61 protein-coding genes, 8 tRNA genes, 1 pseudogene and 5 riboswitches (1 of these 75 cut by a window edge) are annotated in these 56,893 nt (G+C 36.1%); of the genes and pseudogenes, 49 read left to right on the forward strand and 21 right to left on the reverse strand.

The annotated features are described in order from the left end of the window. Positions 1-116: 116 nt before the first annotated feature. From ABH957_RS23755 to ABH957_RS23800, 10 genes are all read left to right on the forward strand, one after another. Positions 117-193 (forward strand) — tRNA-Met (locus tag ABH957_RS23755). A gap of 2 nt (positions 194-195) precedes the next feature. Next, a tRNA-Asp gene (locus ABH957_RS23760) sits at positions 196-271 on the forward strand. 9 nt (positions 272-280) lie between these two features. Beyond that, a tRNA-Phe gene (locus tag ABH957_RS23765) sits at positions 281-356 on the forward strand. A gap of 19 nt (positions 357-375) precedes the next feature. Next, positions 376-451: transfer RNA gene (locus ABH957_RS23770), tRNA-Thr, on the forward strand. A 3-nt stretch (positions 452-454) separates the two neighbouring features. After that, positions 455-525 (forward strand) — tRNA-Trp (locus ABH957_RS23775). A gap of 10 nt (positions 526-535) precedes the next feature. Further along, a tRNA-Ile gene (locus ABH957_RS23780) sits at positions 536-612 on the forward strand. Between the two features lie 7 nt (positions 613-619). Then, positions 620-694 (forward strand) — tRNA-Asn (locus ABH957_RS23785). A gap of 1 nt (position 695) precedes the next feature. Further along, positions 696-767, forward strand: a tRNA-Glu gene (locus ABH957_RS23790). Positions 768-898: 131 nt separating this feature from the next. Then, positions 899-1,318 carry a CBS domain-containing protein gene (locus ABH957_RS23795; RefSeq protein WP_002010634.1) on the forward strand — a complete coding sequence of 140 codons (420 nt, stop codon included), beginning with the start codon at positions 899-901 and terminating at the stop codon, positions 1,316-1,318. A gap of 423 nt (positions 1,319-1,741) precedes the next feature. Then, the gene (locus ABH957_RS23800; RefSeq protein WP_113936776.1) at positions 1,742-2,893 is read left to right on the forward strand and encodes a DUF3965 domain-containing protein; all 1,152 of its coding nucleotides are present in this window, start codon (positions 1,742-1,744) and stop codon (positions 2,891-2,893) included. Positions 2,894-3,133: 240 nt separating this feature from the next. Here the strand turns inward: ABH957_RS23800 and ABH957_RS23805 are convergent, their stop codons facing one another. Further along, complete coding sequence (locus ABH957_RS23805; RefSeq protein WP_002010638.1) at positions 3,134-3,466, reverse strand: hypothetical protein; 333 nt, start codon at positions 3,464-3,466, stop codon at positions 3,134-3,136. Positions 3,467-3,471: 5 nt separating this feature from the next. Next, a complete protein-coding gene (locus tag ABH957_RS23810) occupies positions 3,472-4,629 on the reverse strand; it encodes an SH3 domain-containing protein (protein WP_404512342.1) in 1,158 nt (385 codons plus the stop codon). Positions 4,630-4,888: 259 nt separating this feature from the next. Further along, a riboswitch (TPP riboswitch) is annotated at positions 4,889-5,001 on the forward strand. A 60-nt stretch (positions 5,002-5,061) separates the two neighbouring features. After that, positions 5,062-5,165, forward strand: a riboswitch (TPP riboswitch). 89 nt (positions 5,166-5,254) lie between these two features. Here ABH957_RS23810 and tenA point away from each other — a divergent pair. From tenA to kdpDN, 18 genes are all read left to right on the forward strand, one after another. Next, positions 5,255-5,950, forward strand: a complete 696-nt coding sequence (tenA, locus tag ABH957_RS23815; protein WP_219300011.1) for a thiaminase II — start codon at positions 5,255-5,257, stop codon at positions 5,948-5,950. Continuing rightward, entirely contained in the window at positions 5,919-6,668 is a 750-nt protein-coding gene (locus tag ABH957_RS23820; RefSeq protein ID WP_404446001.1) for an ABC transporter ATP-binding protein, read from the forward strand. The genes tenA and ABH957_RS23820 overlap by 32 nt, the downstream gene beginning before the upstream one ends. After that, entirely contained in the window at positions 6,668-7,420 is a 753-nt protein-coding gene (locus ABH957_RS23825; protein ID WP_404446429.1) for an ABC transporter permease, read from the forward strand. The genes ABH957_RS23820 and ABH957_RS23825 overlap by 1 nt, the downstream gene beginning before the upstream one ends. Further along, positions 7,417-8,418 carry an ABC transporter substrate-binding protein gene (locus tag ABH957_RS23830; protein WP_404446004.1) on the forward strand — a complete coding sequence of 334 codons (1,002 nt, stop codon included), beginning with the start codon at positions 7,417-7,419 and terminating at the stop codon, positions 8,416-8,418. The genes ABH957_RS23825 and ABH957_RS23830 overlap by 4 nt, the downstream gene beginning before the upstream one ends. A gap of 10 nt (positions 8,419-8,428) precedes the next feature. Continuing rightward, complete coding sequence (gene tenI / locus ABH957_RS23835; protein ID WP_113936771.1) at positions 8,429-9,049, forward strand: thiazole tautomerase TenI; 621 nt, start codon at positions 8,429-8,431, stop codon at positions 9,047-9,049. Further along, positions 9,042-10,151 carry a glycine oxidase ThiO gene (gene thiO / locus ABH957_RS23840; RefSeq protein ID WP_404446008.1) on the forward strand — a complete coding sequence of 370 codons (1,110 nt, stop codon included), beginning with the start codon at positions 9,042-9,044 and terminating at the stop codon, positions 10,149-10,151. The genes tenI and thiO overlap by 8 nt, the downstream gene beginning before the upstream one ends. Positions 10,152-10,166: 15 nt before the next feature. Beyond that, entirely contained in the window at positions 10,167-10,370 is a 204-nt protein-coding gene (thiS, locus tag ABH957_RS23845) for a sulfur carrier protein ThiS (RefSeq protein ID WP_001049509.1), read from the forward strand. Between the two features lie 2 nt (positions 10,371-10,372). Beyond that, the gene (gene thiG, locus ABH957_RS23850) at positions 10,373-11,143 is read left to right on the forward strand and encodes a thiazole synthase (RefSeq protein WP_002087526.1); all 771 of its coding nucleotides are present in this window, start codon (positions 10,373-10,375) and stop codon (positions 11,141-11,143) included. Beyond that, a complete protein-coding gene (gene thiF, locus ABH957_RS23855) occupies positions 11,136-12,155 on the forward strand; it encodes a thiazole biosynthesis adenylyltransferase ThiF (RefSeq protein WP_404455399.1) in 1,020 nt (339 codons plus the stop codon). The genes thiG and thiF overlap by 8 nt, the downstream gene beginning before the upstream one ends. A 6-nt stretch (positions 12,156-12,161) precedes the next feature. After that, on the forward strand, positions 12,162-12,983 hold the full coding sequence (gene thiD, locus ABH957_RS23860; RefSeq protein ID WP_404446018.1) for a bifunctional hydroxymethylpyrimidine kinase/phosphomethylpyrimidine kinase: 822 nt from the start codon (positions 12,162-12,164) through the stop codon (positions 12,981-12,983). A gap of 556 nt (positions 12,984-13,539) precedes the next feature. Next, positions 13,540-13,687: riboswitch (cyclic di-AMP (ydaO/yuaA leader) on the forward strand. 93 nt (positions 13,688-13,780) lie between these two features. After that, the gene (locus ABH957_RS23865; RefSeq protein WP_002029867.1) at positions 13,781-14,167 is read left to right on the forward strand and encodes a hypothetical protein; all 387 of its coding nucleotides are present in this window, start codon (positions 13,781-13,783) and stop codon (positions 14,165-14,167) included. 16 nt (positions 14,168-14,183) lie between these two features. After that, positions 14,184-14,414, forward strand: a complete 231-nt coding sequence (locus ABH957_RS23870; RefSeq protein ID WP_016101779.1) for a hypothetical protein — start codon at positions 14,184-14,186, stop codon at positions 14,412-14,414. Between the two features lie 262 nt (positions 14,415-14,676). Continuing rightward, positions 14,677-14,822: riboswitch (cyclic di-AMP (ydaO/yuaA leader) on the forward strand. 95 nt (positions 14,823-14,917) lie between these two features. Then, positions 14,918-15,022, forward strand: coding sequence for a SipW-dependent-type signal peptide-containing protein (locus tag ABH957_RS23875; protein ID WP_000887888.1), 105 nt, complete (start codon positions 14,918-14,920; stop codon positions 15,020-15,022). Further along, positions 15,019-15,099 carry a K(+)-transporting ATPase subunit F gene (kdpF, locus tag ABH957_RS23880; protein WP_000972378.1) on the forward strand — a complete coding sequence of 27 codons (81 nt, stop codon included), beginning with the start codon at positions 15,019-15,021 and terminating at the stop codon, positions 15,097-15,099. The genes ABH957_RS23875 and kdpF overlap by 4 nt, the downstream gene beginning before the upstream one ends. 19 nt (positions 15,100-15,118) lie before the next feature. After that, a complete protein-coding gene (gene kdpA, locus ABH957_RS23885) occupies positions 15,119-16,786 on the forward strand; it encodes a potassium-transporting ATPase subunit KdpA (protein ID WP_061675211.1) in 1,668 nt (555 codons plus the stop codon). A gap of 13 nt (positions 16,787-16,799) precedes the next feature. Then, positions 16,800-18,890 (forward strand): potassium-transporting ATPase subunit KdpB, encoded by a 2,091-nt coding sequence (kdpB, locus tag ABH957_RS23890; RefSeq protein WP_404455402.1) that lies wholly within the window; start codon positions 16,800-16,802, stop codon positions 18,888-18,890. 17 nt (positions 18,891-18,907) lie between these two features. Beyond that, positions 18,908-19,489, forward strand: coding sequence for a K(+)-transporting ATPase subunit C (gene kdpC / locus ABH957_RS23895; RefSeq protein ID WP_219300001.1), 582 nt, complete (start codon positions 18,908-18,910; stop codon positions 19,487-19,489). A 56-nt stretch (positions 19,490-19,545) separates the two neighbouring features. Beyond that, positions 19,546-20,700 carry a KdpD-like non-kinase potassium sensor gene (gene kdpDN / locus ABH957_RS23900; RefSeq protein ID WP_100248418.1) on the forward strand — a complete coding sequence of 385 codons (1,155 nt, stop codon included), beginning with the start codon at positions 19,546-19,548 and terminating at the stop codon, positions 20,698-20,700. 19 nt (positions 20,701-20,719) lie between these two features. Here kdpDN and ABH957_RS23905 read toward each other — a convergent pair whose 3' ends face one another. After that, the gene (locus tag ABH957_RS23905; RefSeq protein WP_404455405.1) at positions 20,720-21,898 is read right to left on the reverse strand and encodes an MFS transporter; all 1,179 of its coding nucleotides are present in this window, start codon (positions 21,896-21,898) and stop codon (positions 20,720-20,722) included. A gap of 140 nt (positions 21,899-22,038) precedes the next feature. Here ABH957_RS23905 and ABH957_RS23910 point away from each other — a divergent pair, with 140 nt between their 5' ends. Together ABH957_RS23910 and ABH957_RS23915 are read left to right on the forward strand one after the other, a co-directional pair. After that, the gene (locus ABH957_RS23910; RefSeq protein ID WP_002125351.1) at positions 22,039-22,500 is read left to right on the forward strand and encodes a MarR family transcriptional regulator; all 462 of its coding nucleotides are present in this window, start codon (positions 22,039-22,041) and stop codon (positions 22,498-22,500) included. Between the two features lie 130 nt (positions 22,501-22,630). Further along, on the forward strand, positions 22,631-23,485 hold the full coding sequence (locus ABH957_RS23915; RefSeq protein WP_002140445.1) for a patatin-like phospholipase family protein: 855 nt from the start codon (positions 22,631-22,633) through the stop codon (positions 23,483-23,485). A 144-nt stretch (positions 23,486-23,629) separates the two neighbouring features. Here the strand turns inward: ABH957_RS23915 and ABH957_RS23920 are convergent, their stop codons facing one another. The 4 genes from ABH957_RS23920 to ABH957_RS23935 form a co-directional block, all read right to left on the reverse strand. Beyond that, entirely contained in the window at positions 23,630-24,619 is a 990-nt protein-coding gene (locus ABH957_RS23920) for an ABC transporter permease (protein ID WP_404512344.1), read from the reverse strand. Then, complete coding sequence (locus tag ABH957_RS23925; protein ID WP_404455411.1) at positions 24,603-26,090, reverse strand: sugar ABC transporter ATP-binding protein; 1,488 nt, start codon at positions 26,088-26,090, stop codon at positions 24,603-24,605. The genes ABH957_RS23920 and ABH957_RS23925 overlap by 17 nt, the downstream gene beginning before the upstream one ends. Next, the gene (locus tag ABH957_RS23930; protein ID WP_404455414.1) at positions 26,087-27,199 is read right to left on the reverse strand and encodes a sugar ABC transporter substrate-binding protein; all 1,113 of its coding nucleotides are present in this window, start codon (positions 27,197-27,199) and stop codon (positions 26,087-26,089) included. Before ABH957_RS23930 ends, ABH957_RS23925 begins: the two co-directional genes overlap by 4 nt. Positions 27,200-27,286: 87 nt before the next feature. Continuing rightward, a riboswitch (SAM riboswitch) is annotated at positions 27,287-27,392 on the reverse strand. Positions 27,393-27,484: 92 nt separating this feature from the next. Beyond that, positions 27,485-28,786, reverse strand: coding sequence for an NCS2 family permease (locus ABH957_RS23935; RefSeq protein ID WP_002029878.1), 1,302 nt, complete (start codon positions 28,784-28,786; stop codon positions 27,485-27,487). A 224-nt stretch (positions 28,787-29,010) separates the two neighbouring features. Here ABH957_RS23935 and ABH957_RS23940 point away from each other — a divergent pair, with 224 nt between their 5' ends. From ABH957_RS23940 to ABH957_RS23950, 3 genes are all read left to right on the forward strand, one after another. Beyond that, on the forward strand, positions 29,011-29,877 hold the full coding sequence (locus ABH957_RS23940) for an SDR family oxidoreductase (protein ID WP_404446433.1): 867 nt from the start codon (positions 29,011-29,013) through the stop codon (positions 29,875-29,877). Positions 29,878-30,251: 374 nt separating this feature from the next. Continuing rightward, positions 30,252-31,013 carry a L,D-transpeptidase gene (locus tag ABH957_RS23945; protein WP_404455417.1) on the forward strand — a complete coding sequence of 254 codons (762 nt, stop codon included), beginning with the start codon at positions 30,252-30,254 and terminating at the stop codon, positions 31,011-31,013. A 163-nt stretch (positions 31,014-31,176) separates the two neighbouring features. Then, the gene (locus ABH957_RS23950; protein ID WP_002029881.1) at positions 31,177-31,428 is read left to right on the forward strand and encodes a hypothetical protein; all 252 of its coding nucleotides are present in this window, start codon (positions 31,177-31,179) and stop codon (positions 31,426-31,428) included. A 32-nt stretch (positions 31,429-31,460) separates the two neighbouring features. Here ABH957_RS23950 and ABH957_RS23955 read toward each other — a convergent pair whose 3' ends face one another. The 9 genes from ABH957_RS23955 to ABH957_RS23995 form a co-directional block, all read right to left on the reverse strand. Then, complete coding sequence (locus ABH957_RS23955) at positions 31,461-31,676, reverse strand: DUF1540 domain-containing protein (RefSeq protein ID WP_002029883.1); 216 nt, start codon at positions 31,674-31,676, stop codon at positions 31,461-31,463. 72 nt (positions 31,677-31,748) lie between these two features. Beyond that, a complete protein-coding gene (locus ABH957_RS23960; RefSeq protein ID WP_404455420.1) occupies positions 31,749-32,204 on the reverse strand; it encodes a thioredoxin family protein in 456 nt (151 codons plus the stop codon). A 12-nt stretch (positions 32,205-32,216) separates the two neighbouring features. Continuing rightward, positions 32,217-32,636 (reverse strand): disulfide formation protein C, encoded by a 420-nt coding sequence (locus ABH957_RS23965; RefSeq protein WP_002125372.1) that lies wholly within the window; start codon positions 32,634-32,636, stop codon positions 32,217-32,219. Between the two features lie 165 nt (positions 32,637-32,801). Further along, the gene (locus ABH957_RS23970; RefSeq protein WP_001195459.1) at positions 32,802-33,050 is read right to left on the reverse strand and encodes a YhdB family protein; all 249 of its coding nucleotides are present in this window, start codon (positions 33,048-33,050) and stop codon (positions 32,802-32,804) included. A gap of 121 nt (positions 33,051-33,171) precedes the next feature. Continuing rightward, positions 33,172-33,681 carry a PCYCGC domain-containing protein gene (locus ABH957_RS23975; RefSeq protein WP_002125374.1) on the reverse strand — a complete coding sequence of 170 codons (510 nt, stop codon included), beginning with the start codon at positions 33,679-33,681 and terminating at the stop codon, positions 33,172-33,174. Between the two features lie 45 nt (positions 33,682-33,726). Then, positions 33,727-34,836 (reverse strand): GerAB/ArcD/ProY family transporter, encoded by a 1,110-nt coding sequence (locus tag ABH957_RS23980; protein WP_002029888.1) that lies wholly within the window; start codon positions 34,834-34,836, stop codon positions 33,727-33,729. Positions 34,837-34,848: 12 nt separating this feature from the next. Continuing rightward, positions 34,849-35,931 carry a spore germination protein GerYC gene (gene gerYC, locus ABH957_RS23985; RefSeq protein WP_002140451.1) on the reverse strand — a complete coding sequence of 361 codons (1,083 nt, stop codon included), beginning with the start codon at positions 35,929-35,931 and terminating at the stop codon, positions 34,849-34,851. Next, the gene (locus ABH957_RS23990) at positions 35,928-37,433 is read right to left on the reverse strand and encodes a spore germination protein (protein WP_404455424.1); all 1,506 of its coding nucleotides are present in this window, start codon (positions 37,431-37,433) and stop codon (positions 35,928-35,930) included. Before ABH957_RS23990 ends, gerYC begins: the two co-directional genes overlap by 4 nt. Positions 37,434-37,667: 234 nt before the next feature. Then, entirely contained in the window at positions 37,668-38,264 is a 597-nt protein-coding gene (locus ABH957_RS23995; RefSeq protein ID WP_002087481.1) for a hypothetical protein, read from the reverse strand. A gap of 231 nt (positions 38,265-38,495) precedes the next feature. On the opposite strand from ABH957_RS23995, the gene ABH957_RS24000 reads away from it, so the two are divergent. The 3 genes from ABH957_RS24000 (at position 38,496) to ABH957_RS24010 (ending at position 41,958) form a co-directional block, all read left to right on the forward strand. Next, positions 38,496-39,056 (forward strand): nitroreductase family protein, encoded by a 561-nt coding sequence (locus ABH957_RS24000; protein ID WP_002087479.1) that lies wholly within the window; start codon positions 38,496-38,498, stop codon positions 39,054-39,056. 117 nt (positions 39,057-39,173) lie between these two features. Continuing rightward, the gene (spoVR, locus tag ABH957_RS24005; RefSeq protein ID WP_404512346.1) at positions 39,174-40,589 is read left to right on the forward strand and encodes a stage V sporulation protein SpoVR; all 1,416 of its coding nucleotides are present in this window, start codon (positions 39,174-39,176) and stop codon (positions 40,587-40,589) included. 106 nt (positions 40,590-40,695) lie between these two features. Next, positions 40,696-41,958, forward strand: a complete 1,263-nt coding sequence (locus ABH957_RS24010) for a neutral/alkaline non-lysosomal ceramidase N-terminal domain-containing protein (protein WP_404512348.1) — start codon at positions 40,696-40,698, stop codon at positions 41,956-41,958. A gap of 128 nt (positions 41,959-42,086) precedes the next feature. On the opposite strand, the gene ABH957_RS24015 is transcribed toward ABH957_RS24010, so the two are convergent. Beyond that, positions 42,087-42,560 (reverse strand): MarR family winged helix-turn-helix transcriptional regulator, encoded by a 474-nt coding sequence (locus tag ABH957_RS24015; protein WP_404512350.1) that lies wholly within the window; start codon positions 42,558-42,560, stop codon positions 42,087-42,089. Positions 42,561-42,712: 152 nt separating this feature from the next. Here ABH957_RS24015 and ABH957_RS24020 point away from each other — a divergent pair, with 152 nt between their 5' ends. The 11 genes and pseudogenes from ABH957_RS24020 (at position 42,713) to ABH957_RS24070 (ending at position 49,524) form a co-directional block, all read left to right on the forward strand. After that, positions 42,713-43,297 carry a DUF3238 domain-containing protein gene (locus ABH957_RS24020; RefSeq protein ID WP_404512352.1) on the forward strand — a complete coding sequence of 195 codons (585 nt, stop codon included), beginning with the start codon at positions 42,713-42,715 and terminating at the stop codon, positions 43,295-43,297. Between the two features lie 136 nt (positions 43,298-43,433). Then, the gene (locus ABH957_RS24025; protein ID WP_404512354.1) at positions 43,434-44,018 is read left to right on the forward strand and encodes a DUF3238 domain-containing protein; all 585 of its coding nucleotides are present in this window, start codon (positions 43,434-43,436) and stop codon (positions 44,016-44,018) included. 354 nt (positions 44,019-44,372) lie between these two features. Then, positions 44,373-44,834: pseudogene (locus tag ABH957_RS24030) on the forward strand (DUF2606 family protein); the annotation flags it as partial. A gap of 7 nt (positions 44,835-44,841) precedes the next feature. Beyond that, positions 44,842-45,231: a DUF2606 family protein gene (locus ABH957_RS24035; RefSeq protein ID WP_219917220.1), complete on the forward strand. Its 390-nt coding sequence runs from the start codon at positions 44,842-44,844 to the stop codon at positions 45,229-45,231. Positions 45,232-45,410: 179 nt separating this feature from the next. Next, the gene (locus ABH957_RS24040) at positions 45,411-45,674 is read left to right on the forward strand and encodes a metal-sensitive transcriptional regulator (RefSeq protein ID WP_000456201.1); all 264 of its coding nucleotides are present in this window, start codon (positions 45,411-45,413) and stop codon (positions 45,672-45,674) included. Positions 45,675-45,762: 88 nt separating this feature from the next. Next, positions 45,763-46,323 (forward strand): sulfurtransferase TusA family protein, encoded by a 561-nt coding sequence (locus ABH957_RS24045; protein ID WP_404512356.1) that lies wholly within the window; start codon positions 45,763-45,765, stop codon positions 46,321-46,323. Between the two features lie 38 nt (positions 46,324-46,361). After that, positions 46,362-47,498 (forward strand): MBL fold metallo-hydrolase, encoded by a 1,137-nt coding sequence (locus ABH957_RS24050; protein WP_404446075.1) that lies wholly within the window; start codon positions 46,362-46,364, stop codon positions 47,496-47,498. Between the two features lie 21 nt (positions 47,499-47,519). Continuing rightward, complete coding sequence (locus ABH957_RS24055) at positions 47,520-47,750, forward strand: sulfurtransferase TusA family protein (RefSeq protein WP_002134528.1); 231 nt, start codon at positions 47,520-47,522, stop codon at positions 47,748-47,750. A 38-nt stretch (positions 47,751-47,788) separates the two neighbouring features. Next, entirely contained in the window at positions 47,789-48,148 is a 360-nt protein-coding gene (locus ABH957_RS24060) for a rhodanese-like domain-containing protein (protein WP_404512358.1), read from the forward strand. Between the two features lie 89 nt (positions 48,149-48,237). After that, complete coding sequence (locus tag ABH957_RS24065) at positions 48,238-48,717, forward strand: DsrE/DsrF/DrsH-like family protein (protein ID WP_404512360.1); 480 nt, start codon at positions 48,238-48,240, stop codon at positions 48,715-48,717. Between the two features lie 33 nt (positions 48,718-48,750). Further along, positions 48,751-49,524 carry a sulfite exporter TauE/SafE family protein gene (locus ABH957_RS24070; protein ID WP_002186718.1) on the forward strand — a complete coding sequence of 258 codons (774 nt, stop codon included), beginning with the start codon at positions 48,751-48,753 and terminating at the stop codon, positions 49,522-49,524. Positions 49,525-49,557: 33 nt separating this feature from the next. Here ABH957_RS24070 and ABH957_RS24075 read toward each other — a convergent pair whose 3' ends face one another. Both ABH957_RS24075 and ABH957_RS24080 read right to left on the reverse strand, forming a co-directional pair. Further along, positions 49,558-49,998, reverse strand: a complete 441-nt coding sequence (locus ABH957_RS24075; protein WP_002029912.1) for a hypothetical protein — start codon at positions 49,996-49,998, stop codon at positions 49,558-49,560. A 148-nt stretch (positions 49,999-50,146) separates the two neighbouring features. After that, positions 50,147-51,349, reverse strand: coding sequence for an LCP family protein (locus ABH957_RS24080; RefSeq protein WP_404455439.1), 1,203 nt, complete (start codon positions 51,347-51,349; stop codon positions 50,147-50,149). Positions 51,350-51,663: 314 nt separating this feature from the next. Between ABH957_RS24080 and ABH957_RS24085 the strand changes: the two genes are divergently transcribed. Further along, positions 51,664-52,662: a YhdH/YhfP family quinone oxidoreductase gene (locus tag ABH957_RS24085; RefSeq protein ID WP_404512362.1), complete on the forward strand. Its 999-nt coding sequence runs from the start codon at positions 51,664-51,666 to the stop codon at positions 52,660-52,662. A 36-nt stretch (positions 52,663-52,698) separates the two neighbouring features. Here the strand turns inward: ABH957_RS24085 and ABH957_RS24090 are convergent, their stop codons facing one another. Continuing rightward, positions 52,699-54,354: a Na/Pi cotransporter family protein gene (locus tag ABH957_RS24090; protein ID WP_404446091.1), complete on the reverse strand. Its 1,656-nt coding sequence runs from the start codon at positions 54,352-54,354 to the stop codon at positions 52,699-52,701. Between the two features lie 373 nt (positions 54,355-54,727). Continuing rightward, on the reverse strand, positions 54,728-55,930 hold the full coding sequence (locus ABH957_RS24095; RefSeq protein WP_201051277.1) for an MFS transporter: 1,203 nt from the start codon (positions 55,928-55,930) through the stop codon (positions 54,728-54,730). A 473-nt stretch (positions 55,931-56,403) separates the two neighbouring features. On the opposite strand from ABH957_RS24095, the gene ABH957_RS24100 reads away from it, so the two are divergent. After that, a protein-coding gene (locus ABH957_RS24100) for a DUF871 domain-containing protein (protein ID WP_113768969.1) crosses the window boundary here: on the forward strand, positions 56,404-56,893 show its start. Its footprint extends 599 nt past the window's final position; only the first 490 of its 1,089 coding nucleotides appear in the window; it begins with the start codon at positions 56,404-56,406; the stop codon falls past the right edge of the window.

Here is a 56,893-nt window from a genome sequence, read left to right on the forward strand (position 1 = left end):
GAGGTATACCCAAGTTCGGCTGAAGGGATCGGTCTTGAAAACCGACAGGCGGCGAGAGTCGCGCGGGGGTTCGAATCCCTCTACCTCCTCCATTTATTTTTAAAACATAATATCGTCGCGGGGTGGAGCAGTACGGTAGCTCGTCGGGCTCATAATCCGAAGGTCGCAGGTTCAAATCCTGTCCCCGCAACCAATGGTCCCGTGGTGTAGTGGTTAACATGCCTGCCTGTCACGCAGGAGATCGCCGGTTCGACCCCGGTCGGGACCGCCATTTTATGTTGGCTCGGTAGCTCAGTCGGTAGAGCAGAGGACTGAAAATCCTCGTGTCGGCGGTTCGATTCCGTCCCGAGCCACCATTTTTTTGTTTTTTTTTATGCCGGCTTAGCTCAATTGGTAGAGCAACTGACTTGTAATCAGTAGGTTGGGGGTTCAAGTCCTCTAGCCGGCACCATTTAGGGGCATAGTTTAAAGGTAGAACTGAGGTCTCCAAAACCTCCAGTGTGGGTTCAATTCCTACTGCCCCTGTAAAGTATATGGGCCTATAGCTCAGCTGGTTAGAGCGCACGCCTGATAAGCGTGAGGTCGATGGTTCGAGTCCATTTAGGCCCACCATATATATTCCGCAGTAGCTCAGTGGTAGAGCTATCGGCTGTTAACCGATCGGTCGTAGGTTCGAGTCCTACCTGCGGAGCCATGGCCCGTTGGTCAAGTGGTTAAGACACCGCCCTTTCACGGCGGTAACACGGGTTCGAATCCCGTACGGGTCATAAAAAAAGAGTCAGCATATTGCTGACTCTTTTTTATTATGTATAAGCCTCTTTTTATCACCTTATTTTCCCGAAATAAATAAAGGGATTTAGGAAAAGCTATGGTATGTATTAAAAGGAGGAGATGAAAAATGACGCAAGTTAGAGAACTTATGAGTACTCATATCGTACATTGTACACCATTAGACAATGTATATGAGGCAGCTGTAAAAATGAAGGAAGAATCGGTTGGATTGATTCCTGTTATTGAAAATAAACAAGTTGTTGGGCTTGTTACTGATCGAGACTTAGTTGTTCGTGGGATTGCTGAAAAACATCCTGGATCTAATCAAATTACAAATGTAATGACAACAAACATTGTTTCAGTTTCTCCAGATGATTCTATTGAAAAAGCTACAGAATTAATGGCACAATATCAAATTAGACGGTTACCGGTAGTTGAGAGCGGTCAACTTGTTGGGATGCTAGCACTAGGTGATTTAGCTATAAGAAAATCAGCAGATGATCAAGCAGGGTTTGCTTTAAGTGAAATCTCAGAGCATATGGAATAAATTATGTATAAAGATCAGATACATTATTCTAGTATATGCGGATTAAACTAATATGTTAGCGTGATGTATCTGAGACATTATATAATAAGTATAGAGTCAATATTTTTGATAGTTTTTTTAAATTTGTCATTCCTAATTTTTAATAAGAGAAAAAATGATATACTGAGAGATATAAGTATTATGATAGATTTTGAATATAACAATATTTATTGTTAATGATGTAATAATGAATTAATATTTCCTACGTAGATAAAGTGAAACTTTAATTATTGGGGGGTGTCCATCCCCCAATAATTATTAGTTGAACCAATCGGGCTTTTATAGGCAGTTTTATCTCCCACCTAACTTCCTCGTATTCGCAGAATTTTGAGGTGGGAGTCTTACTGCCCGCAAATAGCGGGATAAAAAGGGAAGGGGAATTATATGAGGGCTGTACAGGGCGATCCAAATTGGAATTTGGTTACAGATACATATATAGAACCAAATAATTTCGCTGAGTTATTTTCTTTGCTTGTACCTTGTCATCCAAAAGGTGAAGGGAAAGAGCGAACTATATTAGTATGGAAAGAAAAAGAATTTTATAAAGAAGAGAATTTAGCGCCATTTATCGTATATGGCATGAATAAAGTAAAGAATTTACCGCAGTTTCATAAAGATGAAATTCCAACTCTAGTACGTATTCTTCGTTTATGTCAAGAGATTGGTTGGTATGAAGAGGCAAATGCTTTTATGATAACCCAAGGGCTAGATGAATTTGTCCGAACTTCATTGGAGTATGAAACATGGGATCTTTTGACGAAAGCAGTTGCTTTAAACTATTTAATTATTAAATATCGTATTGGTGAATTAACAGCTGAGGATGTAGAAATTTGGGAGCGAGTTAAATTTAATGAGAAATGTATAACAGATTGCAAACATCTATTATCTCATAAAGAAGTATTGGAATTTACATTCTTTTATATGTGTAAGCGAGCTAAGCTACTGTCAAAAGAGCAATTAAATAGTGATATGATGAGTCTGGCAATGTATTGTAATACTTTTGTGTATGATTTATATACACATGACTTATTACGAAAGTATCGTAAGTGTACAGACTTCCTATCATATTATGGACCTAGTCAAGCAGTTTTAGCTTGTCAAAGAGCTGTACTTTCACAAATTTCCGATCGATTAGACCCTTTAAAGACAACTCATGTAGATGATTATTTATATGTGATGAAAGAAATGATGGAGCATATGACGATAGGGGTAATGGATCGGTATGGTCATTTTATTGGAAAGCTACTATCATATGTACCATTTTTCGAAATGATCCAAGTTCCACAGCATGCATATTATTGTGAAGAATTACTGTATATTTGTAAGGGAATTGAATACAAAGAAGAAATACTACGCAATTATATATTTATACAATTACATGATTGTTTACCATCATTCTTTAAACTATTTCTTAAAAATAAGCGTTATGCAACGATTCATGATATTCTTTTCTATTGGTGCGACGATGAACAAAGAATGAGCTTAGAGAAAAAATATAATCTTAGTTTTATTTATGAAAAATATGCTTGCGGATAAACCTTATTTTACATATTAAAAATTAATATAAATTAAAAAGGATCTCAAGTTTATGTGAGATCCTTTTTTGTCAGTAAAGCAAGGAGAAAGTAACTAAGATAAGAAATAACATTCCATAAAGGAGAAATTGTGCAGTATAACTTCTTTGTATACCAAAAAAAGTATTCATTTTTTCATATAAGTTCAATATATATTTCATTGGATTATCTTTGAAAGATTGGTACACAGTGTCTCCTCTTTCTAAGCTTCTTGTTCATGTTTTTGGTTATTAGGAACATGAACGTATCTAGCTATGAATAATAAAACACCTATAAAGAATACAGGAAGTACGGTAGATAAATAAAAACCATTACTAATTATATTTGTTATAAGAGCACTTAAAAGAAAAATTACATTATAAATATGGGCAATTTTTTGTTTTAGCCGCATTTGTAATGCTTCCATAATGATTTCTAAAGCAACAAAAGCAATAATAATAGATAAAAATACAGTGTTCGTATTATAAATGATTAAACAACAGATTAAACCTAAAAAGGCCAGGTATTCAATAAAGAGAGGTATATTGCGTGGCATATAATTTACCTAACTAAATATGGCAGTGGGTTTACTGCATTTGTTTTTTCAAAATTCCATTCCCCATTATGTAATTCAAAATGGAGATGTTGCCCGTATGAATGACCTGTGTTTCCCATATGACCTACTAATTGTCCAGTTTGTACTTGATCACCAGCTTGTACAGTGCGATCCTTCATATGAGCATAAACTGTTGTATATAATTTCCCATTTATTTGATGGGCGATGAACACGACATTGCCGTAGCTAGCCGAATAATAAGATTTCACAACCTTACCTGCAGCAGCAGCTTGAATAGAGACATTTCCTTGTGCTGCTATATCTATACCATAATGCATTTGCTCCCAGTGCATATCAAAAGTGGAGCTGATTTTCCCTTGAGTAGGGAATTTGAAAACTGCTGGAATTGATGCAGGTGGAGCTGTTTCAGCGTGTGCTTGATTTTGATTTTGCACTACATAGTGTTTTGCTACATATCCGTATCCTGTGCCAAAACGAATTTTATACCAAGTACCTACCGTTTCTACTACTTGTACTTGTGTACCATTTTGTAATGAGCCAAGTAGAGTGCCACTTGTGCTAGCATTGCTACGTACATTTAATTTTGGTGTTGCAACAGTATACGAAGGAGAACCTTGTACTGTTACACCTTTTACTAGAGGTGTGGATCCATTAGATACAAATGTTTTTTGTACGTAACCAATTTGACCGTTATGTAATATTTTATACCAATCCCCTTGTTCACCTTGAATGGTAATGAATTGACCATTTGGTAATATATCTAGAATAGAAGACTCTGTATTAGGTTCAGAACGAACGTTTAATGCGTTTGCATTTACGATATATTGAGACTTTGGTTGAACATTTTTTTTGAATAGAATTGCATCTTTTTTCATATAGCCTGTTTTGTTGTTAACAGATACTTTATACCAATCTTGAGTTGTCTCAAGAATAGTAACCGGGCTATTAAATCGAATGTTATCAATTATTGCACTGTCTGTATGGCTATTTTGATGTAGTGCAACGTTGTCAATTTTTACATATCCAGTTTTTACTGTAGATGGTTGCTTAGCAGCCGCTGTTTGTATATCGGATTCTCCCATAGAAGGAAGTAAAGAAGCAATTGCGATAGTAGTTGCTGTTAAAGCTGTAGCTTTATTCATGTAATAAAGACCTCCTCTAGTTGTATAGTTGTAATTTTATTATAGTATAAAGATATAATATATTGGTCGTATTCACATAAATGTAATATGAAATCAATAAAAATAATGTCAGAAGAGAGATTCGTATATAAATATTGTATATATCATTTGTGAGGTCGCATTTATATTTGTTTAACACGTTGAGAATTAATTCTCAATTAAGAAAATTAAAACAGTTGATGATGTCTTATGGCGATGTTATACTGACAGTGATAATTTTATAGTTTGCTAGGAGGGCTGGTGTTGCCAGCTGAGAGTAGGGCCGTAAGCCTTTGATCCTTTTTATTACCTGATCTAGATTATGCTAGCGTAGGGAAGCAATTCGGACATTAACAATGAGTCCCCGTTTCTTTGCGTATAGAAACGGGGCTTTTTTATTTAAAAATTTCATATTAACACCACTAGGGGTGCTTTTCGTGCTGAGAGAGGAATAATCCTTAACCCTTACAACACCTGATCTAGATAATACTAGCGAAGGGAAGTGGAACAACGAATAAATTATAATTTTATTTGCTGTAACCACTTCTTATATACAGAAGTGGTTTTTTTATTGAAATAAATAGATATATAGGAAGGGGAATTATTAATGAAATTTTGTGAAAGATTATTTAATACGGTGCAGCCTGTTTGGGAGAAAAGTCATAATCATCCGTTTGTAGTAGGTATGGGGGATGGTACGTTGGAAAAAGACAAATTCCAGTACTATATTATTCAAGATTATTTATATTTGTTAGATTATGCAAAGCTATATGCAATTGGGGTTGTAAAGGCAACGAATCCACAAGTTATGGCAAAATTTGCAGAGCAAATTGATGGGATTTTAAATGGAGAAATGACGATCCATAAACAGTATGCAAACAAACTTGGCATTACTGTAGAGGAGATAGAATCTGCGAAACCATCTGCTAAAAATTTAGCCTATACAAATTACATGATGTCTGTATCTCAAAATGGCACACTTGCAGAATTAATATCAGCTTTACTTCCATGTATGTGGAGTTATTGGGAGATTGGAAAGCGTTTAAATGATATTCCTGGAGCAAGAGATCATGAGTTCTTTGGAGAGTGGATTCAAGGATATAGTTCTGAAGAATACGGTAACCTTTGTATTTGGTTAATAGATTTATTAAATGAAATGGCAGTTGGAAAGTCAGAGAAAGAGCTAGACCGATTAGAGGAGATTTTCTTATATTCCAGCCGATTTGAATATTTATTCTGGGATATGGCTTATCGTAAGGAGATGTGGGGTTTTGAGGAGCAAGAACATACTACAGTTTCATAATGTTTCCTTTCATTATGATGAGAAACCAATCATCGATGAATTAAATGCTTCTATACAAGATAAAGAGTTTGTAAGTATTATCGGACCGAGTGGATGCGGGAAAAGTACTTTATTTCGTCTTATTATAGGCTTAGAAGAAGCAAGTACTGGACAGATAGAGCTGACAAAAACAAAGAGTCATCCTGTAGGGTATATGCCCCAAAAAGATATGCTCTTGCCGTGGAGGACGATTATTGAGAATGCTGCCCTGCCGCTAGAGTGCCAAGGTGTGCAGAAGAAAGAAGCGCAAGTAAAAGCGAAAGAACTGTTACATAAATTTGGTTTACAAGGGTACGAGAAAAAATATCCGAAAGATTTATCTGGTGGTATGAGGCAACGCGTATCTTTTATCCGAACTTTATTAACAGGCGGGGAGATATTATTGTTAGATGAACCTTTTAGTGCATTGGACGCTTTAACGAAGGCATCTTTGCAAGAATGGTTGTTTGAACAATGGAAAGAGTGGGAAAAAACAATTTTATTTATCACTCATGATGTTGAAGAAGCATTGTTTCTTTCTAATCGAATTTTGGTTGTAGAAAATCAACCGATAGCAACTTTAACTGAGCGAATTGTGCCGCTTGATCGTAACCGAACAAGAAAAGATTTATATAAGCCTGAAGTGTTAGCGCTTAAAGAAGAGCTCCTTAGTATGTTACAAAGGCAGGTACTTGTATGATGAATCGCTTGAAGGAGTTATTACCTGCCCTTATATTAAGTGGAATTTTACTTGCTCTATGGGAAGTAGGAGCAAGAATTGTAGATGAGATGTACATTTTGCCATCACCTTCTGCAATTGTAATGAAGATATGGGTACTGAAAGATATATTATTTACGGTTCATTTACCTGCAACGTTGTACGTCGTTTTAATAGGCGTTGTTATTTCTATCGTACTGGGCGTAGGGCTAGCAATGTTAATGAATGCGAGTACGTGGATGGAAAGAGCATTTTATCCGTTATTAGTTGCTTCACAAACAATCCCGATTACTGCGCTTGCGCCGCTCTTCGTTTTATGGTTTGGATATACCATCTGGAGTAAGGTTGTTGTTACCGTTTTAATTACGTTTTTCCCAATTGCGGTCAATACGTATGATGGATTGCGCAGTACGAAAAAAGAATGGGAGGAGCTCTTAGTCACGTATGGTGCAACAAAAAAAGATGTTTTTCTAAAGCTAAAGCTGCCATCTGCTCTTCCTTACTTTTTCTCAGCGTTAAAAATTGCAGTTCCGCTTAGTGTGATCGGGGCAGCAATTGGAGAATGGCTCGGTGCACAAGCTGGGCTTGGATATTTCAGTAAAAGAATGATGACGCAGTTAGACGGAGCTGGTGTATTTGCACCAATTGTATTGTTATCATTATTAGCTATTTTCTTCGTCATACTTATTTCCACATTAGAAAAGAAATTCATTAGTTGGAGGAAACATTCATGAAATTATTAAAACGCATCTTTGTGTTTACATTATTAGTTGCAATGATTGCAGGATGTTCGAGTAACTCGGCATCAGATAAGAATAAATCAGAAAAAGAAATAACAGTAATGCTTGATTGGTACCCGAATGCGGTACATAGCTTTATTTATACGGCAATTGAAAAAGGATACTTTAAAGAAGAAGGAGTCAAGGTGAATATTAAATTCCCTTCTAATCCGACTGATCCATTAACGCTAGCGGCAGCAGGGAAAGTGACCGTTGGCTTGTATTATCAACCAGATGTTGTCATGGCAAAAGCAAATGAACAAATTCCAGTGAAATCAATTGGAGCTGTCGTACGTTCGCCGTTAAATCATGTTGTATCGCTGAAATCAGCAGGTATTAAGTCACCTAAAGACTTAGAAGGAAAAACAGTTGGATATTCTGGGACCCCTTTAAGTGAAGCATATTTAAAAACGATGGTAAAAGAAGATGGTGGTAATCCAGATACAGTAAAAGTAGTCGATGTTGGATTTGATTTAGTACCAGCGTTAATTACGAAAAAAGTGGATGCTGTAACAGGAGCATACATTAACCATGAAGTACCTGTTATGCGTCATGAGGGCCATGAACCAGCGTACTTTAATCCAGCTGATTACGGTGTGCCGAATTATCATGAGCTTGTGTTTGTAACAGGTGATAAAACTTTGAAAAAGGATAAAGAAGCATTACAGGCCTTTTTACGTGGTGCGAAAAAGGGATATGATTTCATGAAGAAAAATCCGGATGAAGCATTAAATATTTTATTAGATCATCAAGAAAAAGAAAACTTCCCACTTGTACCAGAAGTTGAAAAAGAAAGTATGAAAATTTTATTAGAGAAGATGGAAACGAAAGATGAGCCATTCTTATCGGATTCAAAAGAGTCATGGGAGAAACAAAATAAATGGTTGAAAGACAAAGGAATGGCGAAAGAAATTGTTCCAGCCGATGAATTATTCGAAAACATTTTAAAGTAGGCGAATGAATATGAAAAATGAGCTTCATGTAATCTCAAATGGCCATATGCCATTTGAAGAATTAGTGAATGTAGCGATGCAAATTGAGAGTGAGATTGATTATTTGCATATTCGTGAGCGTGAGAAGAGCACGAAGGAATTGTATGAAGGTGTGGAAAGTCTTTTGGGGAAAGGCTTTCCGGCATCGAAGATAGTGATAAATGATCGAATTGATATTGCTATTCTATTAAATATTCCGCGTGTGCAGCTAGGATATCGAAGCGCAGATGTAAGGTCGGTGAAAGAAAAGTTTTCTTATTTGCATGTTGGCTATTCAGTACATTCTTTAGATGAAGCGATAGTGGCATTTAAAAATGGAGCGGATTCACTCGTTTACGGTCATGTATTTCCAACGGCTTGTAAAAAGGATGTGCCAGCAAGAGGATTAGAAGAAATTGCTCATATGGCAAGATGCTTATCCATACCAATAACTGCAATTGGTGGGATTACCCCTGAAAATACAGGTGATGTTCTTGCAAATGGTGTAAGTGGCATTGCTGTTATGTCTGGGATTATAAGCAGTAGTAATCCGTATAGCAGGGCGAAATCTTATAAGGAATCAATAAGAAAGTGGGCGGAAAAACATGTGTAAGAAGTATGATGTAGCGATTATTGGCGGAGGTGTAATTGGTAGCTCAGTTGCACACTTTCTAGCAGAAAGAGGGCATAAAGTAGCGATTATAGAGAAACAAAGAATCGCATCTGAAGCTTCGAAAGCAGCTGCTGGTTTGCTCGGTGTTCAGGCAGAATGGGATGCATATGATCCGCTGTTTGAGCTTGCTAGAGAAAGCCGTGTTATATTTCCACAACTTGCAGAAGTTTTACGTGAAAAAACAGGCATCGATATTGGGTATGAAGAAAAGGGCATTTATCGCATCGCTCAAAATGAAGATGAGAAGAAAAGAATTCTTCATATTATGGATTGGCAACAGAAAACAGGTGAAGATTCATATTTTCTAACGGGTGATCGTTTGCGAGAAAAAGAGCCGTTTCTATCCGAATCAATTATAGGAGCGGTATATTATCCGAAAGATGGTCACGTTATTGCGCCAGAGCTTACGAAAGCATTCGCACATTCTGCAGCAATTTCCGGAGCTGATATATATGAACAAACAGAAGTGTTTGATATTCGTATTGAAAATAATAAAGTGACTGGAATTGTGACAAGCGAAGGTGTAATCACATGTGAAAAGGTCGTTATCGCCGGAGGATCATGGAGTACGAAATTACTACATTATTTTCAGAGTGATTGGGGTACATATCCTGTTAAGGGGGAGGTTGTTGCAGTAAGAAGCAGGAAACCTCTGTTGAAAGCTCCTATTTTCCAGGAGAGGTTTTATATTACGCCGAAGCGCGGTGGCCGTTATGTGATTGGGGCAACGATGAAGCCTCATACATTTAATAAATCTGTACAACCAGAAAGTATTACTTCCATATTAGAGCGTGCCTACACAATATTGCCTGCTTTAAAAGAAGCAGAATGGGAAAGTACGTGGGCTGGGTTAAGACCGCAGTCTAATCATGAAGCTCCTTATATGGGAGAGCATGAAGAAATAAAAGGTTTATATGCTTGTACGGGCCATTATCGAAACGGCATTTTATTAAGTCCTGTTTCTGGTCAGTATATGGCTGATTTAATAGAAGGAAAGCAGGAGAATCACTTGCTAGATTCATTGCTTTCTAAAATGGTTTAGAAAGGGGATGGAAGTTTGAATTTAAAAATTAATGGTAACCAAATTGAAGTACCAGAGAGTGTAAAAACAGTAGCTGGGCTACTTACACATTTAGAGTTAGATAACAGAATTGTTGTAGTAGAACGTAATAAAGATATTTTACAAAAAGATGATCATAACGATACATCTGTTTTTGATGGGGACCAAATTGAGATTGTAACTTTCGTAGGAGGCGGTTGATTATGTTAAACATTGGACAATTTTCATTTCATTCTAGACTTTTATTAGGAACAGGGAAATTCCCTGATTTTGATGTGCAGCAAAAGGCAATTGATGTTTCTGAGGCTGAGATTTTAACATTCGCAGTACGTCGTATGGATATATTTGATGCAAAGCAGCCTAATTTATTAGAGAAACTTGATGTAAAAAAATATACGTTATTACCGAATACAGCTGGAGCAAAAAATGCTGAAGAAGCTGTTCGTATTGCAAAATTAGCAAAAGCTTCTGGACTTTGCGATATGATCAAAGTAGAAGTTATTGGTGATGATAGAACGTTATTACCTGATCCAGTAGAAACGTTAAAGGCATCTGAAATGTTACTAGAAGAAGGATTTATCGTACTTCCGTATACATCTGATGATGTTGTATTAGCACGTAAATTACAAGAATTAGGTGTGCATGCAATTATGCCAGGAGCATCACCAATCGGTTCAGGGCTTGGTATTGTAAATCCGTTAAATTTAAGCTTCATTATTGAACAAGCGACAGTACCAGTTATCGTTGACGCTGGTATCGGTAGCCCAGCTGATGCGGCATTTGCGATGGAATTAGGAGCGGATGGTGTGTTATTAAATACTGCAGTATCTGGAGCGAACGATCCTATTAAAATGGCATACGCAATGAAATTAAGTATTGAGGCAGGACGATTAGGGTTTGAAGCAGGTCGTATTGCACGCAAGCGCTGCGCGACAGCAAGTAGTCCTTTAGAAGGAATGAGCGTAGTTGAATAATCGATATTCTCGCCAAGAACTATTTTCTCCAATTGGGGAAGAAGGGCAACAAAAGCTAGGGGAAAAGCATGTACTTATTATCGGTGCGGGTGCATTAGGTAGTGCAAATGCAGAGATGTTTGTAAGGGCAGGCGTTGGTAAGGTAACAATTGTTGACCGCGATTATGTAGATTGGAGTAATTTACAAAGGCAGCAATTGTATGCAGAGCGTGATGTAGAGAATAACCTTCCGAAGGCTGTGGCGGCAAAAAAACGTCTAGAAGAGATTAATAGTGAAGTAAGAGTAGAAGCTCTCGTTCAAGATGTAACGGCTGAAGAATTAGAAGAACACGTTACAAATGTTGATGTAATCATCGATGCGACTGATAATTTCGAAACGCGTTTCATTGTGAATGATGTAGCGCAAAAATATTCTATTCCATGGGTTTACGGGGCATGTGTAGGAAGTTACGGTCTTTCTTATACTATTCTTCCAGGCAAAACGCCATGTTTATCTTGTTTATTACAATCGATTCCACTTGGCGGAGCGACATGTGACACAGCGGGGATTATATCACCTGCTGTATCTCTCGTCGTTTCTCATCAAGTAACGGAAACACTTAAACTGCTAGTAGAAGATTATGACTCGCTTCGAGATGGACTTGTGTCATTTGATGTATGGAAAAATGAGTATTCATGTATGAATGTGCAAAAGATTCGTAAACATAATTGTCTATCATGTGGTGAGCAAGCATTATATCCGTATTTAAATAAGGAAAATACTTCAAAAACAGCGGTGTTATGCGGGAGAAATACAGTTCAAATTAGACCACCTCATAAAGAGGAACTGGATTTTGAACAATATAAAAAATTGCTGAATGATCGTGTGAATGATTTAAATGTAAATCCATATTTATTATCATTTTCGGTTGAAGAAAAGAGATTAGTTGCTTTTAAAGATGGCCGTGTACTTGTACATGGAACGAAAGATATAAGCGAAGCGAAAACAATTTATCATCGCTATTTTGGGTAGAAAAGGATGAGTGGAATGAAAGTGAATAAAGCTTTAACAATTGCAGGGTCTGATAGCGGAGGCGGCGCTGGGATTCAGGCGGATTTAAAAACATTCCAAGAGCTTGGTGTGTATGGAATGACGGCTATTACGGCAATTACTGCTCAAAATACGCTTGGCGTTCAAGGGGTATATCCTGTTTCTTTAGAAGGAATTACGGAACAGCTGAATTCAATTGGTACAGATTTAACGCCAGATGCTGTAAAACTAGGAATGTTATTTAGCAGTGAAATTATTCAAATTGTTGCAGAACATATTAAAAAATTCGGCTGGAATAATATTGTGCTAGATCCTGTTATGATTGCAAAAGGTGGGGCATCATTATTACAACAAGAAGCAGTACAAGCATTAAAGGAATATTTATTACCAGTAGCAACTGTCGTAACACCAAATGTTCCGGAAGCAGAAGTGTTAACTGGGATGGAGATTCATAATGTTGAAGATAGTAAAGAAGCTGCGAAAGTATTACATGAATTAGGGGCTAAATATGTTCTTATGAAGGGCGGACATGCAGAATATCAAGGTAATGAAGTAATTGATTTACTCTTTGATGGAGAGCAGTTTATTGAATTTAGGAGCGAACGAATTCCTTCGAAGCAGACGCACGGAAGCGGATGTACATTTGCGTCTGCAGTTACAGCAGGACTTGCTAAAGAATATTCAATCGAAGAGGCAGTTCAAGAGGCAAAACGATTTATTAGTATAGCGATTGAAGAGCCGTTGAATATTGGAAGTGGTCATGGACCGACGAATCATTTTGCGTATAAAGTGAATAAGACACATGCATAAGTGAAAATTTAACCAGTGGGGCTATATCCTCACTGGTTATTAATGTTAATGATTAATAGAGATTTAATATATGTTAGCAAATGTGATTGGCTCTTCTTGTTTAAATGCGTCCTTTAGATGAGTAAAGTATATAAAAGGTGTGATGAGATTAATATTAAATATATAAAATAGGGAATCATAGCTTTCTTATTTTTACTTAAGTATTTACTATAAATTAATAACAAACAAGAAATTTAAAAAATGATTTCTAATGTAGTACGGAATTCAGTATAACTAGTAATAGTAACTAAAATCGCTAAAATTAATAGTAACGAATTACCTAGAATATTTATTATTTTAATAAAATTATTCTTTTTATCCTCGGTCATATAGCATCCTCGTTTCACGTTTAATTTTTAATCATTTCTTTATTTAGTATTATTACAATACGACTCATGAAAATTCCAATTGAATATAAATATTTATAATGTCTAGCAACAATGAAAAATCCACCTTAAGGATTTTTCATTGTTTACTTTTTCCAAATACAGGAGTAATATATCAGCCAGAATACATTTTTTGTAATACGCTGAGTCCAAATGTATGGAGCGGAGGAACCAATTTGTGCGTCGTCACTAGGGGTGAATCTTTCAATGTTGAAAGTAGGGCTACTCTCAAAGCCCGAATCCGACAGCTAACTTCGTAAGCGTCTTGAGAGAGGACGGTGCCATGATGGATACATCACTTCATCGGTCTGATTAGTATAGGAGAATATCAATATATGTTTGAGTTCTTTTATGCTAAGGAGGATGAGGTACATGGAACTAACACTTATTTGTGTTGGAGAAAAAAACAAGGTAAAGAGTTTAAGAGAGCTAGTAGCATTTCAGCATGAGTTAATTATTTTTACAGCCAATGAAGAGATAGCGGATGAAGTTAGAGAGTATGGGTTTGAATCAGCTTATAGCTGTAATAAGGAGAAGGATTTTACTAGTATTTGCACACGTATTAAGAAGGTGATTTTACTAGGGGATGAGCTTCCGATAGTTAGTTTCTTCACAGAACACATTCGTTTTTCTTTTCAAGCGCCTATTACTGTTGTTACAAAGAATAAACGCTATCCGGCCAGGCTCTATGAAACAATTGGAGCTAAATTTGTAGTGTTTACGAACTGTGATAATATTTCTTTTTTATTTTTTGAATAGGGCGGGGGAAATGAAGATGAAAGTGTTGTTACTAGGAGATATAGCGAATCGTTGGGCGATATCGGTAGAGAGAGTTCACGAATTGGTAGTGCTCGATCCTCTTTTTCCAGGGCCATATATTATATTACCATCAAAAGATGTTTTGTATTTAGAGGCGGATATTACCGAATATGAGCAGTTACATGCAGAATTATCACAAGTTTATATTCGAGGGAGAAATTTGCGTGCTTTTTTGCGTGGAGAATAAAGGTTGAATGAAAAAAGAGCGAATGCTGAGTGCAACAAGCTATGCACTTCATGTCATTCGCTCTTTTTATTTCATATTTAAAAGATCATTTCTATGAAAAAAAAAGAAAACACAAGAAAATAGATGAAAGAATATTAAAAATAAGCAATGTAAGCGTTTAAATGGCGGAATTTTTTCTTATTTTAAGTAATTTGCCTCTTTACAAGTTAAATTTAGAGGAGTATATTTACTCTCATAAATCATTCATGAAATTTCCAAAAAAAACCTAAAATCGCTGAGTTCCAGAAATGGAGCGGGGGAACCAATTTTGTGCATTGTCACTTGGGGTGAATCTTTCAATTTTGAAAGTAGGGCTACTCTTTAGGCCCGAATCCGACAGCTAACCTCGTAAGCGTTTAGAGAGGAGGTTTACTTTGTGTTGTTCGTTTCGAACACTAAGTAGAGCTTAGTGTTCTTTTTTTGATAACTAGATGGTAAAATTTAACAAAAAGTGAGGGGTAGTTATGTTAGATGTTGTAATGATCGGTATTTTTGTTGGGTTAGTCGCATCGATGGCAAGTCTTGCAAGTTGGTCAGATAAAGTTGTGAAAGAAGGGAAGCAATCATGATGATTGCCTTATCGGTTATTGTTGCAGCGATTACGGTGTACTTAGTGTACGCATTATTAAATCCAGAGAAGTTTTAATTAGGGGGAATCATTCATTATGATTTGGGTTGCAGTCGTTATTACAATGCTCTTGTTTATTTTAGTAGCAAAGCCAACGGGGATTTATTTAGAAAAAGCTTTTCAAGGTAGCAAAACGCTAGATAAAGTATTCGGGCCTTTTGAAAAACTTATTTTTAAAATTACGGGTGTAAAAGCATACAATCAAACGTGGAAACAGTACGCATTATCATTAGTTTTACTCAATGGATTTATGATTGTTGTCGTATATTTCATTTTCAGATTACAAGGCGTATTGCCATTAAATCCAGCGCATATTGAAGGGATGGAGCCTACGCTCGCTTTTAATACAGCAATTAGTTTTATGGCTGATACAAATTTACAGCATTATAGCGGTGAAAATGGTTTGTCTTATTTATCACAATTAATCGGGATTACATTTTTAATGTTTGCAGCACCAGCAACGACGTTAGCGCTCGTTATGGCATTTATAAGAGGGCTCGCTGGAAAAGAACTTGGTAACTTTTTCGTTGATTTTACGAGAGCTTTAACGAGAGTATTTCTTCCTATTGCGTTTGTTGCAGCGCTAATCTTTGTCGCACTTGGTGTACCACAAACGTTAGACGGGGCAGTTACAGCACAAACAATTGATGGGGCAAAACAAAGTATTTTACGTGGTCCAGTTGCATCATTCGTTTCCATTAAGGAACTTGGAAATAACGGCGGTGGATTTTTCGGGGCAAACTCTACACATCCTTTTGAAAATCCAGGGCAAATGAGTAATATTTTGCAAATGATGCTTATGATGTTATTGCCAACAGCACTTCCATTTACGTACGGACGAATGGTAGGAAATAAAAAACAAGGTCGCATCCTTTTCGTGTCACTATTCATGGTGTTTTTACTAGGATTTATAACGATTACGACATCTGAATTACATGGAAATCCAGTGTTAAATGGAATGGGTATCGAACATGTACAAGGAAGTACAGAAGGAAAAGAAGTCCGATTTGGAACAGTATTTTCTTCCCTTTATGCGACAGTAACGACAGCTGCGGAAACGGGGGCCGTTAATACGATGCATGATACGTTAACACCAATTGGTGGTCTAGTTCCACTCGTAAATATGATGTTAAATACAGTATACGGCGGTGTTGGAGCAGGTTTTGTGAACATTATTATGTATGCAATTATTGCAGTCTTTATATCTGGTTTAATGGTTGGACGGACACCGGAGTTTTTAGGTAAGAAAATTGAAGGTAAGGAAATGAAATTGATTGCGGTAACGATTTTATTTCATCCATTGCTTATTTTAGGGTTTTCAGCATTAGCTCTTTCAACAAGCTTAGGAACGGATGCAATTTCTCATTCAGGTTTCCACGGTTTAACGCAAGTTGTATATGAGTACACATCGTCAGCTGCGAATAACGGATCTGGATTTGAAGGTTTAGCAGACAATACACCGTTTTGGAATATTACGACTGGTTTAGTTATGTTTTTAGGACGCTATTTCAGTTTAATTACGATGCTAGCTGTTGCAGCTTCACTGAAAGAGAAGACGGTAGTACCAGAAACAGTCGGAACGTTCCGTACAGATAATGGTTTATTTGGAGGGATATTTATCGGAACAATTGTAATTGTTGGTGCGTTAACATTCTTCCCGATGTTAGTACTCGGCCCAATTGCAGAATTTCTTACATTGAAGTAATGGAGGGTAAATGATGAGACCGGTAGTAGTAAAAGAAAAACAAGTAGATCAGTCACAAATACATGCTGTAGAAGATGAGGTTAGACAAGCGAAAACGATGGATCGTGATATCGTGACACATGCGATGAAACAATCCTTTGCGAAATTGAATCCGAAAGTAATGATAAAGAATCCGATTATGTTCGTTGTGGAAATTGGATTTATCATTACGTTAATTTTATCCTTTCTTCCAAGTAGTTCTAGTAGTGTACCAGGGTGGTTTAATATAACAGTTTCTCTCATTCTATTATTTACAGTTTTATTTGCTAACTTTGCAGAAGCTTTAGCTGAAGGGCGTGGTAAAGCGCAAGCTGATTCTTTAAAACAATCGAAGAAAGATGTGTTTGCAAATGTTGTAAAAGAAAATGGAGACATTGTTCAAGTTTCAGCAACTGAGCTGAGAAAAGGTGACGTTGTTATTGTAAAACAAGGGGAAATGATTCCGAATGATGGTGAAGTAATTAAAGGATTAGCGTCTGTAGATGAATCAGCAATTACAGGGGAATCAGCTCCTGTTATAAAAGAAGCAGGTGGCGATTTTTGTTCAGTAACAGGCGGAACGATGGTCGTAAGTGACGAGATTACGATTGTGATTACGAGTAATCCTGGTGAATCATTTATTGATAAAATGATTTCTTTAGTAGAAGGAGCTGCTCGTCAAAAAACGCCGAATGAGATTGCTTTAAATACAGTATTAACGAGCTTAACTCTTATTTTCTTAATCGTTGTTGTGACGTTGCCGATTTTTACAAATTATTTAGGGTTTCAAATTGATACAGCTGTACTTGTTGCATTGTTAGTTTGTCTAATTCCAACGACAATTGGTGGGTTATTATCGGCAATTGGTATTGCTGGGATGGACCGCGTAACAAAGTTCAATGTATTAGCAATGTCAGGGAAAGCAGTAGAAGCTGCGGGTGATATTAATACAATTATTTTAGATAAAACGGGTACGATCACTTTCGGGAACCGGATGGCACATACACTACTCCCTGTAGGAAATGAAACGATTGAGCAAGTAGGAAAATGGGCTGCGATTAGCTCAGTTTTAGACGAAACACCAGAAGGTCGATCAGTTATAGAATATGTACAAACGAAATCTATATCATATAATAAAGAACTTGCAGAACAAGGTGAATTTGTTCCGTTTAAAGCAGAAACGAGAATGAGTGGTGTTGATTTACAGGATGGAACGAAAGTAAGAAAAGGTGCTGTTGGTGCCGTTATTGAATGGGTTCAATCAAAAGGCGGAACGATTCCGAAAGATGTGAATCAAAAAGCAGATTTAATTTCAAAAGAGGGTGGAACACCACTTGTAGTTGCAGTGGATGATCGTATTTACGGTTTAATTTATTTAAAGGATACAGTAAAACCTGGTATGCGTGAGCGTTTTGAACAATTGCGCCAAATGGGAATTAAAACGGTTATGTGTACAGGGGATAACCCATTAACAGCAGCAACAATTGCAAAAGAAGCAGGGGTAGATGAATTCGTTGCCGAGTGTAAACCAGAAGATAAAATTGCAGTTATTAAAGCAGAGCAAGATAAAGGTAAACTTGTAGCGATGACAGGTGATGGTACAAATGATGCCCCGGCATTAGCGCAAGCTGACGTTGGGTTAGCGATGAATAGTGGTACGACAGCTGCGAAAGAAGCAGCAAATATGATCGATTTAGATTCGAATCCAACTAAAATTATTGAGGTTGTAGGAATCGGTAAGCAATTGTTAATGACACGAGGTGCGTTAACGACGTTTAGTATTGCGAATGATATTGCAAAATATTTTGCAATCATTCCAGCAATGTTTACACTTGCGATTCCGCAAATGGAAGCATTAAACATTATGAAATTAACATCACCGCTTTCAGCAATCTTATCAGCATTAATATTTAATGCGGTTATTATTCCGTTACTTATTCCGCTAGCGATGAAAGGTATCGCATATAAACCAATGAGTTCTAATGCATTGCTTAGCAGAAACTTACTCATTTACGGGCTTGGCGGAGTGATCGTTCCATTCATTGGAATTAAAGTAATTGATATGATTGTCGGCTTGTTCATATAAGGAAGAGGGGAAAAAAGATGGCGGAAAAACAAAGTATACTTTCACCAATTATTCGTATTACTTTTACGTTCTTAGTCTTGTGCGGCCTTGTATACCCGCTTATTGTAACTGGTATTGCGCAAGCGGTAATGAAGGATAATGCGGATGGAAGTCTTATATATAATGATAAGGATGAAGTAGTTGGTTCAAAATTAATCGGTCAAAATTTCACAGATCCACGTTATTTTCATGGACGTGTTTCTAGTATAGAATATAAAGCAGAAGCATCTGGTTCAAATAACTATGCGCCGTCTGATCCAGATTTAGCAAAACGAGTTGAGAAAAGTATTGAAGACTGGAAGAAACAAAACCGGGCCGTTCCAGTTACAGAAGTACCGATAGATTTAGTGACGAATTCGGGTTCAGGGCTTGATCCTGACATTAGTCCAAAAGCGGCTTCTGTGCAGGTAGATCGCATCTCGAAATTAACGAATATTCCGAAAGAAAAGCTGAATCAACTGATTAAGGATCAAACGGAAGGTGCTGCACTCGGCTTGTTTGGAGAAGATCGCGTGAACGTCTTAAAGTTAAATTTAGAATTACAGAAATTAATGAAATAGTAACAGTGCTACCTCAATCTAACGGATTGAGGTAGTGTTGTTTCGAAAGAAAGGTTGTGAGTGTTTTGTATGCGGATGACTATAAACCGACGTTTCAAAGGCGAACACCAGAAGAGTATTTAGAATACATTCGTCAGCAAAATCGCGGAAAGTTAAAGCTATACGTAGGGGCTGCACCTGGAGTTGGGAAAAGTTATAAAATGCTATTTGATGCAAGAGAGATGAAAAAAGACGGTATTGATATTGTAGTTGGTTTAATTGAAACACACGGTAGAAAAGAGACGGAAGAAGCAATTGCTGATTTAGAAAAAGTTCCTTTAAAAGAAATAGATTATAAAGGGAAAGTATTTTATGAACTTGATGTAGAAGGAATTATAAAGCGGGCACCACAAATTGTTGTTGTGGATGAACTTGCGCATAGTAATATTCCCGGGTCGAAAAATAAGAAACGTTACATGGATGTGCAGGAATTGTTAGATGCCGGTATATCTGTATTATCAGCGTTTAATATTCAACATTTAGAAAGCGTTCATGATATTGTAGCTCAAATTACGAATGTCAAAGTACGAGAGCGTATTCCAGACTTTATTTTACAAAAAGCAAATGAAATTCAGCTTGTTGATGCAACACCTGAGGTACTCCGAAAGAGATTAATAGATGGAAAGATATATAAGGAAGAAAAAATTCAACAAAGCTTACAAAACTTCTTTACGATAAATAATTTAGGGGCATTAAGAGAGTTATCACTTCGAGAAGTTGCAGATGATATGGATGAGAAAATTAGCCAAACAGTAATAGAACCGATAGGTGTGAAAGAAAAAATTCTCGTTTGTGTACAATACAGTTCAACAGCAGAGAAATTAATACGGAGAGGTTGGCGCATGGCTGATCGGCTAAATGCTGAATTGTATGTGTTAAACGTTGAAAGAGAAAATATAGATTCTATTTCAGCAGGCAAAAAGCAGACGATTGAAGAATGGAAATCGCTAACGAATCAATTTGATGCGAGCTTTGTATTAGAAGAAGCAAAGGGAAGAAAGCCCGCTGATGTTATTATTGAAGTTGCAAAAAGACTACAGGTGACACAAGTTTTACTTGGGCAATCGGCGAGAACACGGTGGGAAGAAATACGAAAAGGTTCTATTGTAAATGAAATTATGAGACAAACGAAGTATATTGATATTCATATCGTTGCTGATCAAAGAGCTTAAGAGACCATCTATAGGTCTCTTAAGCTCTTTGTGCAGCATGGGAATGTAGCATTTTCATTGCGTGTAAAACTATAAGTAGAAATATAATTGCCCCTAGGAAGAAAATCCAAAAGTAATTTTGATTAAATAAAAGAAACCCACCTACAATAGGCCCTGTACCCATACCAAGATAGCGAATGAAGTTGTACATACCGATGGCAGTTGCGCGTTCTTGTACGAATTCTTCCGTTAATAAAGTAGTGTGAGTCGGCATAGAAAGTCCCATACTAAAACCGTATAAAGAGGTAACGATAATTACGGATGGGATATTGATGCTATATGTGAAAGAGAATAAAGTGACACATATAATGTTGAAGAAACTAGTGATGAATAAAGCCAGCCTTGTTGTGAAATGTTTTTGCAAAAATTTGTAGCAATAGCTTCCTAACATAAGAGAAAGGGACATCGGTACAAACATAAGACCAATTTCGCTTGCGCTTAGATGAAATATATTTGTTAATATGCTAGGTAAAAAAACGAGGAAACAGAAATATATACAAAATTGAATAAAGCCAATAAGTGTAATGGAAAATCCAGTTTTATTTTTTAAGATAAGCCAGTAATTCTTTTTTGCTTTAGATTTCTCAATTACATTTGGTTTTGTTTCTGGAAGTAGTGAAATGTTTATAATTAATAAGATGATGCCAATTGTAGATAAAAAAAGAAATACAGATAAGTGGCCATTTATACTGCCGAGATAGCCACCTATGAGAGGACCGATTGCAGGTGCGAGAGCAAGTAACATTTGATAAAGGCTCATCGCTTCTCCGCGTTCTTTTCCTTCAAATAAATCACCGATAATCGTTGCTGCAACTACAGGTATAGCCGCTATTCCTATAGCTTGAACAGCTCTAAAAAATAGAAATAAGTAAATGTTTGGTGAGAAAGCACAACCAATTGAGCCGATTGTACTAATGATTAAACTAGGGATAAGGACAGATTTTCTTCCCTTTGTATCAATTAAAGGTCCGTATATGAGCTGCATAACCGCAAGAACGAATGTGAAAAGTGAAACGGTTAAATTTATAAGATAAAGAGAAGTATGAAACGAATTTTGAATCATCGGCAAGATAGGTGTATAAATATTTTGAGCGAAGGAACCGAGTAAGGCACTCATACAGACAACATATAAAATGAAATTCAGTTTGGTTTTTTCCATAATGTTAACCTCCTTGTCATTTGGTTTCCTTGGAAACTAAATTAATTTTAACATGATTTTCTCACTTGTAAAGATGAAAAAATGATTTTAAAATGGTATATAGTTAAATTGTTTCTTTGGAAACTTAGGAGGCGAATGGATTGGAACGTACAGCGAAACAAATGGAAATACTTTCGGATATTCGTACACTTTTTCATAAAAAAGAAGAGCATTTGAAAGAAAATAATGAGAAGTTTCTTCGTGAGACAGGTGTAAGTGGTATGTCTTTATCTGAGTTACATGTTATCGAGTGTATCGGAAAAAATGGTCTGATGAATGTAACTGCTATTGCAACAGAAATGGGAATGACGAAAGGCGCAATCTCTAAAATTTGTACAAAGTTGTTTCAAAAGCAATTCGTTGAGAAAATGCAAATGTTAGATAATCAAAAAGAAATTTTCTTCCGCTTAACGGAAAGAGGAAATGAAATATATAAAGCTCATGAAAAATTGCATAAACAAGCTGAAGAAAAGTGGCTGTTACTTTTAGATGGATATACGAAAGAAGAGCAAGATTTTATTCAAAGGTTTATAAAGGATGTCTCTGGTCATTTGGAAATATAATTGGAAGAAAAAACCCCTCCATTTCAAGCCTTTTCAATATAATTTCTGAAAGAACTCATATATAATAGAAAAAGATACTTAACATAGTGAATAATTAAAGAGTCAATATATATAAAGAGGAGAGAATAACATGCTTGAAAATACGGGGTTAGTATTAGAAGGCGGCGGTATGCGTGGTGTATATACGGGCGGGATATTAGAATATTTTATGGAACAAGATTTATATTTTCCATATGTAATTGGTGTATCAGCTGGTGCTTGTCATGCAGCGTCGTATCTTTCCAGACAAAGAAATAGAAACAAAACAGTAAATATTGATTATGCATCACATCCGCAGTATTTATCGTATAAAAACTTGTGGAAAAAACGTCAGCTATTTGATATGGAATTCATTTTTCATGAAATTCCAGAAAAGCATGTACCGTTTGATTTTGAAACATACTTTAATAGTCCAGAGCGTTTCCTTGTAGGAACAACTGATTGTGAAACAGGACAGTCTGTTTATTTTGAAAAAGAGGGAACGAATGATGATGCACTAAATTTATTGCAAGCATCTAGTTCATTACCTTTCATTGCACCGGCAGTAAACTACCGAGGTAAGCAATTGTTAGATGGCGGGATTTCAGATCCGATTCCAGTTCGTAAAGCACAGGAAGATGGATTTAAAAAATCAGTCGTTATTTTGACGAGAAATCATGGTTACGCGAAGAAAAAATCAAAATTTGGTTGGATTGCAGCAAAGGCTTATAAGAAGTATCCAAACCTTGTAAATACGATGCTGAATCGTTATGAAGTGTATAATGAAACACTTCACTACATTGAAAAAGAAGAGCAAGCTGGTAATTTATTTGTTATTCGCCCAGAAGTGCCGCTTCAAGTAGATCGTATGGAAAAGGATACGGCTAAATTACAAAGTTTATATGAGCAAGGCTATGAAGATGCAAAGAGACAATTTGCAGATTTACAGGCGTTTTTGCAAAAATAATAATTAGGCTGCGGAGAAGGAGTTCTCTGCAGCCTTTCTAGGGAGTACGGTAATAGCAAATTTCCTCTTGCTTCTTGCATTGAAAGTAGTTCGTGTGATTGTTGCAAAAGAAAAGTAGAGCATCGGAATTCGACGCGCTACTTTTTATTTACGCTTCTTTTTAATAAATGAAAAGGCTAAAGCTGCAATTAAAATACTGCCTTTAATGATATCTTGCGCATAATAAGGAACGTTCATCATTGTAAGGCCGTTTAATATGATTCCAATTAATACGGAACCAAGAAATGTTCCGATGACATTTGGTTTCTTAGCACCGAACATTGCATAACCGATATAGGCAGCTGCAACTGCATCCATTAATAATGGGGCGCCAGCTGAAACTTGTCCTGTTCCAACGCGGCTACATAAAATAATACCGCCAATAGAGGCAAGTAAACCGTTAATCATATAAGCATATACACGGTAACGATCAGTAGGAATACCAGCTAGTCTAGCAGCTTCTCGATTCCCACCTGTCATATAAAAGAAACGACCGTACGTTGTTTTTTCTAAAAATACATATGCAATTAAAACGACGATAAGCATGATAATGACAGGGACTGGAATTCCTAACACAGAACCTTGACCGATAAATAAAAAGGATGGAATAAAATGTCCTTTGGCACCAGACATTCCTTCATAAATAGAAGATCCTTTTGAAAATGTTAAGTGTAGTCCATTCACGATATACATGATACTTAATGTAGCTAGTAAATCTGGTAGTTTAATTCGGATAACGAGTAGTGCATTTAATAATCCAACTAATAGTCCACAAAGAATAGGAATAAGGAGTGTGACTATTAGTTCTTGTCGATATAAAACGAGACAAGAAGCCGCGGTAATTGTGGCTAAACTAGCGGTAGAGCCGACTGATAAATCAAATCCATCTACAATTAATGTAAAGGTAACGCCAATTGCGAGTAACGTTACAATAGAAATAGAACGTAAAATATCACTAATATTGTTGTAGGTTAAAAAAGAATCGTTGGCGATAGAGAAAAAAATTGTAACACCTATAATGATAGCAATCGTGCTAAATTGATAAAAAAGATGGGTAGGTAAATATAACTTCTTAGTTTTATGAATGAGATTCAATGGAAAAGCTCCCTTCAGATAAATGTAAAAGCTGTTCAGGAGATAGGTCATTCGGCAAGTACTCACCTACAAATTCGCCGTTTGCTAGTATGAGAATACGATCGGCGATATGTAGCGCTTCATCTTGTTCTCCTGTGAAATAAATTACGGAATTTCCGCCATCTGTAATGTTGCGAATGGATTGAAAAATGTCTTGTTTCGCAGCGACGTCTACACCTTTAGTTGGCTCGTCCAAAAGAAATAGATTAGGTTTGAATCCATTCCACTTTGCAATCGAGACTTTTTGTTGATTTCCACCGCTAAGTGAATGAATAAAGGCTTTTGGATCATTTGGTGAGATGCCGAAAGTAGTAATTGCCGCAGTAGCATTATTTAATTCGGTTTGTTTTCGTCTCCAACCTGATTGGTGTAAATTTGTGTGACTTATAATGTCTTCCGAAAGAAATACGCCTTGTTTTCTTCTTTCTTCTGGTACAAGTGCAATTTTCGCTTTAATCGCATCCCGCGGTGTTTTAATCGCTATATTTTGACCGTCGATTTCTGCTTGATAAGTATGACGGGCACCAAATAAAGTTTCAGCAAGTGTTGTTTTTCCGCTTCCAATTAATCCGTATATCACAACAGTTTCTCCTTTTCGTACTGTAAGAGAAAGCGGAGGATGGTCTTTATGTAATTGAAGTTCTTGTACTTTCAATATTTCTTCGCTCCCGAGTTTTGGTGTTGTATTAATAGGAAGTGTAAGTTGTTTTCCAGTCATTGCTTCAACAATTTGTTGATCCGTAATCGTTGTAATGGCTTTAGAAAGTGCAACTTTACCTTTATATAAAACAGTTACTTCATCCGCAAATTTTCGAATCTCTGATAAACGATGAGAAATCAGGATGATGCCAATTCCTTTTGATGTTAAATCTTTTAATAGTTTCCCAAAGGTTTCGACTTCTTTTGGTCCAAGAGAAGAAGTTGGCTCATCTAATAAAAGATAATTTGTATTGTTAGATAGAGCTCTTGCGATGAGAAGTAATTGTTTTTCATGTAATGAGCAGTTTGAAACATCTTCAAGAATATTTAAGTCGGCCTGTACAGCTTGCAAGTATTGTTTAGCGAGTGCCACTAATTTTGATTTTGAAAATAGTGCTTTATTTTGCATTGCTAAATGATCGATTAGTACATTTTCTAATACAGATAATCCAGGAATAAGTCCGTGATCCACTTCTTGTGTTACGAAAGAAATACCATGCTTTTTTGCATCGCGTGGTGAAGTAAAGGAAATAGACTGATTATCAAGTTTTATATTCCCAGCAACTGGTTGAATTTCACCAGTTGCTATTTTTAGTAAAGTACTTTTTCCTGCACCATTCATTCCTAGTAAAGCGTGAACTTTTCCTTTTTGTATGTTAATAGAAACATTTTCTAGTACAGGGGTAGAGATGTGATAAGAATGTGTAATGTTTTGAAGAGAGAATGTCATCATTTTTTCTCCTTCTCTAATTTTTTCATCCAAGGTGAATATGCATCTTTCGAGTCTCCCCAACCGTTTATATGTTTTGATAATTGATCCATCGTTATATTTTCTTGTGGCAAACTATTTTTCTTTACTAAATAAGGTTCTAGTGAATAAATATCTGGCGTTTGTTCACCAGCGATTTTCTTGTATAAGAAACGCACTTGAACTTTACCGACTTCAGCTGGATCGGTTGCAGCCGTAGCAGTCCAAGGTGAATTTTCTTTTTGCATGAGTTGTAAGTCTTCATTACTTAAGTCAATGCTGTATACTTTTATATCTGTACGACCAGCTTGTTCGAGTGCTTTGACGGCCCCCTTAGCAAACTCATCCCACGAAGCGAAAATAGCTTGTAAATAACCTTTTTTCGGATATTTTTTTAGTAAAGCCTCTACTTGTGTTTGCGTATCAAGTGGTGTGTTATTACTAGCGGTACCAAAGCGTGCAACTTCTTTTATATTTGGATAACGTTTATAAAAAGCATCAATGATAACATTGCGACGTTCCATTGGAGCAAATCCGCCAACCCATACGACGGCGATATTCCCTTGTCCATTCAGATCTTCCGCTAACGTTTTTAATGATTTCCATGCAAGACTATAGTCATCTTGATCAATAATCGTTACGCCTGGTAAGCGTAGGTCGTTATCAAATGCAACTACAGGAATATTCGCTTGTAATGCTTTTTCTACTCCGGGTTTTAGTGCTTCAGAGCGACCGTGATCAATTAAAATACCATCAACTTTTGAATTAATAGCAGTATCTAGATTTGCTGCCATTTTTGCTAAATCATTATCAGAATTGTAGACTTGCACACTGCCGCCGAATAGCTCGACTTGTTTTTTGACACCCTCAATATATTGAGAGGAAAAAGTTCCGATGGACATTTGCATAATTAATGCGATTTTTAATGGGTTTTTTACTTGGCTTGGAATTTCTGTTTGTAAATGATTTGCTGCTGTAGTAGCTTCTTTCTTCACCGTTTGTTGCTTTTGTGAAGAGATAGCATCTTGTTCATTTGTGCAAGCTGTTAATGCGAGTAAGAGAATAATGAGTACGGTGGAACATAATTTTTTCATAAAAAAATCCCTCCTAAATTAAGAAAAGAGAGGAGGGAGTGAAAATAAAAACGTCTTTTCATATAGAAAAGACGTCTTATCATATTACTCTTATCTTTCAACACAATGTGTTGTAAGAATTAGCACCGTGCCCATAAATGGGTCGGTTGCCGGGCTTCGTAGGGCTCATCCCTCCACCTGCTCTTGATAAGACATCGAATATTTAACTATTTCGAATTATTCCATAAGTGTATGCTGTTGTCAAATGTTTTTTTGTAAATAAAAAATCCCTCTTTATGAGGGATTTTAATGTGGTAAGAAAACTAATTGATAAGCGAACAAGATCCCGAATAAATACACAAGTGGGTGAACAGCACGGAATTGTCCTTTTGCAACTTTCATAAGTGGGTATGAAATAAATCCAAGTGCAATACCTGTTGAGATACTTGATGTAAGTGGCATGCTTAAGATTACTAAAAATGCTGGGAATGCTTCATCGAATGTATCCCAATCGATGTGGCGAACTGAGCCCATCATAAGACTACCAACGATAATTAGTGATGGTGCTGTAATAGCTGAAACGCCAGAAACAGCGCTCACTAACGGTCCGAAGAATGCTGCTAATGCAAATAGAACAGCTACTGTAACAGTTGTTAAACCAGTACGACCACCGGCTGCAACACCAGCAGATGATTCAATGTAAGCTGTTGATGGTGTTGTTCCGAACATAGCTCCAATTGTTGCTGAGAATGAGTCAGATAGAAGAGCTCGTCCTGCTTTTGGAAGCTTTCCATCTTTCATAAATCCACCTTGTTGTGCAACGCCAAGTAGTGTACCTGTTGTATCGAATAGTGTAACAAGGAAGAATGAGAACACAACGCCGTATAATCCGTAGTTAATTACATCAGATACAGCAGTAATTGGATTTGAAACGATAATTCCTTCTGGTAATCCAGGCATTGATGTAACGCCGCTTGAAAATGTTAATTGACCTGTGAAGTAAGCGATAATACCAGTTAATAACATTCCGATAAATAGTGCCCCGTTTATATTTAAAGACATAAGGATAATTGTAATTCCAAGGCCAGCTAATGCTAGTAGAACTGGAGCAGAGTGAAGATCGCCAAGCCCAACTAAGTTTGCATCATTTTTTGTAACAATTCCCGTTAAGCGCAAACCGATAAAAGCAATAAAAAGACCGATACCAGCAGTAAGTGCATGTTTTAAGTTCTCAGGAATTACTTCCATTAATTTCGTACGGAAAGATGTGAATGATAACAAAATTAAAATCATACCTGCTACGAATACAGCAGAGAATGCAATTGCGAAAGTCATGCCTTCATGGGCTTTTACAACAGAATAAGAGAAGTAAGCATTTAATCCCATACCTGGTGCAATTGCGATTGGTAAATTAGTAAAGATCGCCATAAATAATGTTCCGACAACAGCAGCGATAATTGTAGCTGTAAATGCTTGTTCAAACGGAACACCTGCATCCCCAAGGATGACAGGGTTTACGACAATGATATATGCCATTGTTAAAAAGGTAATAATACCTGCCATAATTTCAGTTTTAATAGAAGTTTTATGTTTTGAAAGGTTAAACATATAAACATCCTTTCTTTTTACGAATAATTTTCACAACAGTTATATATAATATTCGTTTTTTAACTATTTTGCAATAGTTTTGCATAAAAACTTTAGAACAACTCATATTTTATGTCGTAAATTCGAATATTAATCGTAAAACTGTGTGTGAATTGCGGTTCTTTAATGTGTAAGTAGTTTTTTTTATTGTGCGCATTATAAGGGGAAAGGAGTTGAAGGAAGTTATGCCGCAGCAAAAAAACTTTTTAACAATGCCAGCACAACATCAAAATAAACAACCTGGTATTGAATCGTTAATGAATCCTCTTCCAAAGTTTGAAGATCCAAGTTATAAAGGAAGTGAAAAGTTAAAAGGAAAGAATGTATTAATTACAGGAGGAGATAGCGGGATTGGAAGAGCTGTTTCTATCGCTTTTGCAAAAGAGGGAGCAAATATTGCGATTGCTTATTTAGATGAGGACGAAGATGCAACTGAGACGAAACAACTTGTGGAAAAAGAAGGCGTGAATTGTGTATTATTGCCGGGAGATTTGAGTAATGAACAACATTGTAAAGAGATTGTAGAAGAGACCGCCCAGCAGCTAGGGGGGCTAAATGTTCTTGTGAATAACGTCGCACAGCAATATCCGCAGCAAGGACTAGAGTATATTACAGCGGAACAGCTAGAAAAAACGTTCCGTATTAATATTTTTTCTTATTTTCATGTTACAAAAGCAGCACTCTCTCATTTAAAGCAAGGGGATGTAATTATAAACACGGCATCTATCGTTGCGTATGAAGGAAATGAAACGTTGATCGACTATTCTGCAACGAAAGGAGCAATTGTCGCTTTTACAAGATCGTTATCTCAGTCGTTAGTACAAAAAGGAATTCGTGTAAATGGTGTTGCACCAGGCCCAATTTGGACACCGCTTATTCCATCCAGTTTTGATGAGAAAAAAGTATCACAGTTTGGGAGTAATGTTCCTATGCAAAGGCCTGGTCAGCCGTATGAATTAGCGCCTGCATATGTATATTTAGCGTCTAGTGATTCGGCATATGTGACAGGGCAAATGATGCATGTAAATGGTGGAGTAATTGTGAATGGATAGTTTTCATTTATAAGAGCAAAGTAAAGCTAATTGCATTTATCCCGCATTAACGGGCAGTAAAATTCCACCTCAAAATTCAGGTGGAGCACAGAAGTTAGGTGGGAGATTAACTGCCCGTAAATGCCCGATTGGTGAAGGCTAATAATCAGTGGGGGATGGACAAAACCCCCACTGATTAAAGTTTCACTTTATCCCGCTATTTGCGGGCAGTAAGATTCCTACCTCAAAATTCGGCGAATGCAAGGAAGTTAGGTGGGAGATACCTGCCCGTAAATGCCCGATTGGTGAAGGCTAATATTCAGTAGGGGATGGACAAACCCTCCCACCGAGTAAAATTTCACTTTATTATGATGTTAGTGCTAGGGAGGATTTAGATGAAGAAAGTATGGTTTATCGTAATCCTATTTTTCTGCCTGCCAGCTAGCGTTTTTGCTAATACAGATCATTTAATATTAGTTAACCTTACGACGAATCAGCTGTCTTTTTTTGAAGATGGAAACTATACTAAGACATTTCCGATAACGACAGGAAGAGACAGGACCCCGACGCCTGAGGGTAATTTTTGTATTATAACTAAATATAAAAATAAAGAATACCATCGTAAAAAAATAGCTGGGGGTGCTCCGAATAACCCTCTCGGTACGAGGTGGTTAGGTCTAGATAAAAAGGAATATGCAATTCATGGAACAAATCGGGAATGGACGATTGGAAGCAGGGAGTCGAATGGTTGTATTCGCATGCACGATCGGGACATACAATGGTTATACGACCGGGTACAATTACAGACGAAAGTAATTATTTCTCGTTTTCATACGAGTCCCGAATATGAAGCGTATAAGCTTGGTTATCGGGTTGTGAGTTGGAATGGTCGTAAAGTAGAAGAAGAACAAATTGGAATGCTTACGTTAGTAGATCGTGTAAATATATATTGGCAAGAACCAAGTGGACAATTGACGAAAGTAAAAACAGTATTGCCAAATGAAAGATACACAGTGTATTCCAAACGAAAAGATGGAACCTATTATATAGGAAACAATTTGTATATTGTAGATGAAACAGGAGAAAAAATTCGTTATGAACAATTACCTTATTCGATTTTAAGTAACCTATATAAACGGAAATATAATGTCCCGTAATAGCTACCGTAAATAGACGGTAGCTTATTTGTGATGAAGTTTAGTTGGTTTTAATGATTTCATACCAATCGCGCGCCTGTAAATAGTGAGATGAAAAAATTGAAACAGCAACTATTATGTTTTGCTGAATATAATACAGTACAGACTGGGGGGCGGTCACATTATGAAAAGTGAATTTGCATTTAAAATTTTCTTAATCACGACTTGTTTATTTATCGTGTATTTATATGCGTTACTCGTCTTTTCCTTTTATGTTCCATATATTGATTTAATATTGTTCGTCGGATTTATTTGGGCATTTGTTAAAGCGAGGGAAGGGGAGAAGAGTGTATATCGACGCATTACTTTATGCGGGACGGTCCTTCTCGTTATTTTGTACTTTTTTATGATGCATGATGTTTGGAGAGGAATGTAAAAAAGCATACGACTAATCGTATGCTTTTACGTTTAATATTTCGGTTTAAATGTATGACAACACGTTTCTACACTCGTTGTTACAGAACTTTCAAGCGTCTCGTTTGTTAAAGTAGCGTTTGTATATGAACTGTTTTCAATTTGACCTGCTTCTTGTGCATCAGGTTGAACAACGATTGCACTTGCTTGACAAAGGTTACCTTGTCCCCAAAATGAGCAATTGGAAACAGAGCATTTCACTTCTGGCATAAAACCCCCTCCTTATACATTAGTGTGGGAGTTTACACGCATTTCATGTATAGAAGGAGTTTCCTTTTCTTATTATTTTTTCGTTTGCTCAAGCCACTCTTTTAATTTGTCTTCCGGTTGTTCGCCGCTAATACGGCTCACTTCTTTACCATCTTTAAAATGAATGATTGTTGGAGTTCCTTTAATTTTATATTCATCCCAAGGAGCATCTAATTTTTCAATATCCATAACTTTCATATCAACATTCAAGTCTTTAGCCATTGGTACTACGATAGGAGATAGCTTTTGACAATGAACGCAAGATGTTTGATAAAAGTATACTGTTTCTTCTTTTTCCTCTTTTAAATTCTTTTGGAGATCTGAAAGAGAGATTTTATTTGTATAGTAGTCAGGGCCATTTGTCTTACTATCAGTAGCATTATCAATTTTTTGGCTTGTTGAAGCATTTTTTTCTTCCATTTGTGTTACAGCGAAAATTGCTGCAAACAAGGCGATAATAATACCGCCAAATATAAGCATTTTTTTCATTCTTTCATCTCCTTATTTGTTTTTAATTACGATGAAGCTACAAACAGCGATTGTGATAAAGCCGATAAGTGCTAAAAACGGGATTGTCACAAAGCCGAACCAGTTTATGTATTCTCCCGTACAAGGTACGCGGCCGCAAGCTGCCCCAGCAGCTGAAAATGCTGCGATTTTTTGAATTGCATAGTGATATAAAGAAATACAAGCACCAATACTTGCGATTGGTAAAGAATAACTTGCAATGCGATAGTCTTTCTTTACTACAGCGATACCGAGCCATAAAACAAATGGATACATAAAAATACGTTGATACCAACAAAGGACACAAGGCTCAAATTTCATAATTTCGGAAAAGTATAGACTTCCTAATGTAGCAATAAACGAAGCTCCCCATGCAGCAAATAAAGCATACTCTTGCTTTTTTTCTCGTCCCATATTTTATACCTCACTTATAATAGTTACATACTAAATTATAGTATGAAGTGGTAGGGAAAAGAAAGAAAAAATATGTTTATCAATAAAAGTTTTATAAGGAGAAACTTTTATTGATATAAACATTTTAAAAAAGCGCTATTCTCATAAAGAGAATAGCGCTATATTTTACATTTGAATTTGCTCTACTTCTTCTACATGTGACTTTTGGGATGCGTGGTCAATATATTGAAATAGGAGCTGCAATTGTTTATCAACTTCTGGTAGTTCTTTACTGTATTGATAAGCGTGTAAAAAATGCTCAATACGCTTAGAAAATAATTGATCGTTCGTTTGAACCATGAGAACGAGTAATTTATCCCAATTACAGCAATACGTGTAATAGAGAGCTTTATCATAGTCGTTATATGTTTGCACTGTGTACCCTCCTTACCGAGGAGTTATATATAGTGTGTGACAAGTAAGGAGAAATACACTTGAAAGAATTTGTTAAGAAAAAAGGTGAATGAAAAGAGAAAAAGGAGGGATTTCCTCGTTTTTATGCTTTTGGCATTGGCGTAGGTGTTGGCTTGCCATACCCTTCTTTGTATTTATTGTCGATATAGTTACGAATTTCGAGCGTTGATTTTCCTTTTTGTTTCATGGAAGCCGATTCAACCGCGATTTCTAGACAGTTGACACAAGTTGTTGCGTGGGAATCCCAAACAACTTCACCATTCTTTTTAATTTCACGAATAAAGCAGTTTTTATTGTTTTTATGTCCTACACTCTCACCGCAACCGCAGTAACATGGAATCCAATCTAATAGCTCTGCATTTTGTCCAGCGACAGTGTAGATATCTTTCATTTGCGGATCAAGCTTGTCTAGGAAGGTAGGGAGTGTGTCGACTCCTTTTGTCTTTTCTTGAATATCAGCTTGCTGAGTATGTGATGCGTGGTCATGCTCTTCTTTTGATTCAGAAGATTTTTTGTCATTTGTACTAGTACTCCCGCATCCAACAAGAATTAGGCTCAGTACTGCAAGTAAAGAAAATACATACTTTTTCATTCGCTTGTCCCCTTTACAAATGTATTAATCAAATTGTATCAAATATCATGGTGTGTCGGGTGAAGATTTTTTCGACTGATTTTTGAAGCGCCATCGTAGTGAATGGAATAGAAATAAAATTGGGATATAAGCGTATACAATATATAAACCAGCTTGAGACAGTACTGTATTTAATGTATTGATACTTTCACGGTTTGTGAAAAATAAGGATGAAATAAATATAGCTGCAATAAAAAATGGAAGTGTAATTTTAAATGGTACGTGAAAAGACCTTTTACTAATGCAACAAGAAGACCAAATTGTTAAACAAAGATTAGGTAAAATAATAAGATACCACATGAAAATAATGATGTACTCAAACCTTTGGATAAAAGGAATCTTTATGATTTTTAGCATTGTTAATGTTGGCCAAATTGTATGATGTAGTTGTCCTTGGCTATAGTACATAAGGGAAACAATGGCTAGTATTACGTATAGAATTGTTGTAAAAGCAATACCACCGTGCGCCCATTTATTTAATGATTTTTCTTTTTTTATAAATGGATAAAAAACAAGAATTGCTTCAAATCCAAGAAATTCTAATGCAGATGATTTCGCTGCAGTTAGAATTTCTAAAGGTGAATGAGTTAGAATTGGGAGAATGTTACGGACATGCGCGTATTTCATTGGGAAAACTAAGAAAAATAGGACGAAAATCGGTATTACGACGCCCCAAAAACATATTCCTGTTACAGAGCGAAAACCACCTTTAATTACGTAGTAAGTCACAAGTAAAAATAATAAAGTTAATTTCCACGGTTTAATTGTAGGGAAGACCCAAACTTGAATGACTTCAATATATGTACGAAGGACAGTAAGGCAAAATAATAGAAGGTATGCAGCAAAGCATACGGACAAAAATGTTCCAATCCACTTTCCGAAACATGTCGTATGAATATTCATTAAATCATTATCTTTTTCTAACATTTTAAGCATGCAAAATAGCACGATATGAGTTGCAATGCCCGCAACAATAAGAGAAATCCAAGAATCATAACCGGCATATTGCGCAATAATCCTTTGGTATCCTAACACACCTACTCCAATTTGAAGGGAGTGTAATAGAAGAAATGTGAAATAAGGGGAAACAGTATGTGTTTTATCTTGTCCAGCCATTACAGCACCTCACTATTCTCCGATACCAGATTGCACGACATTGATTTGCACATGAACAGCAACGTCTACATTAGGGTACATTTCTTGAATTTGTTTTATAGTCCATTTTCTTGAATGACTACGAATTTCTTCTTGTATACCTATCGGATCGATTTCTTTTTCTTGGAATTGTTTTATTAATTCGTTTAAATGCTTCTCAAGCGTTTTTTCTACATGTTTTTTTACGTAAGTTATATTTTCGTGCTTTGCTAAATCGAGCCAGTCGGGAGCATTTTTTATAAGTCCGTTTAACTTTAAGTGGATGTTAACTTTCGGAATGTCACCGTTTTGGGAAAGAGAACAAAAACTTTTCCCGGATAAGTTTTGAGTAGCGATCAATCCTTTATGCTTACCTTGACGTATCGGAACTTCGTAACGACCATTTTTAGTTGGATTAATGAGTAGTTTTAATAAAAAAGATCCTTTTTTATCTGTGTACATAACCACTTTATCCTTTTTTAAAAAAGCAATTCCTTTAATGGAAGCAGACTTGTCTTCATCAACTTTAATATAAGGAAGAAATGGATCGCATCCAGATGAATAAAAGTTATATAAAAAAATATTTAAAGCTGTCCGAGGGATTGTCTCGGTTTCTATATTTTGCTCCAGTAAATCAGATAGATATAGCGATCCATTCGTTTTGACATGTTTAAGTAATTCTTCTGTTGAACCATCTACAAGCGCTAGTTGCACATCTCGGCCAATATTAGGATCACGTTGTAAGTTGTTAATAACATCCCCAATTCCACGTTCACCAAATGATTTTCCAAATAGGACAACACGCATTTGACCTACAGCGATCGTATGTGGTGATTTGGCGTTTAGAAGTGAAGAAATTGTTTCAATTGTATCTGCGGTAGTTGACTGAGTTTCTGGTTTTGATTGAACGCCTTTTGTGTAATCGGGATATAAGATTGTCCCGCGAAATTTTTTATCTTTCGTTATATCAAATCCACCTATATGAATCATTCGCTGTGTGTCTACTATATTCGGTTGTGTACAGCCGGATTGGAAAATTAAAATGATAATGGAAAAGCATAATAAAGTATTTTTCATTTCTCTTCACCATCATGTTTTTCTTTCGCTTTGTTTGGATCATAGCGCCATTTCTTTTTTGGTCTTAGAAAAGAGGCACGTCCTGCAGTTTGACTAAATGGCAAGCGAAAGAGACCTTCTGCCGTTCCTAAACCGCGAAATGGATATAGAGGTAATAAATAAGGTGATCCAAGTGATTTTAAGCGAATTAAATGAGCTAATATGAGTACGAATCCTACAATGAGACCTAAGCCCCCAAATGCACCAGCTAAAAGAATAAGTGGAAATCGTAGTATCCGGATAGTAGAAGACATTTTTACAGTTGGTGTTGTAAAAGAAGCGAGTGCTGATAAAGCAACTGCAATTAATAAAATGGTACTCGTTAAAGCAGCCTGAACAGATGCTTGGCCAATTACAATCCCGCCAACGATGCCGATTGTTTGTCCAACTTTTGTAGGTAATCGTGCTCCAGCTTCACGGAGCAATTCGATTGTGATTTCTAAAAAAAGTGCTTCTAAAATGGGCGGAAAGGGTACATTAGCTCTTGAAAAAATAATCGGACCTAGTAAATCCGCAGGAATCATTTGATAGTGATACGTTAATACAGCTGTATAAATAGCTGATGAAAATAGCGAGAATGCTGCTCCGAAAAAGCGAACCATTCGAAGAAAGGAGCCTGCTATCCATGGTAAATAATAATCTTCTGGAGATACGAAGAAATCGAGTAATGTCGCCGGTCCAGCTAATGCATAGGGTGAACCATCTGTTAAAATGACAACACCGCCATTAATGAGTGCATAAACAGAACGATCTAAGCGCTCTGTAGGTAGTAAAACAGGGAAGGGAGAGTTACTATTATCGCTAATAAATTGTTCGATCATAGTCGCATCGAAAGGAACATCAAAGTCAATGCCTTGTAGGCGCTGCATTGCAGTATTGACGTGCTGATCATTTGTAATGCCTTCGATGTAAGCAACTACGACCTTTGTTTTTGATATAGAACCAACTATAACTTCTTTGAAAACTAATTGTTCTGTTACGATATTTCGCCGAAGTAAGTGTATATTTGTATCGATATTCTCAACGAAGCCTACTTTTGGACCGATGACACTATATTCATTCTCTGTATCGTTATATAACCGTGTACCTAAAACCGAACTTTCAGCACGAATAAGTGCATATTCTGCTGAGTGAGAATCATTTTTTAGCTGAATAAGTACATACCCACTTAATAATTTTTCACGAATATCATCAATAGAAGGGGCGGTGATGATGTCCTCGAGTGTTACGATATTTGCTATATCACTTATATTTTCAATGTGATCTAATTCTCTTTTAATAGGTGTTAAAATGAATCGATTAATGAGGAGTGATTCAGCTGTAGATTTATAATAAAACAAACACAATGTTCCATCGTCTACTACGTTATAAGACACGAAATCACTGGATTCTTTCATAGTGTGGATAAACTCCGGAATAGAACAGAGTGCTTTTTTCTTCTTTTTAGATGATACACGGAACATTTCCTCACCCCTTACACACATCATTTACTTGTGTTAGTTTTTGGGAAAGACGGGAATTTATACTTGAAAATTGAAAGTTCATAAAGTGAAGGCTAATAATCTGGATTTTACGGGCAGCACGACTCCCACCTAACTTCTTTGCTCCAGCCGAATTTTGAGGTGGGAGTTTTACTACCCACAAATAGCGGGATAAAGAAAAGGAAGAGTATTGAATATCTCTTCCTTTTTGACAGGCTAATTTGTTTTCTTTTCTTTAATAGACTTCACTAATTTAATCATTTCTGCCCGTATATCTTCTTTTTTAACATTTAATTTTTCCGCAATTTGTTTAATATCCATCCCATCTTTTTTCATTTTTAGTACATCGTCAAGAGGGGTATTACTTTTTTGAGAGATGATTGTTAACACGGTAAGTTGGCGTAAGCCGATGTTATATTCTTTCATTTTTTGTTTCAGTCCATCTGGTGTGGACTTTTGCATATTTGCTAATTTTTGCAGTAGTGCTTTTTTCGTTTCTTTATTCATATGATGCTTTTTCAATTTACTTGGGTCTACACCGAAATGCTCGGCTGTTTTCTCCCAAGATTTATTTTGCTTATAGTAAGCTAAAACGTCCTTAATTTCTTTTTTACTTATTCTTGCAATGTGGGCAGCTTTCCAAATTTCATGTTTATTATAGCCGAGTTTTTCGAGCGACTGCATTTCTTCTTCTGAAATAGGCTTATGATGGTGCATTGTTACTTCTTTTGGCGTGGCAGCGGAAGCAGGAAAGACAGATATCCCGCACAATAATGCTGCCATAGTCATACTTACTGCGATTTTCTTGTACATATAAACTCCTCCTAGATGGATAATGTGGAAAACTTACACATATCATTTCCATAAAATGTGAAAAACTTGTGAACAAGTTAAGTTTTTTTATTCACAGTATAAAAAGAAGTTTTTCATGGTTTTCCAACATAAAACATTGATTAATAGTGAAAAACTAGGTTATAATCGAAATTGAAAATCAATATCAATGACGGATTTATACATATAGATAAAAATAAGGGAGAGAAAAATATGACTACATATACTTCCATCGCAAACGTTATTAAAGAAAGACGTTCTGTTCGTACATTTACAGATAAAGCAGTAGAAAAAGAGCTATTAATTGAACTATTAAACGACGCAACATGGGCACCGAATCATAAACACCGTGAACCATGGAATTGTAAATTATACATTGGAGAAGGCCGTCAGAAATTAGTGGACGCAGTACTAAACTCTTTCACAGAAGAAGAAAGAGCGAAACGCGGCAAAATTTTATCTGATCGTTTCTTAAGCACACCTGCACAAATCGTTGTTTACATTAATGAAGATCCGCGTCAAATTCAACGTGACGAAGATTACGCTGCAACATGTGCATTTATGCAAAACTTCCAATTACTTGCTTGGGAACGCGGCTTAGGGTGCGTTTGGAAATCAGGTGGATTAAACTACAATCCACTATTTATAGAAGGAATCGGTTTAACACGAGGCCAGCGCATCATTGGAATTCTTCATATCGGCTATTTCGATAAAGCACCAGAAGGAAAAGCTCGTACACCGATTACGGAGAAGATGGAGATCATTGAAGGTTAATTAGAAAGAGGCATTCTCGTTTTTTTAGAGGGTGTCTTTTTATTATGCAATCAATCCTCATGAAAGCTTGTTCCTCATCATACACTTTCTTAAGGGAAAGTGTAAGGAGGGAAAATAATGAGAGCAAGTGATGATAAAGCACTACAATATGCGATTGCTGAAATTACGGAAATTGCGACTGGATTTGGTCTTGATTTTTATCCGATGCGCTATGAAGTATGTCCAGCGGAAATTATCTATACATTTGGTGCATATGGGATGCCGACGAGGTTTTCGCATTGGAGTTTTGGAAAGCAATTTTTCAGAATGAAATTACAATACGATTTAGGACTTAGTAAAATTTATGAACTCGTTATTAACTCTAATCCATGTTACGCCTTTTTATTAGATACGAATTCTTTAATTCAAAATAAATTAATCGTGGCGCACGTTTTAGCACATTGTGATTTCTTCAAAAATAATATTCGTTTTTCTAATACGAAACGCGATATGGTGGAGAGTATGGCAGCGACAGCAGATCGTGTGAAGGCGTATGAACATAAGTATGGAAGAGAAGAGGTAGAAACATTTTTAGATGCCGTACTTGCCATTCAAGAACATATTGATCCATCGCTTATGCGTCCGAAACTTGCATGGAGTATTGAAGATTTAGAAGAGGATGTAGAAAAGAAAAAGATATCACAGTACGATGATTTATGGAATTTAGATGATCGAAACAAAAAGAGAGAACGACCTAATCTGCATAAAAAGAAGAAAATCCCACCGCAGCCAGAAAAAGATTTACTCCTCTTTATTGAAGAATATGGCCGTGAGCTAGAAGAGTGGCAGCGCGACATATTAACGATGATGCGTGAAGAAATGTTATACTTCTGGCCACAGCTTGAAACGAAGATTATGAATGAAGGTTGGGCTTCCTTCTGGCATCAACGCATACTTCGTGAAATGGATTTAACATCTGGTGAAGCAATTGAATTTGCGAAATTAAATGCAGGTGTCGTACAGCCATCAAAAACAAGTATTAATCCATACTACCTCGGTATTAAAATGTTCGAAGATATTGAAGAGCGCTATAACAACCCGACAGAAGAAATGAAACGACGCGGTGTGAAACCTGGTTCTGGTCGTGACAAAATCTTTGAAGTACGGGAAATTGAATGGGATGTATCGTTCCTAAGAAACTATTTAAATAAAAAACTTGTAATGAGAGAAGATATGTACTTATTCCAGCGCCAAGGAAAAGAATATAAAGTAATTGATAAAGAATGGGAGCATGTACGCGATCAACTCGTAAATATGCGCACAAATGGAGGTTTCCCGTACTTAGTAGTAGAAGATGGAGACTACTTAAAGAATGGGGAATTGTACATTAAACATAGCTATGAAGGAATTGAGTTAGATTTAAAATACTTAGAAAAAGTATTACCGTATCTTCATCAGCTATGGGGAAGAACAGTGCATATGGAGTCGATGGTGGAGAGTAAGGGCGTTGTGTTTTCTTATGATGGGAAGATGGTGCATCGGAAGTATGTGTGATGAAAAGAACGGACATAGAATTTCTTGTCCGTTCTTTTTATTTTGAAAATGGTAAATATGCTATTCTTGAAGAAAGGGAGTTACATATAGAAATGGAGCGATTCAAGTGAGCAAAGTAGGGGTATGTCAGGTGGATATTACGCCGCCTTTAGGTATTGATTTTATTGGATACCATAGAGATACAGGAATTAATAATATTGAAGAGCACATTTACGGGACAATCTTTGTATTTGAAAAAGATGAAGTGAAGACTGTATTTATAAGTATTGATAACATTGGAATGTTAGTAGAAGATACGAATATTATTCGTGAACGAGTAGCTAGTGAGCTTCATGTACCATTTGAGCAAATAACTGTCGTTTATACACATACTCATTCTGGTCCGGAAACAGTCGGTGATCATCCTTTAATAAAGTCGTATAAAACGATTTTACTAAATAATGTAGTGCAGGGTGCTATTACTGCGAATAATAATATGCGGTCATGTGAAGTTGGGTGGGATGTTACGACAGGTGATATTGGAGTAAACCGAAGAGAGAGGACACCTGATGGAAAAGCAAAGATGGGCATAAATATAGAGGGTATTGTAGATAAAAGAATTGGTGTTTTAGCAATGAGAAATGCTGAGTCAAAGGAGTTAGCTGGGGTCATTGTATTTTGTACTGCTCATCCGAATGTTTTAAAAGGGGATAGCGATGTATTATCAGCAGATTATCCTGGAATGACGCGAGAGATTCTGGAGAAAATAGTAAACTGTCCTGTTATTATTGTTCAAGGTGCCACTGGAAATGTGAATGCGAAGTATCGTGGTTCACAGGAAGCATTAAAACAAATGGCTTACGTACTCAGTGGACATGTGTTAACGATATTACCAACAGTTACATATAGACCAATTGTAAATCTAAGAACTATTTCGAGTACGATGCAAATGAAATTAAAGGATATTCCAGAAATTGAAGAGATAAAAAGAATGGCCCAATTAGCTGAGAAGCAGTGGGGTGTGAATACTGAAGAATGGCTTACTATCGTTTTAGAAAAGCATAGGAGAAACATTCAGCAAGTAAGTATTGATTTAGAAATTCAATTGTTTCAAATTAATGATGGGATATTCTCTGGAATACCGATGGAACCTTTTTCAGAAACCGCTTTAGAAATGAAAGAGAGTGTTCAAAATGAACTAGCTTTCTTTGGTGGCTATACGAGTGGATATATTGGTTACTTACCGACAAAAGAGGAGTATGCATATGGTGGGTATGAAGTGGAATTAAATCCTGTTGTGTATGGGCCGGTTACAAATTTGTTGATGCCGCCAGAGGAGAATACGGCAGAGCTGATCGTGCAGAGAGTTACGGAATTATATAATGTATAAAATATGGGTATCCCATATATTTAAAACAAAATTTAAAGGAATCAATGATTTTAATAAAGCTGTAAAAAACGAATCCATTTTGAAAAAGAATAATCAAAATGGATTCGTTTTTTATATGGAGTTTTTGTTTACCAAACAGGTCGTATGCTCGGTGATAATTTTCCTGTATTTTCTTTAGTAACGAATGTTGTTAAATCCTCTTTAAGCATTTGCATTCGTTCTGCACCTATGTTTGCAATCCATCGTTGTTCTATTTCAGCTACTATTTCTTCTTTTGCTTTCATTACTGCTAAACCACGCTCGGTTAAAACAACAATTTTACCTCTTTTATCAGTAGGATGCGTTTGGCGCGTGACATAACCACTGTTCTCAAGAGAATCTACCATTTTACTTATGGCTTGTTTTGAAACCCCTAAAGATTCAGCTAGTTCTATACCGGTTGCTCCATTAGGAAGGATGCGTTTGAACATAAAACCATGCGCTGGCCTAATATCTTCAAATCCCAATTCACTTAATTTGTCGTGTAGTTCAGTAATTAATGTACTGAAGGATAGTGATAAAAGTGAAGTAAGATCTAGTTCGTTAAGTGTTTGATGAGTCATGTATATAACCTCCTTGCTTATAGTCAATTAAATTGACTATAAGTAGAATCTATTGTACTATACAGGGTATAGTCAATCAAATTGACTATATAATGGTAATAGAACAAATAATGATTTATCTAAATAAAATCAATGAATTATGGAGGTTTCACATGGTTAATATCGTTAAAATTAGAGGGAGTGTATTTGCACCGTATGCTTTGCTGAAACCTATTCAGGATCCTGCGATGGGAAGAGTGTTTGAATATGCCGGAGATGCACGTGAATTTACACCATACGCTGTGAACACAAAGCGTTCAAGATTAGAACAAGAAGTGGTTGTTGATTTTTATAAAAGAGAAATTTTCACATATGCAGATGCTTGTATCGTTACTGTGAAAATTACAAATCCAGATGGCTCAATTGAGTATCAAAAAGGAGAAACAAGTACAGAAAACATTGCATGTACAAATATTGTATGGAGTGAAGATGAAGTTTCATTTGAAATGAGAGCAAGTGCAAGTAATCCGTTAAACGCGGCAGCACCTGCAGCTGATTATTTTTTGACTATACGAGTTAATGATAGTGGTACTGTGCATGTTGAAGGTTTACAGGATGGTTTTCCTTGCTATGAATTTTATAAACAAATCGACTTTGGTTCATTTGAATTAATATATACACATGATTTCAGGAAAACGGATGATACCCCAGCAGCACTAGCTGGAGAAATGGAATATAGCTTTAAAACGAAAATCTAGATATAAATATAGCGCTATTTTTTAGAAGGAAGTAGCAAACGTAAAAGAGAAAGCTATTGGTTCTAGGATTGAAATTGTGGTCTATTTTATTCAATAGTATGCAGTATATAAAATTAGAATTACAGGGGTGTTTCTTATGACGAATATCTTTAAAATTAGAGCCAGTGTATTTATTCCAATGTCTTGGACGGAACCGAGTAAGGATGTACAAACAGGAAGAGTAATCCAATTCGAAGGTGATTCACGTGAATTTACACCACGTGCGGTAAATACTATGCGCTCTAGAGTTGAGCAAGAGGTAGTAGTAGATTTTTATAAAGAAGAAGTGTTTTCATATGCAAACACGGGTATTACGACAGAGAAGATTACAAATCCAGATGGTTCTGTGAATAAAAGAACAGGAAAAGCGAGTACTGAAAATATTGTGTGTACTCATATTGCATGGAATTCTGATGGTGTCCAATTCAAAATGAGTGCCAGTGCAAGTAATCCATTAAATATATATGCACCTCCTGTGGATTATTTATTAACTGTATGTGTTAAAAAGGATGGTAGTATCGATATTCAAGGAGAGCATGATGGATTCCCTTGTTATGAATTTTATAAACAAGTAGATTTTGGTTCATTTGAGCAAATTTATACACATGATTTTAGAGAAACTGGTGATACAGCTGAAGCTTTAGGTGGAGAGATGGATTATAGTTTTACAAAGAGATTATAGGAGGTAGGATAATAAAACGGTTGATTCTTTCTTTCGTAAATGAAATGAATTTTTTGTAGTAGATATATTGTATTAGTCATAGTATCCCCCGCCGAGTATTAGCCATCACCAATTGGGCATTTACGGGAAGTTGATCTCCCACCTAACTCCTTTTCTTTACAGCCGAATCCTTGGAAGAACTAAGCTTTTTTAACTCAAAGTAAAGAATGTAAATAATTTCATTGTTTTGTTAAGTTAATATAATTAATAATGATAATCATTATTAATTATATTGACTTTTAAGAAAAGAAAAATTAGAATTTATAAAGGGGATCCTCAATTGTTCGCTATCATTTATATAGGAGGTAAGTTAAAGTGTATAGCTTTATTTCTATAAGATGTAGATTGGCTCTTTACAGTTTTGGTGTTCTCTTTATCTTTTTTTATATGGTATTTTGGGTGAATCAGAAGGTATATGCAGAAGATGTACCTTGGACATCAGTTTCGAATGAGGGAGAAAGAGTACTTTTTCAAGAACAATCTTTGTATAGTAATGATCTAAGAGGAGAAGATCTTGTTTCGCCTTCGTTTGAAGGGCGTAAACATGGTAGGGAAGATTGGGGATATTTATTGGAAAATACTAAGTTAAATTATTCACCTAATATTCTTACCTATTCTGTTATAGGAATAGATGATCGAATACGGGTCAATGATACAACTTCATATCCGTATAGCGCTATAGTCCATGTAGCAACTCAGTATAATAATGGAGAAATTTATGGGTGTACAGGAGCACTAATTAGTAAAGATACAGTGCTTACAGCTGGAAATCGGATAACAGACGATGTTTTTAATAATATTAAAAAATGGTCTGAATAAATATAGTAAGTATATTGGGATTTTGTTTTGTATATTGGTCATAATCTTGATGTCTAGTTGTATAGCAAATAATGAGGAGAATGCTAGTAAGGTTGGTAATCCTATAACTTTCTATGTTCAGAATAAAGAGAAACAACCGATAAAAGATTTTGAAATTATGCTTATAAAAGATGAATCACCTGGGCCTAGCAAAGAAATCGTAATTTCGATAGGGAAGACTAATCAAGAAGGAAAATTCATTTGGAAGACTCCCAGAAAAGGGAAGTATATAATTTTACTGCCGAATAATGAGAAAAAGGCGATTGTGATTAATGATAGAAATATAGCTGAATTAATAACGATTAACGTAAATTAATGAATAAGGATAGGCCGAAACCCGCCATATGGTTGATTCGGTCTATTTTTATCTGGTTAGAAAGTATAAATTATAGGCTTAAAATTAAAAACTTTACAATATACCCTAAAGGGTATATGATATTATACAAAGTTACAAAGTAATGTATAATATAGTTATAATTACGGAGGTGGTCTACAGTGGAATATAATCAAGATATGAAAAATAGATTGAAACGTATTGAAGGTCAAGTTCGTGGTGTGCTTCGCATGATGGAAGAGGGAAAAGATTGCCGAGATGTTATTACACAGTTAACTGCATCCCGTTCTGCACTTGATCGTACAATTGGACTCGTTGTTGGAACAAATTTAGAGCAATGTTTACGTGAGCAGTTTGAGACAGGTAATGGCTCAAATGAAGAGTTAATCAAAGAAGCTGTTCAATTACTTGTAAAAAGCAGATAATCTGTCAAACGTATGTGTTGACAGATTTTCAAAAATATTTCATTATACCCCTACAGGTATACGTATAATAATTAGGGAGGAAATGATTATGAGTATAAAAGTTGATACGAGTTTAGACTGTAAAGGCTTGGCCTGCCCGATGCCAATTGTGAAGACAAAAAAGGCGATGGAAGGATTGGCATCAGGGCAAGTTATTGAAATAGAGGCGACAGATAAAGGTTCTACGCTAGATATTCAAAGTTGGTCAAATAAAGTAGGGCATCAATATATTGGAACGAAACAAGAGGGAGATATATTAAAGCATTATGTAAGAAAAGCACACGAACATGAAGTAAATGAAGTTGTGAAGTATCCTCATACAATTACGAATGCGGAATTGCAAGATCTATTATTAAGTGGTGAAGAGTGTACTGTATTAGATGTTCGTGAAGCGGCGGAATTTGCCTTTGGTCATATTCCATCTGCCATTTTGGTTCCATTAGGTGAAATAGATAGTGCTAGGTTAGATCATGTAAAGTTAATTTATGTTGTTTGCCGAACTGGTAACCGTAGTGATATAGCGTGCCAAATGTTGAAAGAGAAAGGTTATTCAAATGTGAAGAATGTCATTCCAGGTATGTTAGAGTGGCAAGGGAATGTGGGGAAATAAAATTTTTTAAATAAAAACATACCTATGGGGGTAATTGGATGAGTGTTAAGATATTACAAGCAAAAGAGGTCGCCGAGAAAGTTTTATTCGGAGAGTTGTTTATTTTAGACGTTCGGAATGAAACGGACTATGAAGATTGGAAAATTGAAGGGAAACAAGTTTCTTCTATAAATAAACCGTATTTTGACTTATTAGATGGTGTAGATCATATTGTAGATGAATTGCCGAGGGAGAAAGAAATTTTAGTCGTATGTGCGAAAGAAGGTTCTTCGCAGTTTGTCGCAGAGCAATTGTTACATGCCGGATTCAATGATGTTTATTATTTAGCTGGTGGTATGAAAGCTTGGAGTGAATATGTAAAGCCGTTAAAAGTAGGAGATGTACAGGGCGGAGGAAGTGTATATCAATTTAACCGTCTTGGAAAAGGCTGTTTATCTTATATGATCGTCTCAAACGGTGAAGCAGCAGTTATTGATGCAGTCAGAACGGTTGAAGCATATGAAGATTTTGCGGAAGAGTATGGTGTTACTATTACGAATGTCATGGATACACATTTACATGCAGACCATATTTCTGGAGGACGTAGGTTAGCTGAAAAAGTAGGTGGTACGTATTGGTTACCTCCAAAAGATGCGGAGGAAGTCGTTTTCTCATATAAACCGCTTGTCGAAGGATCTGTTATTACGGTGGGGGGTACCAAAATTGAAATTGACGCATTATACTCACCGGGGCATACGATTGGAAGTACATCATTTATTGTAGATGATTCCTATTTATTATCAGGCGATATTTTATTTGTAGATTCAATCGGGCGTCCAGATCTTGCTGGGAAGGCTGAAGATTGGGTGAGTGATTTACGAAATACGTTATATAAACTTTATAAGGAACTGTCTCAAGATTTAATTGTTTTACCGGCTCATTATTCAAAAATAAGTGAAATGGACGACAGAGGCATTGTGAGTGCGCATTTACAAGATTTATTTAAGGAGAATGTAGGGTTAAATATTGTTGATGAGGGAGAGTTTCGTAAAACTGTGACAGAGAACTTACCGCCTCAGCCGAATGCTTATGAAGAAATTCGTCAAACGAATATGGGTAAGATTTATCCGAGTGTGGAAGAAGAGCGTGAAATGGAGATTGGCCCAAATCGTTGTGCAGTTCATGATTCATTATAAAATAACAAACTGGAGGAATAGATGATGAATGTAAAACAAGTATTAGATGCGAAGGGTTTAGCATGTCCAATGCCGATTGTAAGAACGAAGAGAGCGATGGATGCTTTACAATCTGGAGAAGTGTTAGAAGTACATGTAACGGATAAAGGATCAGTAAAAGATATTCCAGCATGGTCAAAAACAGGCGGTCATGAAATAGTAAAGCATAATATAGAAGACGATGTGTTGAAGTTTTGGATTAAGAAGGCGTAGTGAAGAACTAGTTTTGTAAAGGCGGAGAGGTTGTTTTTATGAATACAATATTAAGTACGCTTTTCATTGTAATTGCTGCATGGCTTGTTATTTCACGTTTTTTACCGGTGAAAGGTGCTCAAAATATAAATGGAAAAGAATTAAAGAGTATAGTGGGGAAAAAGGGAAAACAATTTATCGATGTTCGTACAGCTGGAGAATATAGAGGAAATCATATGAAAGGATTTCAGAATATCCCACTAAATGAGTTAGCTAGTAAAGTAAATCAGTTAGATAAAAATAAGGAAGTAATTGTTATTTGTCAGAGTGGGATGAGAAGTAAGCAAGCAGCAAAAGTATTAAAGAAATTAGGATTTCAGCGCATTATAAATGTTTCAGGCGGTATGAACGTTTTGTAAGGGGAAAAGTAGCATTAGGTGTAGCTAGATGATTTGAGCCTTTTTACAAATTTTAAAATACCCCTATAGGTAATTAGGAGGAGAACAACATGGAACAACAGAAGAAAACAACAATCGTTTTATTTAGCGGAGATTATGATAAAGCAATGGCTGCTTATATTATTGCAAATGGTTCAGCGGCGTACGATCATGAAGTGACTATTTTTCATACTTTCTGGGGTTTAAATGCCCTTAGGAAAGATGAGCATGTGAAAGTAAAGAAAACGTTTATAGAGAAAGTGTTTGGAAAAATGATGCCGCGCGGCGCTGATAAGATGGGATTATCAAAAATGAATTTTGCTGGTATGGGGCCAAAGATGATTAAAGGCATTATGAAGAAGCATAATGCGATGCCTTTGCCAGATTTAATTGATATGGCGAAAGAACAGGGAGTTAAGCTTGTAGCTTGTCAAATGACAGTAGATTTATTAGGGTTAAAAGAGGAAGAGATTATGGAAGGGGTAGAGTTTGCAGGAGTAGGTGCATATTTAGCAGATGCTTCGGATGGGAATGTGAATTTATTTATTTAAATCACCTTCTTTTTAGAAGGCGGGGGATACAATATGAGTTTAACAGTACTACTTTTTATTATTGGGTTTATAGGCTCGTTTATTTCAGGAATGGTTGGGATTGGCGGTGCAATTATTAATTATCCGATGATCTTATACATTCCAGTATTGCTAGGATTTGCTGGATATACATCACATGAAGTGAGTGGTATTACAGCGATTCAAGTGTTTTTTGCAACTTTTGCAGGCGCGTGGGCGTACAGGAAAAGTAACGATATGGATAAAACTTTAGTTGTGTATATGGGAGCTAGTATATTAATAGGAAGCTTTGTAGGTAGCTTTAGTGCGAATCTATTAAATGAGCATGCTGTAAACGTTGTTTACACATTACTAGCTACTATTGCGGCTATTATGATGTTTATACCGAAGCGAAGCAATCGTAAGAGGACAGAAGGAATTACGTACAATAAGTGGCTCGCTAGTTTGCTAGCGTTTATTGTAGGAAGTGTTTCCGGCATTATTGGGGCTGGTGGTGCATTTCTTTTAGTACCGATTATGCTAGTTGTTTTAAAACTACCGATACGTACAACAATAGCAACATCTATCGCTATTACTTTTATTTCCTCGATAGGAATTACTACTGGGAAAGTGATTACTGGACAAATAGTTGTTATTCCGGCTCTTATCGTTGCGATAGCAAGTTTATTTGCCGCTCCTCTTGGAGTGAGAGTAGGGAAGAGAGTGAATCAAAAAGTTTTGCAATACGTATTGTCTACTTTAATTGTAGGAACCGCGATAAAGATGTGGGTTGATATGATATCGAAATAAAAAGATGGTGCTCTTGTAGCACCATCTTTTTATTTACGCCCAAATAACTTTCATTAAGTTCTTATATTCATCGTTTGCCAGTTTATATAGCATTCTCGTATGTTCAAAGACAAGTGCGGGATTAAAGTTTGGTTCTGAGAATGCAAGAGATGTTGAAATATCAATTGCATTTTGTTTGTTTAGCGTGAATTTTGCAAATCGATAAGATGTGTTTAATTCATTGATGACATGTAAAATATCATTTGTTGATGTTGAATCAGGTACAAGAGCAACATTGAAGCAGTATATATCCACAGCAGGATGTTCGCTTTGGAAAGCAGCGATAAGTTGAATTTTTGCGCCAGCTTCTGTTTCTAATCCTACTGAAAAATGTACCGAACCATCATTTTCATCTATATTTTCTTCCATGTATATATCGTTTGATTTTAAGTACTCTTTAAAATCTGAAATGTTATGTTTTACTGCAGCTTTCATATGCGTGGGCCCCCTGATAATTGGAATAGATTACTACTATTTATTATAATTTAAAAATATTAAAAAAGATAGTTGGAAAGTTCTGATTTTTTATTTTGAAAGCATTAAAAAGAAGCAGTGCTCTACCTCCATAGAGCACTGCTTCACTTTATTCATTGTCATTAGACGATGTTTCTGTATCTTCACTGTTATTCTTATTTTGAGTTTCATCGTTACTTGATTCGCGTTCACTCGTATTTTCAGACGTAGATGCTTTTGTTTTCTCTGAGCTTGTTTTTTTCGAATCAGAATCAGATTTTGTATAGGCAGGTAGTCCAAGGTGACTACGAAGTTCGTTTGTAACATTAGCTAATTCTTTTTTATCTGGATTGTAGTAGTAAGTTCGACCACCACCAGCTGACTTACTACATGTATCATCACCTTTTGCCATGTAACAATCTTCACCTTGAAGTTGTAATTTCTCAATTTCCGAATCCGATCCATATTTATAGAATGAAAGCATGTCATCGAATGTTAAGTTTGTAACGAATTGTCCGTTAATATCATCAATGATGTTTCCAACTTTTGTTACGGATCCAGCGCTTGTTAGTTTCTTTAAAATTGATTCAATAACAAGTTGCTGACGTTGTCCACGCATCGCATCACTATCAATGTGCCTTGTTCTAGCAAGAGCAAGAGCTTCTTCACTATTTAACTTTTGAACACCTTTTTTCAGGTGAATTGCTTCGGCGTTATCATTACTATCTTGTTCAGTAAACTCAACTGGTACGTCAACTTCAATGCCGCCTAAATCATCAACGATTTTCATGAATGATTTAAAGTTGAATTTTACAAAGTAATCGACGGGAACATTCATTAATTTTTCAACTGCATCAATACTAGCTTGTGGTCCACCATCTTTTCCGTTTTTAGTAGAACCGAATGCATGAGCGTGTGTAATTTTATCTTTTTTCTTTTCTACTGGAATATAAGTATACGTGTCACGTGGAATACTTAATAGCTTTACAGTTTTGCTATCTTTATTAAACGTTGCAAGTAATAGTGCATCCGTTCTTATAGCTTCACCATATTCTTTCCCACGGACATCGCTTTCATCAACACCCATTATTAAGACAGAGACGTTATTTGTAATAGGTTTTACAGCTTTAGCACGTAAATCAGACTTATCACCGCGTGCTAAATCGTGAGCGGCGTTTCGAACAGCAGAAGATGCTTTATTTACTAAAAACCATGTATAACCGCCACCTATTATTAAAACTAATAGAATAACGCTTATAATAATTTTTGTTTTTTTCTTACTATTTTTCGGTTTAGTTCGTGTATTTTCTTGTAAAGATGGGTTTTGCTCCATTTCTTGTACTCCTTCATTTGGATTGAAATACGACACTCATATCCACTTATTATAATGAAATTTAGCGAAAAAAAACATTACAAATCATTTACATTTCGTAAAAATTCAATTTATTTATAAAAAGTTAGATTTTCTATATTTTATTTTTGAGATGTAGAATAAGTATAAGTTGTTTTAGTAGAAATGAAAATATGTAATGTGAGAAAGTGATAGAGAAGTAAGATTTGTTGAAATATAGCCAAGAAGATGTGATTAGCTGTATATGTACTTCTTATATAATAAAGAAGGATTTTACGGATGAAGGAGAGAGCGTAATGAATTATACACCATTCCGAGCAATTGTCGTGAAAGAAAAGGAAAATAATCAATTTGAAAGAAAGCTTGTTGAGAGAGAAGTAAATGGTTTACCTGAAGGAGACGTATTAATACGTGTTCATTATTCTTCATTAAATTATAAAGATGCCCTTTCAGCTACTGGTAATAAAGGTGTAACGAGAACATATCCTCATACACCTGGCATAGATGCAGCAGGGGAGGTAGTTAGTAGTGAAAATAACGCCTTTCAGGAAGGCGATCAAGTTATTGTAACTGGATATGATTTAGGTATGAATACTTCTGGTGGTTTCGGAGAATATATTCGCGTGCTATCATCTTGGGTTGTTCCTTTACCGAAAGAAATGTCTTTGAAGGAAAGTATGATGTACGGGACAGCCGGTTTTACAGCTGCCTTATCGGTATATAAGCTCATTAGAGCGGGAATTACGCCTAGTATGGGAGATGTTTTAGTAACGGGTGCTACGGGCGGAGTAGGCAGTGTAGCAGTTAGTATTTTAGGGAAGCTAGGATATAGCGTAGTAGGGGCAACAGGGAAAATGGAAGAGAAAGAGATGCTGCTACGTTTAGGTGCAAGAAAGATGATTCGCCGCGAGGAGTTGAGTGATGAATCAGGAAGACCGATGCTTAAAGGAATATACGCTGGGGTTGTCGATACCGTAGGCGGAAGCATGTTAGAAAGTTCTTTAAAGGTAGTTAAGTATGGAGGCTGTGTAACAACGTGTGGGAACGTAGCAGGGCACGAATTAAATACAACTGTATACCCATTCATATTACGAGGGATTAGCCTTTTAGGAATAGATTCAGTTCAATGTCCAGTAGATACGAGAAGAGAAGTGTGGGCATTGCTAGCAGGTGAGTGGAAAAATTCAGAGCTATTATCTTATACAGAAGAATGTACATTAAAAGAATTAGATGAGAAGTTTACACTTATACTGCAAGGAAAGTTAAAAGGAAGAACGGTTGTAAAGATGAAATGAAAAAAGAGACGCTTACATTAGCGTCTCTTTTTCTAATTATAATGATTGTTTTACTGCTAGTTTACCTTGCTCGCCTAAAACACCATCAGCAATATTTACAGCGTGATCACCGATACGCTCTAAGTTACTTACCATATCAACGAAGATGATACTTGCATCACCTGAACAGCTACGTTCGTTCAGACGTAATACGTGACGTTTACGTAGAACACGTTCCATTTGGTCAATTTTACGTTCTTTTGCAATAACCGTTTGTGCTAGTTCAGTATCGAAGTTTGTTAAAGCATTGATTGCATCTTGTAATGTTGAAATTGTTAATTCAAGCATTTCATTTAATTCAGCTAGTGCTTCATCTGATAGTGAAACGCGGTTTGAAATTTGGAAATCTACAAGTTCTACAAGGTTTTCTACATGATCACCGACACGTTCAATATCTCCAACAACACCTGCTAAAACTGAATGTTTTTCAGAGTCTGTAGGTGAAAGTGGTTTTTCTGATAGTAAAACTAAATACTCGATAATTTTTTTATCTAAATTGTTAATAGCTCCTTCTAATTGAGTAGCCATGTTAGCGTGTTTTTTGTCTTGTGTATTTAAAAATTGATTAGCTTCTTTTAGTCCATCTAATGAAAACTCAGCCATACGAATAATTTCTTTTTGAGCTTCTGTTAAAGCAATCGCTGGAGATTGCTCAATAAAGATTGGATTTAAATGCTGTGGTTTGAAGTTAATAGATGCATCTTCACCACGAATAAGTTTTGTTACAATCCATGCTAATACTGCAATGAATGGGAACTGAATGATTGTATTCGTTACGTTAAACGTCCCGTGTGCAAATGCAATTGTCATTTCTGGATTTAAGTTTAATGACGTTTGGAAATATTGAATTAAACTTGTAAATGGTATTAATATAATCGTAAAGATAATGGTACCGATAATATTAAAGATAACGTGAACTAATGCTGCACGTCTTGCTGCAATTGAAGTACCGATTGCTGCTAATACGGCTGTAATTGTCGTACCGATGTTATCACCGAACAATACAGGAAGAGCAGCTTGTAAATCAATAGCACCTTGACCGAATAGTTCTTGTAAAATACCGATTGTCGCACTTGAACTTTGTACAATTAAAGTGAAGACTGTACCAACAACAATTCCTAAAATTGGATTATCACTCATGCTAACCATTAATTCTTGGAATGACTCTAAAGAACGAAGAGGCTTCATACCTGCGCTCATTAATTCTAAACCGAAGAATAACATACCAAACCCAAATACGACTTGACCTAAAGACTGTACTTTTTTATTTTTAAAGAAGAATAGTAAGATTGCTCCAACTGCCATAACTGGGAGAGCGTATTCTCCGATTTTAATCCCGATAATAAATGCAGTAACTGTCGTTCCGATGTTCGCACCCATAATAACACCGATTGCTTGTCTTAATGTCATAAATCCAGCACTTACAAGTCCGACTGTTAAAGCGGTTGTTCCTGAACTTGATTGAATTAATACTGTAACTAACATACCTGCTAGTACACCCATAAGAGGGTTTGTTGTAAAACGATCTAGAATATCGCGAAGACGATCTCCAGCTGCTTGTTGCAGTCCATCGCCCATGTATTTAATCCCGAATAAGAAAATACCTAATCCACCAATGAACTGGAAGATCATATCTTGAATATTGTATTCCACGCATTCCACTCCTTAAATTTCATGTACGATGTAATTATTAACTAAACCTTGAGGCACTGTAAACGGTTTATCAGTAAAATTTACACTAAATTTACAAAGGGATAAAAAGTTTACAAATCTTTAAAGAAACACCTGGTTTTAATTGGTTTTCAACTTTTGTAAATGGTATTTTTGTAAAGGAGTCACACTTTTTAGAATAATATTTTTCGATTACATATGAAAAAAAGCGTCTGCGAGTTCATCGTATATTTTTTGATGAAAGTTAAAAAAATATGTAGGGAAATGCCTGTAGTTTTATACCATCGAAAAATGGGGAATGTTTAACGTGTATTGATTAGTATGAGGTTATTGTGGGATGAAAAAAGCCACTGAATTATCCAGCAGCTTTTTCTGTATTTTTATCTCTATGCTTTTGTTTTCTTATACTTGTAATATAAATGAACAAGAAAGCAATAAGTAATAAAGAGGAATATCGATATACAGTTGCATAGTTGGTAAAGTGTGCAATGAATCCAAAAATAATCGCTCCAGCACCAATTCCAAGATCAAATGCTGAGAAGAATGTTGCTGTTGCTACTCCTCTCCGGTGCGGTGCTACTCGGTCAATCATCCATGCTTGTAGTGCCGGTTGAATTGCTCCGAAACCACTGCCGTAGCACGCTGCGGCAATAATTAAACTCGGAATTGTAGTTGTATACGACAGCAAGATAATACCTGTAAACGTAATAATAACTCCTGGAATGATGACGAATGTATGGCCTTTCGTATCATATAATCTTCCAGAAAACGGACGAGTTACAGCGATTGCAAGTGCGTTAAATAAAAAGAAGAGACTGATATCAGCAATCCCGACTTCTGTAGCAAATAATGTGATAAAGCTCCCAATTCCCCCGTACATTAATGTAATACATAATATTAATAATGAAGGAAGTAAAGCTTTACGCTCAATAAATCCATCGAGAAAGGTACCAGATGTTTGCTGTGGTGGTTGCGGCGATTTTTTGATTTGAAGTAGTTTCGTTAATATTAATGAAACTATTGTGCATGAAAGTGCACATAAAAAAAGAATCGTGAAGTTATATGCTTGCATAAGCCAAAGTCCAATAAGCGGACCGAGCGCCATGGCAATAGTTCCAGAAAGACCGAAGTATCCCATGCCTTCACCGCGGCGAGCTTGCGGAATTAAATCTGAAACGACAGTTCCGTATGTAGTCGTTGTAATACCAAAACCAGCTCCGTGTAAAATTCGAACGGCAAGCAATAGGAAAACGGTTGAAGCGAAAAGGTAACTGCCCATAGCGAGTAAACAAATAGCGGTACCGATCATTAAAATGATTTTTTTGTTGAATTTCTGCAAGGCATTTCCAGTTAGCGGCCTAATAAAAAGTGCTGCAACGGTAAACATGCCGACAACGAATCCGATATTTGAACTTGTGCCTCCAATTTCTTTCACATAAACAGGTAAAGTTGGAATTAACATTTGAAATCCTAAAAACATACATAAGTTTGCTAGAATTAGCGCAATAAACTCTTTTGTCCATAACGGTTCTCGTTTTACGAGTACTGCCTCTCCCATATATTCATCCCCTATATAAAAGTTTTCCCGCGTTAACGGGCAGTAAGACTCTCACCTCAAAATTTGGTTGGAGCAAAGAAGTTAGGTGGGAGCCATGCTGTCCGTAAACGCCCGATTGGTGAAGGCTAATAATCAGTGGGGGATGAACAAAACCCCGCACTGATTAAAGTTTCACTTTATCTCTGTTCTTTCGAGTATATGTATTGGTCAACATAACAGTCAAGGAAGGTGTCTTGAAAGCGGATAACAATTTTTTAGGTGAAAAACTGACAAATTTGTGGAAAGACTACACAACTATGAAAAAAAGATGTAAAGTATAGATGTATAGACTAGTAGTTGTTATGAATGATAGAAATTGTTTTTTCTTTAAAGAAAGCGGATTCAAATTGTAGTGGAAGAAAAGGGGATACATACTTTTTCGCTACGTATATTTGAAAAGGTTTACAATATGATGAAGAAAGAGGCGTGTACATATGAGACGATTAGGTATTTCTATTTATCCAGAACATTCGACAGTAGAGAAAGATAAAGAGTATGTAACATTAGCGAGTAAATACGGATTTACACGTGTATTCACATGTTTATTATCTGTAGATGGCGAAAAAGAGAAAATTATAGAAGAGTTTAAAGAAACGATCTCTCATGCAAATGCATTAGGGTTCCAAGTATTAGTTGATATTAGTCCGTCTGTCTTTACACAATTAGGTATTTCATATAATGATTTATCGTTCTTCCATGAGTTAGGAGCGTACGGTATCCGTTTAGATGTTGGATTTTCTGGTTTAGAAGAATCGATTATGACTTACAATCCATACGGCTTAAAAATTGAAATTAATATGAGTAACGGTACGAAATATGTAGATAACATTATGAGCCATAGACCAAATCGTGAAAATTTAATTGGTTGCCATAATTTTTATCCACATCGTTATTCAGGATTATCATACGATCATTTCATTAAAT

The sequence above is a fragment of the Bacillus sp. RC242 genome, assembly GCF_044908245.1.
GTDB lineage: Bacteria > Bacillota > Bacilli > Bacillales > Bacillaceae_G > Bacillus_A > Bacillus_A mycoides.

What these genes read in the sequence shown, in the direction of transcription:
- ABH957_RS23795 (WP_002010634.1), top strand. Translation starts at nt 899, where the DNA reads ATGACGCAAGTTAGAGAACTTATGAGTACTCATATCGTACATTGTACA.
- ABH957_RS23800 (WP_113936776.1), top strand. Translation starts at nt 1,742, where the DNA reads ATGAGGGCTGTACAGGGCGATCCAAATTGGAATTTGGTTACAGATACA.
- ABH957_RS23805 (WP_002010638.1), bottom strand. Translation starts at nt 3,466, where the DNA reads ATGCCACGCAATATACCTCTCTTTATTGAATACCTGGCCTTTTTAGGT.
- ABH957_RS23810 (WP_404512342.1), bottom strand. Translation starts at nt 4,629, where the DNA reads ATGAATAAAGCTACAGCTTTAACAGCAACTACTATCGCAATTGCTTCT.
- tenA (WP_219300011.1), top strand. Translation starts at nt 5,255, where the DNA reads ATGAAATTTTGTGAAAGATTATTTAATACGGTGCAGCCTGTTTGGGAG.
- ABH957_RS23825 (WP_404446429.1), top strand. Translation starts at nt 6,668, where the DNA reads ATGAATCGCTTGAAGGAGTTATTACCTGCCCTTATATTAAGTGGAATT.
- ABH957_RS23830 (WP_404446004.1), top strand. Translation starts at nt 7,417, where the DNA reads ATGAAATTATTAAAACGCATCTTTGTGTTTACATTATTAGTTGCAATG.
- tenI (WP_113936771.1), top strand. Translation starts at nt 8,429, where the DNA reads ATGAAAAATGAGCTTCATGTAATCTCAAATGGCCATATGCCATTTGAA.
- thiO (WP_404446008.1), top strand. Translation starts at nt 9,042, where the DNA reads ATGTGTAAGAAGTATGATGTAGCGATTATTGGCGGAGGTGTAATTGGT.
- thiG (WP_002087526.1), top strand. Translation starts at nt 10,373, where the DNA reads ATGTTAAACATTGGACAATTTTCATTTCATTCTAGACTTTTATTAGGA.
- thiD (WP_404446018.1), top strand. Translation starts at nt 12,162, where the DNA reads ATGAGTGGAATGAAAGTGAATAAAGCTTTAACAATTGCAGGGTCTGAT.
- ABH957_RS23865 (WP_002029867.1), top strand. Translation starts at nt 13,781, where the DNA reads ATGGAACTAACACTTATTTGTGTTGGAGAAAAAAACAAGGTAAAGAGT.
- ABH957_RS23870 (WP_016101779.1), top strand. Translation starts at nt 14,184, where the DNA reads ATGAAAGTGTTGTTACTAGGAGATATAGCGAATCGTTGGGCGATATCG.
- ABH957_RS23875 (WP_000887888.1), top strand. Translation starts at nt 14,918, where the DNA reads ATGTTAGATGTTGTAATGATCGGTATTTTTGTTGGGTTAGTCGCATCG.
- kdpF (WP_000972378.1), top strand. Translation starts at nt 15,019, where the DNA reads ATGATGATTGCCTTATCGGTTATTGTTGCAGCGATTACGGTGTACTTA.
- kdpA (WP_061675211.1), top strand. Translation starts at nt 15,119, where the DNA reads ATGATTTGGGTTGCAGTCGTTATTACAATGCTCTTGTTTATTTTAGTA.
- kdpB (WP_404455402.1), top strand. Translation starts at nt 16,800, where the DNA reads ATGAGACCGGTAGTAGTAAAAGAAAAACAAGTAGATCAGTCACAAATA.
- kdpC (WP_219300001.1), top strand. Translation starts at nt 18,908, where the DNA reads ATGGCGGAAAAACAAAGTATACTTTCACCAATTATTCGTATTACTTTT.
- ABH957_RS23905 (WP_404455405.1), bottom strand. Translation starts at nt 21,898, where the DNA reads ATGGAAAAAACCAAACTGAATTTCATTTTATATGTTGTCTGTATGAGT.
- ABH957_RS23915 (WP_002140445.1), top strand. Translation starts at nt 22,631, where the DNA reads ATGCTTGAAAATACGGGGTTAGTATTAGAAGGCGGCGGTATGCGTGGT.
- ABH957_RS23925 (WP_404455411.1), bottom strand. Translation starts at nt 26,090, where the DNA reads ATGATGACATTCTCTCTTCAAAACATTACACATTCTTATCACATCTCT.
- ABH957_RS23930 (WP_404455414.1), bottom strand. Translation starts at nt 27,199, where the DNA reads ATGAAAAAATTATGTTCCACCGTACTCATTATTCTCTTACTCGCATTA.
- ABH957_RS23935 (WP_002029878.1), bottom strand. Translation starts at nt 28,786, where the DNA reads ATGTTTAACCTTTCAAAACATAAAACTTCTATTAAAACTGAAATTATG.
- ABH957_RS23940 (WP_404446433.1), top strand. Translation starts at nt 29,011, where the DNA reads ATGCCGCAGCAAAAAAACTTTTTAACAATGCCAGCACAACATCAAAAT.
- ABH957_RS23945 (WP_404455417.1), top strand. Translation starts at nt 30,252, where the DNA reads ATGAAGAAAGTATGGTTTATCGTAATCCTATTTTTCTGCCTGCCAGCT.
- ABH957_RS23950 (WP_002029881.1), top strand. Translation starts at nt 31,177, where the DNA reads ATGAAAAGTGAATTTGCATTTAAAATTTTCTTAATCACGACTTGTTTA.
- ABH957_RS23955 (WP_002029883.1), bottom strand. Translation starts at nt 31,676, where the DNA reads ATGCCAGAAGTGAAATGCTCTGTTTCCAATTGCTCATTTTGGGGACAA.
- ABH957_RS23960 (WP_404455420.1), bottom strand. Translation starts at nt 32,204, where the DNA reads ATGAAAAAAATGCTTATATTTGGCGGTATTATTATCGCCTTGTTTGCA.
- ABH957_RS23965 (WP_002125372.1), bottom strand. Translation starts at nt 32,636, where the DNA reads ATGGGACGAGAAAAAAAGCAAGAGTATGCTTTATTTGCTGCATGGGGA.
- ABH957_RS23975 (WP_002125374.1), bottom strand. Translation starts at nt 33,681, where the DNA reads ATGAAAAAGTATGTATTTTCTTTACTTGCAGTACTGAGCCTAATTCTT.
- ABH957_RS23980 (WP_002029888.1), bottom strand. Translation starts at nt 34,836, where the DNA reads ATGGCTGGACAAGATAAAACACATACTGTTTCCCCTTATTTCACATTT.
- gerYC (WP_002140451.1), bottom strand. Translation starts at nt 35,931, where the DNA reads ATGAAAAATACTTTATTATGCTTTTCCATTATCATTTTAATTTTCCAA.
- ABH957_RS23990 (WP_404455424.1), bottom strand. Translation starts at nt 37,433, where the DNA reads ATGTTCCGTGTATCATCTAAAAAGAAGAAAAAAGCACTCTGTTCTATT.
- ABH957_RS23995 (WP_002087481.1), bottom strand. Translation starts at nt 38,264, where the DNA reads ATGTACAAGAAAATCGCAGTAAGTATGACTATGGCAGCATTATTGTGC.
- ABH957_RS24000 (WP_002087479.1), top strand. Translation starts at nt 38,496, where the DNA reads ATGACTACATATACTTCCATCGCAAACGTTATTAAAGAAAGACGTTCT.
- spoVR (WP_404512346.1), top strand. Translation starts at nt 39,174, where the DNA reads ATGAGAGCAAGTGATGATAAAGCACTACAATATGCGATTGCTGAAATT.
- ABH957_RS24015 (WP_404512350.1), bottom strand. Translation starts at nt 42,560, where the DNA reads ATGACTCATCAAACACTTAACGAACTAGATCTTACTTCACTTTTATCA.
- ABH957_RS24020 (WP_404512352.1), top strand. Translation starts at nt 42,713, where the DNA reads ATGGTTAATATCGTTAAAATTAGAGGGAGTGTATTTGCACCGTATGCT.
- ABH957_RS24025 (WP_404512354.1), top strand. Translation starts at nt 43,434, where the DNA reads ATGACGAATATCTTTAAAATTAGAGCCAGTGTATTTATTCCAATGTCT.
- ABH957_RS24035 (WP_219917220.1), top strand. Translation starts at nt 44,842, where the DNA reads ATGTTTTTAATAATATTAAAAAATGGTCTGAATAAATATAGTAAGTAT.
- ABH957_RS24045 (WP_404512356.1), top strand. Translation starts at nt 45,763, where the DNA reads ATGAGTATAAAAGTTGATACGAGTTTAGACTGTAAAGGCTTGGCCTGC.
- ABH957_RS24050 (WP_404446075.1), top strand. Translation starts at nt 46,362, where the DNA reads ATGAGTGTTAAGATATTACAAGCAAAAGAGGTCGCCGAGAAAGTTTTA.
- ABH957_RS24055 (WP_002134528.1), top strand. Translation starts at nt 47,520, where the DNA reads ATGATGAATGTAAAACAAGTATTAGATGCGAAGGGTTTAGCATGTCCA.
- ABH957_RS24060 (WP_404512358.1), top strand. Translation starts at nt 47,789, where the DNA reads ATGAATACAATATTAAGTACGCTTTTCATTGTAATTGCTGCATGGCTT.
- ABH957_RS24065 (WP_404512360.1), top strand. Translation starts at nt 48,238, where the DNA reads ATGGAACAACAGAAGAAAACAACAATCGTTTTATTTAGCGGAGATTAT.
- ABH957_RS24070 (WP_002186718.1), top strand. Translation starts at nt 48,751, where the DNA reads ATGAGTTTAACAGTACTACTTTTTATTATTGGGTTTATAGGCTCGTTT.
- ABH957_RS24075 (WP_002029912.1), bottom strand. Translation starts at nt 49,998, where the DNA reads ATGAAAGCTGCAGTAAAACATAACATTTCAGATTTTAAAGAGTACTTA.
- ABH957_RS24080 (WP_404455439.1), bottom strand. Translation starts at nt 51,349, where the DNA reads ATGGAGCAAAACCCATCTTTACAAGAAAATACACGAACTAAACCGAAA.
- ABH957_RS24085 (WP_404512362.1), top strand. Translation starts at nt 51,664, where the DNA reads ATGAATTATACACCATTCCGAGCAATTGTCGTGAAAGAAAAGGAAAAT.
- ABH957_RS24095 (WP_201051277.1), bottom strand. Translation starts at nt 55,930, where the DNA reads ATGGGAGAGGCAGTACTCGTAAAACGAGAACCGTTATGGACAAAAGAG.